Below are 57,671 nucleotides of genomic sequence, written 5' to 3' on the forward strand. Positions count from 1 at the left end.
CCGGGTGGTGGGGCCTCGGGGCGGCGGGGGCCGGAAACACTTCGGGCCACGGTGCCGGATGGGGACCCTCAACCCCAAGGGCACCGCAGCCCGGAGCTGCCGTCGGCCGTGGGCGCGCGGGGTGTGCGGTCCCCGCGGGCCGGTCCGGCCGACCGGGAGGCAGCGGCGTAGTCAGGGCAGAGAACGCCTTGCCTCGTTCCGCGCTCCTGTGCGGGAAGCGCGGAAGACCTACCCGGGAATTGTGGACTAGACCATTGCCTCGTGTCCATGCCTCCCGCCGGGAATCGTAGGCCAATTCCCTGTGAACCGTGAGTGGCCCGCCCGGCGGCGGCTCGGGGCGGGCCGGCGCCGGGACCAGGCCCGGCCCGCGCGGACCCCGGCCCGGCGGCCGGCCGGACCCGGGCCCGGCCGCCCCGCCCGATCGCTCGCCCGGGCCGCGCGGCCCTGGCGGTACGCTCGGCAGCGTGCCCTCCATGAACGACCTCGTACGCGAGCACACGGCCCTCGGCGACTCCGACCTCGAATGGCTGCACCTGCTCGTCTCGGAGTGGCAACTGCTCTCCGACCTCTCCTTCGCCGACCTGGTGCTGTGGGTGCCGACCCGGGACGGGACGCGCTACGTCTCGGTCGCCCAGATGCGGCCCAACACCGGCCCGACCTCGTACCAGGACGACATGGTCGGCCACCTGGTGCCGCGCGGCCGGCGCCCGCTGCTGGACGCGGCGCTGGACGAGGGCCGGATCGTGCGCGAGGGGGACCCGGAGTGGCGCGAGGAGGTGCCGGTGCGGGTCGAGTCCATTCCGGTACGGCGGGACGGGCGCGTGCTGGGCGTGATCGCCCGCAACACCAACCTGCTCACCGTACGCACCCCCAGCCGCCTGGAGCTCACCTACCTGCAGAGCGCCTCGGACCTGGCGCAGATGATCGCCGCGGGGGCGTTCCCGTTCCCGGCCGAGCAGGTGGACATGGACGCCTCGCCGCGGGCCGGGGACGGGCTGATCCGGCTGGACGCCGAGGGCATGGTCCAGTACGCGAGCCCGAACGCCCTGTCGGCCTACCACCGCCTCGGCCTGGCTGCCGACCTGGTGGGGCTCCATCTGGGCAAGGCCACCGCCGAACTCGCCCCGGCCCGCGGCCCGGTGGACGAGGCGCTGGTCAAGCTGGCCAGCGGCTGGGCGCCCCGGGAGTTCGAGGTGGAGGGCGGCGACGGGGTGATCCAACTGCGTGCCATCCCGCTGAAACCCAAGGGCACCCACACCGGTTCGCTGGTCCTGCTCCGGGACGTCACGGAACTGCGCCGCCGTGAGCGGGAGTTGATCACCAAGGATGCCACCATCCGGGAGATCCACCACCGGGTGAAGAACAACCTCCAGACGGTGGCCGCCCTGCTGCGCCTGCAGGCCCGCCGGATGGACGCCGCCCCGGCCCGCGAGGCGCTGGAGGAGGCGGTGCGGCGGGTGGGCTCGATCGCCATCGTGCACGAGACGCTGTCCCAGACGCTGGACGAGAGCGTGGAGTTCGACGAGATCGCCGACCGCGTACTGGCGATGGTCGCCGAGATCTCGCCGGGCCGGGTGGCCGCCCGGCGGACCGGCAAGTTCGGAATACTGACCGCAGAGATCGCCACGCCGCTGTCCATGGTGCTCACCGAACTGCTGCAGAACGCCCTCGAACACGGCTTCGGGCCGGGCGAGTCGGGCTCGGTCGACGTCGGCGTGGTCCGCGGGCGCGAGCTGATCACGGTCGTCGTCCAGGACGACGGGCGGGGCCTGCCCGAGGGCTTCGACGCCCAGCAGGCGGGCAACCTGGGCTTGCAGATCGTCCGCACCCTCGTCGTCGGCGAACTCGGCGGCGGCTTCGACATGGTGCCGGCCCCCGGCGGCGGGACGAAGGTCGTCCTGGAAGTGCCCCTCGAAACCCGGTGACCGCCCCCCGGCCCCCCGGGACCGCAGCCGGGGAGCCAAAGGCCGCGCCGGTGCCGAAAGGGAGAGCGCGCGCAGGCCGCGAGGGACGAGCGGTCGAGCACGGTCGACCGTCGGCGCCGGGTCCGAGCGGCCGGAGGCGAGCCGGCGGAAAAACAGCCGGGGAGCCAAAGGCCGCGCCGGTGCCGAAAGGGAGAGCGCGCGCAGGCCGCGAGGGACGAGCGGCCGAGCACGGTTGACCGTCGGCGCCGGGTCCGAGCGGCCGGAGGCGAGCCGGCGGCAAAACAAAGGGCCCCGTACCGTCGTTGGTACGGGGCTCCTCGCGATGTGCTGCGCGTGTGGCAGGTGCTGCGCGCTGCGGCTCGGTGGGAATGCCAGGGAATCAGGCGCTTGCGTTGCGGGCTCGGTTGCGAGCGGCGCGACGCTTCATCGCGCGGCGCTCGTCCTCACTGAGCCCACCCCAGACACCGGCGTCCTGGCCGCTCTCAAGCGCCCACTGCAGGCACTGCTCCATGACGGGGCAGCGGCGGCAGACGGCCTTGGCTTCCTCGATCTGCAGCAGCGCAGGACCGGTGTTGCCGATGGGGAAGAAGAGCTCGGGGTCTTCCTCGCGGCAAACGGCGCGGTGACGCCAGTCCATGGCTGCTCCAACTCCTTGTGTGACAAGCACATAGCTTGTGAATGTGAACGCTTTCACGAATCCCTTCACAGGGAACGGGACGCCACCCAGCCTCACGGCTGGTGCGGTCCCGCTGGGTGTGAAGTGGAGGATTCGGGCTCTCACGGGGGCCGTCTACCCGGCCCGTCCCGATCGCCACCTAGAGACTCGCAAACCTCGGCGGGAGATACAACCCCTTCAGGAACTTTTTTTTGGATTCCTCGGTGTCGCCTCGATCACAGCCGTACTTCCATGGGGTGCAGGGCAGGCTAAACGTTCGAGTAAAAGGACTTTAGGCTCTTCGACTTACACAATCACACGCAGTGCACGGCGTACGCCTGTGAAGGTCACACTCGTACGCAGCCCGAGGTGGTCACCGTCCACCTGGAAGGGCAGTGGCGCCTGCGAATGCAAGGTGAAGTCCGTCAGATCGTGCAGGCTGAGGGCATGCTTGCCCTGCGGGCCCCGTTCCGGGGTGGAACGGAGCAATTGCGCGGCGTAACGCGTGCCCGACATCGTGGACATCTTGGTGACGCCCAGCAGGTCGAGGGCGGTGTCGAAGGACGCCGCGGGGGAGGCGTACACCGGCCGGTTGCCGATGTACGTCCACGGCGCGGTGTTGCAGATTATCGCCGTCGCCAGCCCTTGGACCGCCTCCTCGCCGGGCCGCTCCAGGGTGATCGTGCCCTTGCGGCGGTGCGGGTCGGCCAGGAACTGGCGGGCGACCTGCCGCAGGTACAGCGAGGGCGTGGAGCGCTTGCCCAACTCCCTTTGCTGCTCCACCCGTCCGATGACCCCGGCGTCGAACCCCAGCCCCGCGCAGAAGGTGAACCAGCGCTCCGGCACGCCCTCGTCCTCGGTGCCGCGCGTGCCCCCGGCCAGCCCCAGGCCGACGGTACGGGTGGAGCCGGCCCGCAGCGCGTCCAGCAGCGCCCCGGTCGCCTCCACGGCGTCGTTGGGCAGGCCCAGCGCGCGGGCGAAGACGTTGGTGGAGCCGCCGGGCACCACCGCGAGCTTGGGCAGGGCGTCCGGGTCGGGGCCGTGGTGCAGCAGGCCGTTGACGATCTCGTTGACGGTGCCGTCGCCGCCGAGCGAGACGACGAGCTCCACCGAGCCGCTCTCCGCGGCCCTGCGGGCCAGGTCACGGGCGTGCCCCCGGTACTCGGTGGTCGCCACGTCCAGTTTCAGATCGCTGGACAGCGCGGTGCCGATCACCTCACGGACTCTGGCGCTTGTGGTGGTGGCGGCAGGGTTGACCACGAGGAGAGCACGCATGGTCGACAGCGTACCCAGCGCGTTTCGGCCCGGGCTACGCTGGCCGTTGTGAGCAATTCGTCCAAGCGCTCCCGGGCCGGTGGGGCCCGGCCCGCGCAGAAGCAGAAGCAGGGCGCGGCCGGCCGCCCCGGGGACGCCGCGGCGCGCGAGGCGGCCGGGGCCGCGGGCACTGCCGGGGCGCCCGGGAAGGCCGCGGGGGCCGCCGGGGCCGGGAAGGCCGCTTCGGCCGTGCGGCGCGCGGCTGTGTCGCCCGCGTCGGCCGGGAAACCCGTGTCGCCCGCCGGCGGCGCGGCCGAGGGGCCCGAGGGGACGGCGGGCGGGACGCCCACGCTGCGGCTGACGCTCGCCGCCGGTGTGGCGGCCGTGGAGGGGCTCGCCGTGGCGGCCTGGGGGATCGGGACGTGCTTCACCGGCGGGAGCAACGCGGTGCCCGCCGGTCTGCTGCTGCTGGTGTTCGCGGCGATCCCGCTGTTCGCCGCGTACGGCCTGCGCAAGGCCCGCCGCTGGAGCCGCGGGCCCGCGCTGATCATGCAGCTCATCTCGCTGCCGCTGGCCTGGACGATGCTGGGCAGCGGCGGCCCCGCCATCCCGGCCGGGATCGCGCTCGGCGTGCTGGCGCTGACCGCCGCCGTGCTCCTGGTCCACCCCGCCGCCACCGACGCCCTCGGCATCAAGCGGACGGCGTCCTCGTAACACCCGCCCGCCCGGCCGCTCCCCGGCTTCTCCCGGGCTTCTCCCGGGCCACTGTCCGGCTACTCGTCGGCTATTCGTCGATCAGCAGCTTGTCCCGCAGCTGGGCCAGGGTGCGGGCCAGCAGGCGGGAGACGTGCATCTGGGAGATGCCGACCTCCTGGGCGATCTGCGACTGGGTCATGTTGCCGAAGAAGCGCAGCAGCAGAATCGTCTTCTCGCGCGGCGGGAGCTGCTCCAGCAGCGGCTTGAGGGACTCGCGGTACTCCACGCCCTCCAGCGCCTCGTCCTCCGAGCCGAGCGTGTCGGCGACCGCCGGCGACTCGTCGTCGGTGTCGGGGACGTCCAGGGAGAGCGTGCTGTACGCGTTGGCGGACTCCAGCCCCTCCAGCACCTCCTCCTCGGAGATCTTCAGGTGCTCGGCCAGCTCGTGCACCGTCGGCGCGCGGCCGTGCCGCTGGGACAGCTCGCCGGTCGCGGTGGTCAGCGCCAGCCGCAGCTCCTGCAGGCGGCGCGGCACCCGCACCGCCCAGCCCTTGTCCCGGAAGTGCCGCTTGATCTCGCCGACCACGGTCGGCGTCGCGTACGTGGAGAACTCCACCCCGCGCTCGACGTCGAACCGGTCGACCGACTTGATCAGCCCGATCGTGGCGACCTGGGTGAGGTCGTCCAGCGGCTCGCCCCGGTTGCGGAACCGCCGGGCCAGGTGCTCGACCAGCGGCAGGTGCATGCGGACCAGCTGGTTGCGCAGCTCGGCGCGCTCGGGCGAGCCCTCCGGCAGCCGGCTCAGCTCGATGAACAGTGCCCGGGCCCCCGACCTGTCGTGCGGGTCGTGCGGCTCGTACGGACCGGCCTGCCGGTCGGCGGGCGCCTCGTGCTCGGGCCGCCCGGCCCCACCGGCCCCACCGGCCGCTTCGCCGCCGGTCTGCGCCACGTGCTCGTGCTGCTCCATCGGGTCCGCCTGCTCCGCCTGCTCCGCCGCTTGTGAGACTTCCCTGTGCTGGTCCCGGCGGGCGCGCGTGCCGGGCTCCGGATGCGGTCTGGCCGCCGCGTGGCCCCGGCCCGCGGGCCCGGCCCCCGCGGGGTCGGGCTGCTGGGCGGGCACGGAAGCACGGCCCCGCGCCGCGGGGGTCTCGTGCTCGGCCGGGATGCCGGGGCTGTCTGACGGCTTCACGACAGTCCTGGGACGGCGCCGCGCTTCTTGTGCAGGCTGATGCTGACCGTCCGGTCCTCGGCCACTGTGGAGTCCACCTCACCGGCGAGGGCGGACAGCACCGTCCAGGCGAAGGTGTCCCGCTCCGGGGCGCGGCCGTCCGTGGTCGGGGCGGACACGGTGACCCACAGCGAGTCGCCCACCAGGCGGAACACACAGCTCAGCACCGATCCTGGGACCGCCTGCTGCAAGAGGATCGCGCACGCCTCGTCCACCGCGATGCGCAGATCCTCGATCTCGTCGAGGGTGAAGTCCAGTCGTGCCGCGAGTCCGGCCGTGGCCGTACGCAGCACCGACAGATACGCCCCCGCAGCGGGCAACCGGACCTCGACGAAGTCCTTCGACCCGGGCTCGCCTGCGATCTGGGACACCCTCACCTCCACAGTGGCACACAGTCATTGCTCTGGTTCGCAGCGACGCTACCGCGATCCCCGCCCCGGTGTCGCCCGGGCGGAGTACGGCGGCCGCCTCGTCTGTCACCCATGGTAAGCGTACGAGTACGGACCGTGGGTAGGGGTTCGAGGTCTCAATTCATATGAGAAGTCACCCGGTTGCCCGCCTGGGCGGCCAGCGCGTGCAGCGCCGGGCCGGTCAGGCGCTGGACGGTCCACTCCTCCTGGGGAACGGCGCCGATCGAGCGGTACACGCCGAGCGCCTTCTCGTTCCAGTCCAGTACGGACCATTCGAACCGGGACCAGCCGCGGTCCACGCAGATCGCGGCCAGCGCGGCCAGCAGCGCCTTGCCGTGCCCGGCGCCGCGCGCCTCCGGCCGTACGAACAGGTCCTCCAGGTACAGGCCGGGGGTGCCGGTCCAGGTGGAGAAGTTGCGGAACCACAGCGCGAAGCCGACCGCTTCGCCGTCGCCGTCGCCGTCGCCGTCGCCGTCGCCGTTTCCGGCGGGCGCCTCGCTCTCGGCGATCAGGACGTATGCGGCGGGATCCGGGCCGAACAGGGCGTCGTGGAGCTGTTCCTCGGTGGCCCGCGCCTCGTCCACCGCCCGCTCGTACCGGGCGAGTTCACGGACGAGACGGTGGATGACCGGGATGTCGGCGGGCGTCGCGGCGCGGATCATGCCTTCCAGGGTACGGCCGGAGGTCCCGGGCCGCGTAAGAGCGTCCACGCCCCGGTCGGGCCGCTCAGCCGGTGATCACCGCGGCCACCCGGGTGCCCGGCGCGAAGGCGCCCTCGCGTACCAGCGCGAAGACCCCGTACAGCATCTTGGCGACGTAGGTGCGGTCCAGGGGCAGGCCGTGGCGGGCGGTGAAGTCGGCGGCGAACTCCTCCAGGGCCGGGGTGGTGCGCGCGTAGCCGCCGTGGTGGAAGCGCGTGTCGAGGTGCCAGCGGCCGCACGGCCCGCCGAAGGCGGCGGTCTGCAGCGCGCGCACGTCGCCGGCGAGGAACCCGCCGCCGCGCAGCACCGGGAAGCCGATCGCCCGCCGCCCGGGACCCAGCCCGGCCGCGAGCCCCGCCAGGGTGCCGCCGGTGCCGCACGCCACCGCGGCGACGTCCACCGCGTCCCGCAGCTCCCGGCCGAGTTCCGCGCAGCCGCGCGCGGCCAGGGCGTTCGAACCGCCCTCCGGCAGCACGTAGGCCCGGCCGTGCCGGTCCAGCAGCGCCGCCAGCACCTCCGGCTCGGTCTTGCGGCGGTACGTGGCGCGGTCCACGAACTCCAGCACCATGCCGTCGGCCGCGGCCCGGGCCAGCGAGTCGTTGAGCGGCCGGCCGGCCAGTTCCTCGCCGCGGACCACGCCGATCGTGCGCATGCCGCACAGGCGGCCGGCGGCGGCGGTGGCGCGCAGGTGGTTGGAGTACGCCCCGCCGAACGTCAGCAGGGTGTCGTGGCCGGCCGCGGCCGCCTCGGCCAGGTTCGGGCGCAGCTTGCGGAACTTGTTGCCGACCAGCCGGGGATGGACCAGGTCGTCGCGCTTGAGCAGGAGGGTCACCCCGCGCGCGGCCGTCCGGTCGTCCGCGACGGGCTGGAGGGGCGAGGGCAGGGCGGCGGTCAGGTCGGGTTCTGCGGTCACGCCGTCCATGGTGCGGGGTGCGGGGTGCGGGGTGCGGGGTGCGCTCGCGGGGCGCGGGCGCGGGGAGCGGGGCGCAGGACCGGGGGCCTGGCGCGAGCGCGCCACGTGTCACCCCGGGCGCGTGACAGTCCTGCGGCGGGTCCGCGCCGGGGAAAATGCCGCACCGGGCCCCATGAGGGCGGTTCAGCGGGCATTCTTCTGCCGTGCAGGAAAAAACGGCGGGGCGCGGCGGCTCCCCACATCGGGGCGTCACTGCGGCCAGTGACGCGGGCGGCTCGGGCGACGCGCTGACCGCGACCGTACGCGGACTGCTGCCCTCGCTGACGCCCGCGGCCGCCCGGATCGCCTCCCTGATCGTGGAGGATCCCGCGCAGGTGGCGCGGAGCACGATCTCGGAGCTCAGCGCGCTGGCGGGCACCAGCGAGTCGTCGATCGTGCGCACCGCGCGGGCGCTGGGCTTCGCCGGGTACCCGGAGCTGCGGCTGGCACTGGCGGCCTCGGCGGCGCGGCAGGGCGGGAGGCCGACGCTCAGCTCGGGGATCACCCCGGACGACTCCGCCGAGGAGGTCGTCGCCAAGCTGGTGCACACCGAGTCGCAGGCGGTGCTGGAGACGGCCACCCAGCTGGACGCCGACCAGTTGCGGGGGGCGGTGGCGGCTGTGTGCGGTGGCGGGCAGCTCCACATCGCCGGGGTCGGCGCGTCGGGGCTGGTCGCGCAGGACCTCCAGCAGAAGCTGGCGCGGATAGGCCGCCCGTGCCACGCGCACGGCGACTCGCAGTCCGCGCTCACCAGTGCCGTCCTGCTCGGCGAGGCGGACGTCTTCCTCGCCGTGTCGCACTCGGGCGAGAGCCGGGACGTCCTGGAGCCGCTGCGCCGGGCGTCCGCGCAGGGCGCGACCACCGTGGTGATCACCAACCACCCGCTGTCCACCGCGGCCCGGCTCGCCGACTTCGTGCTGGTGTCGGCGGGCCGGGAGACGACGTTCCGGCCCGGCGCGATGGCGAGCCGGATCAGCCAGCTCGTCGTGGTGGACTGCCTGTTCGTCTGCGTGGCGCAGCGCACGTACGACAGGTCGAGCCGTGCGCTGCGCCTCACGCACCAGGCGCTGGAGGGCGACCGCGCCAAGTAGCGGCGGCGGGCGCCTTCGCACGCCGCACCCGAGCCCGTGGCCGGGCCGGTCGGTGCGGCGAGGCGCCCGGCATCAGTCACGGCTCCGGCGGCGTGCGCGGTCGACACGGCCGCATGCGTGCCGGTGCCGGTCCGGTGGCGGTCCGGTGGCGGTCCGAATGGCGGCGGTCACCGTGCGCCGGAGGACGTGCGGGGAAGTCCCGAATGGTCCGGAGCCGGACCACCGGGTGTCTGGCCCTCGTGGTCGACGACGCTGGTCCCGAGGATCGCGAAGGACCAGAATCGGCCTTTTTGTTTCAACCACTCCGTGCGCCAGCCGCGGTAGGCGAACGTGGTCGCGTCCAGGAAGAGATACCTGCGGGCCGGCGGGGAGGCGAGGTTGTATTCGATGGCCAGCACCGGCCGGCCGGCCGCGTCTCGCATGGGATGGCCGACCAGATGGACGTCCGGGATCAGCGCGAGGGCGTGAAAGAGCGCGGCCTCGATCCGGTGGGGAATTCCCGGCACGTTCTGCAGGACGCCGAGGATCCTGCTGAGCCGCACCGTGGAGATGTCCTCGTGCACGGGCCCCGAGGCCGAGAACCTTTTGAAGGCCGGGTCGGCGACGATACGGTCGAGGAGTTCGTGAGGGTCGGTGGGGAGTTCGTTCAGGGCCTTGAGCGTCTCCCGTGCCTGGGCGGCCTCGCTCGCGGAACCGCTGTAGCTGTTCCAGGCAGGCGTGTGGACGCAGCCGCTCGGCATGCACAGGATCCGGTCCATGTAGAACCATTGGTGCGGCCCGAGCTTCTTGTCCGGTTGCTTCGCCGAGTTCCGGGCCGCGGCGTCGAGGACCTGCGCAACCGTCATCGCCGCGATCCTGTGCGGCCCGGTACCGGTACCGGTGCCGCCGGTGCCGGACGTCCCGGGCAGAGCCAGTACCGTGCCGGCCACGACGGCGGCCGCGGTCGCCGCGACCAGCGCGGTGCGGCTCATACGCGGCCGTACGGATCCTGGTGCCTTCGGCCGGAACGCCGAGGCCACGGCGCCGCTGAAGGTCCTTCCCGGCCTCGCTCCGTCGGGACGCCACGTCGCCGCGCCGGTTCGCCGTGCCTCGTCGGTCAGGAAGTCCCTGATGACCTGGTGCCGGTCGGCGGACAGGTTCCGCCCGGGAGGGGGCGGCAGAAGCCGGTCCATTTCCTCACGCATGGCCGCATCCGGTCCGGACAAGGGAATCTTCATGGGCGCTTCTCCCGGGGTCGTGACGCCGCATGATCACTGCCGCGTTCTGTCTGTCCACGATCGAGCGGGTTCCCGATGTCCCCACCGGGTGTTCCGCTGAGTTTGCGAAGTTTCTTGCGGGCGCGCGACAGCCGGGAACGCACCGTGGTGGCCGGAATCCCGAGGGCCTGTCCGGCGGCGGCGTAGTCCAGACCGGACCAGATGCACAGAGCCACGACGTCCCGCTCCGATTTCCGGAGCACCGCCAGTGACCTGTGGACCGCGTGCAACTGCCCGGCGTCGTCGAGCCGGCCCGCCAGCTCCTCCGCGAAATCCTCCACCGCTTCCGCGGGGGGAATTCTGGCCAGGGCCGCCTCGTGCCGCCGGGTCGCCCGTAAGGTGTTGCGTGCGGCATTCGTCGCGATACCCAGAAGCCAGGGCCGCAGCGATCCACCGTCCTCGTCCAGCTTTTGACGCAGGCGCCACGCTTCGAGGAAGGTCAGCGCCATTATGTCCTCGGCTGCCGACCAGTTGCCCGTCAGACGGAAGGCGTGGCCGTACACCGCCTTCGCGTGCTGGTCATAGAGTGACCCGAAAGCTTCCGGATCCCCGGCCCGCAATCGGGCCCGCGTACTCATCTCCACACTCTTGGACTGTCCGGACGTGCCCTCCGGTCCCGCGGAAGTGATTCACGCCACAGGAACTCGGTCCGGAACGTGCGGCCCCGGGGAGCGTGGTACAGCCGTGGTCGCAACGCATGAGGGCCTTCCGGCCGGTGTGGACGTCGCGTCCGCACCGGACCCGGAAGGCCCTCACCGCTGTCCGCGACCACCGTGGACGGACCGGTCGGTCTACGGCACGAGGTCCACGTCGGCGGCGTTCACGAACGCCATGCGGTGGTTGTAGACGATCTCGTACACCTTGGTCTGCCCGACGAAGTCGTGCTGGTCGTAGGGCGCCGAGCCGTCGTAGTTGATCGCGAAGTACGAGTCGGTGTTCACCGCGGGGCCGGCGGCCACGTACGACTGGCCGGCCGGGATCGTGTACTTGGCGCGGGCGACCTGCGGGCGCGGGGCCTTGCCGCCCTCGAAGGCCACGAAGTCCGGCGGGTACACGGACGCCTCCGGGTAGGCCGTGGTGTACACCGGGACGGAGGCCAGGCCCGGCTTGGGCACGATCCGCTCGGCCTTCTGCGGCACGGTCGCGGGACGGGCGGCCGAGTCCTGGAACCAGGCCTCCTGGCCGCCGAACCAGATGGCCGTCCAGCCCGGCCGCCGGTCGGCGACCACGTACTGCTCACCGGTCGGCGCCTTGTCGCCCCAGTCGTTCATCGCGTTCGTGCCCGGCGAGCCGTCCTTGTGCAGGTACGGGTCGGACAGCAGCGGCGCGGTGGTGCTGGGCGCGGTGTAAAGGGGCACGAAGCTGCTCGGCGCGTCGGCGGAGGTCACCGGGCAGTCGAAGCTGCGGTACGGGCCGGGGAACCGCTTGTAGCCCTGCACGTCGTCGCAGTACGTGGTGGTCCGCCTGTTGCGGGCGAAGCCCGGCTTGATCGCCACCACGTCGCTGCCGGCCGGGGCGGTGGCCCGGATGGGGGCGCCGAGCAGGTCGAAGAAGTGCTCCCAGTCCCAGCCGGGGCCGGGGTCCCAGTGCTGGGTGGCGACGCCGCCCTCGCTGGTGCCCGGCACGTTGTCGTGGCCGAGGATGTGGGCGCGGTCCAGCGGGACGTCGTACCTCGCGGCCAGGTACCGCACCAGTCGCGCGGTCGAGCGGTAGAGGTTCTCGCTGAACCAGGTGGCGCCGTGGGTGGCCCACGCCTCCTGCTCGATGGCGACGGAGTGCTGGTAGAAGGAGCGGTTGCCGCTGTCCCAGGCGATGTCCTTGGTCGGGATCATCTGCGTGACGTGGCCGTCGGAGGAGCGCACGACGTAGTGGGCGCCCGCGAAGTAGGTCGGGTCGCGGAACAGGTCGAGCGTGCCGTCGTAGGTCTCGTCGGTGGTGTGCAGCGTGATGTAGCGGACCTGCAGGTCGTGCGGGCGGTCGGCGAGGTCGTGGCTGCCGTAGTCCGTCTGGTCGCCGGGGTCCAGCAGGGTGTACGCGCCCGGTATGACGTCGCAGTCCAGGCCGGCCGGGCACTCCGGCTTCTCGTCGCTCACGGGCGGGGTGACGTCCTTCAGGCCCAGCTCGCGGACGTCGCCGCGGTCGGGGTGGAGGCGCGGGTCGGGCGCGAGCGTGACGAGCTGGCCGTCCTGGGTGGTACGGGTCGCGCCGGCGCGCATGGCGTCCCACACGCCGTCGGCGAAGGCCTGGGCGACCTTGGCCTCGGTGGGCTGCGAGTAGCGGGCGGCGGCCGCGTACCAGCCGTCGACCGTACGCGGCAGCGCTCCGTGGCCGTAGCTCCTGGCGTAGTGGGCCAGCAGGGCGGCGCCGCCGCGGATGTTCTGCGCCTCGTCGCCCCGCACGGTCGCGGTGTCCGTGCCCAGCAGCGCGGCCGCGGCGGCCGCGGTGTGCTCGGCGGGCGCCGCGAGCAGGTCGGGGTAGCGGGGGGAGAGCGTGGCGGACAGGCCGTCGGCGTCCAGGTCGGCGGCGGTCAGGTCGGTCAGGTTCATCGGGCCGTAGCCGGCCTCCGCGTTCTCCTGCCCGGCGTGCGCCTCCCAGCGGGTCTCGTAGTACGACACCGCCTCCAGCACGCTCTGCGGCACCTTGAACTCCTGTGCCGCCGCCGCGAACTCGGCCTGCCGGGTGCTCCCCGGGTCCACCGCCTGCGCCGGGCCGCCGCCGGCCGCGCCGGCCGCCGTACCGGCCAGCAGGGCCGCGGCGGCTCCCAGGACCAGGCCCCGCCGTCTCCTTCCCGTCGGCCGTCTTCCGTCCCGATCCGTGTCGTGGCTGCCGTGCATCCGGGCTCCTCGCGTGAACGGCCCCGCGCCGCCGCCCCACGCGCGCGTCCGCGCGTACGGCCGCGGTGCGTTCGGGCATGCGGACATGGCTCCCGGCAGCCTGTCGACAGTGCCTGGCAGTGAGCAACCGGTCAGGCTCAATTGGTGGAACTTTTTGCCAACCGTACGGGGGGCCCATGCGGCTGACCGCCCGTCACCTCCCGGCGCCGCCGGTCAGGAAGAGGGGGCCCTCGGGGGTGACCCGGCCGGGGGCGGTGTGCCAGTAGTCGTGGGTCTCGGCGGCCAGGCCCGAGGGGGTGAAGCGGACGAAGACGCAGCCGGCCAGCGTCGTGGGGCAGGGGTCGCCGGTGGCGTCGGGTTCGAGCGAGTGGACCAGGTACTCGGCGGCGGCCGTCCCGTCCCCGGCGACCAGCGGCGGCCCGAAGCGGACCGACTGCGGCTGCTCGGTCGCGAAGGTGGACCGCAGGTAGGCCGCGAGGGCGCGGCGGCCGACGTGCGGGGGACGGAAGGGCATCGAGCGGTGGACGCAGTCCTCGGCGTAGAGGGCGAGGATCGCGTCCACGTCGTGGGCGGCCCAGGCGGCCTCCCACGTGGTGACGAAGCGTTCGGCGGCCGCTGCGGTGTTCATGCAGCGGAGTCTGCCGGAAAAAGCCCCCGCCCGCCGGTACGGGGGACCAGGCGGGCGGGGACGCTTCGGGACCCGGGCGGGACCCGGTCACTGACAAAGAGCGCGTGCGGCGGCCGTGTGTGACATCCCGCGGATGTGATCTGGGTCACCCGAACCGCCCGGCGGCGGCGGCCGCCTCACGGGCGCCCGCCGCAGCCGTACGCGTACCGGACCGGCTCAGCGGCGCGCCACGCCCTCGGCCCGGGCCGCCGCCGCGACCGCCGCGGTGACCGCCGGGGCGACGCGCGGGTCGAACGGTGAGGGGATCACCTTGTCCGCGGACAGCTCGCCGGCCACCACCGCGGCCAGCGCGCCGGCCGCCGCCAGCTTCATGCCCTCGGTGATCGCCGAGGCCCTGACCTGCAGCGCGCCGGCGAAGATGCCGGGGAAGGCGAGCACGTTGTTGATCTGGTTGGGGAAGTCCGAGCGCCCGGTGGCGACGACGGCCGCGTACTTGCGCGCGACGTCGGGGTGCACCTCGGGCGTCGGGTTGGCCATCGCGAACACGAACGATCCCGGCGCCATTGCCGCGACCGCCTGCTCCGGCACGGTCCCGCCGGAGACCCCGATGAACACGTCGGCCCCGGCCAGCGCGGACTCCAGCGAGCCGGCCAGCCCGGCGGTGTTCGTGTACGCGGCCAGATCCCGCTTGACCGGGTTGAGGTCCTCCCGGCTCCCGTGCACCACGCCCTTGCGGTCGGTGACGGCGACGTCGCCGATGCCCGCCTCCACGAGGATCCTGGCGATGGCGACCCCCGCCGCGCCCGCGCCCGAGATGACCGCCCGCAGATCGCCCAGCGACCGCCCGGTCAGCGCGCAGGCGTTGCGCAGCGCCGCGAGCGTCACCACCGCGGTGCCGTGCTGGTCGTCGTGGAAGACCGGGATGTCCAGCCGCTCCTTGAGCCGCTTCTCGATCTCGAAGCAGCGCGGCGCCGAGATGTCCTCCAGGTTCACCCCGCCGAAGGACGGCGCGAGCCGCACCACGGTCTCCACGATCTCGTCGACGTCCGTGCAGTCCAGCGCGACCGGCACGGCGTCCACGCCGCCGAACTGCTTGAACAGGATCGCCTTGCCCTCCATGACGGGCAGTGAGGCGCGCGGGCCGATGTCGCCCAGGCCCAGCACCGCCGTGCCGTCGGTGACCACGGCCACCAGGTTGGAGGTCCAGGTGTAGTCGTGCACCAGCTCCGGCTGCTCCGCGATCGCCGTGCACACCTCGGCGACCCCGGGGGTGTACGCCAGCGACAGGTCGTCCGCGTCGCGCACCGGAACGGTGGCGGCAACTTCCATCTTGCCGCCGCGGTGCAGGGCGAACACCGGATCGACCGGGAAGCCGTCGAGCGCCGGACCCCGCACCGCGTCACCGCCCGCACCCGCGGCCGGATTCCCGGTCGGATTCGTGGCCGGATGCGCGGTCCCGCCGGTAAGGGCGGTGGTGCCGGTATTGCCGGTATTACCGGTATGGTCGCCCTCCTGCTGACCCGCGGTGTCGGCCTCGGTCCCGGTCCCGGACCGGGTACCCGTTTCGAGGGTTGTCGAGGGATTGATGATTTCCGCTGCCACAATGACCCCTTTGTCGTAAATGGTGAGGGAAATACTCCTCCCGCGGAGGGGAGAAGTGTGGGCTCGGCGCCGGTGCCGTCGGATGAGAGTGAGCATGGTGGCGGCAGACGCCGGGCGCGCCGCACAGCACGCCGAGGGCCCCGGATGAGGGGTGAGGACTCGTTCCGCCGGAAAGACGTTTCCGCGGACGAGTGGGATAACGGGGCACGGACCCGCCGCGACCCGGCCGTGGTACGCCGGTCCGGTGGGTGCCCGGGGATCGCCCGTTATCCGATTTTGACACAACGGCGACCCTGCCTGGTGCTGTCCGGATGGCAAGATGCACAGATCACACAGGGTGGCGGCACTCGATGGCGTGTGCGTACGGCCCCCGCACGACGACCCTCACCTCCCAGGAGGAAGCAGCGATGACCGCTCGTACCACCAGGCGCCCGGCCGCCTTCACCCGTCTCACCGCGGTCGCCGCCATCGCGGTCGCCGGCACTCTGGTGCTCACCGGGTGCGGCGACCAGACCAAGAAGGACGACTCCTCCAGCAGTGGTTCCTCCTCCTCGCCGAGTACGGGTTCCGGCTCCGGCAACGGCGGCACCGCGCCGCTGTTCTCCAAGCTCCCGCAGAAGTACCAGGACTCGAAGGTGATCAAGGTCGGCACCGACGCCTCGTACGCTCCCATGGAGCAGACCGAGAACGGCAAGATCGTCGGTATCGACCCGGACATCGCCGACGCGCTGTCCAAGCAGCTCGGCGTGAAGTTCGAGTTCACCAACGGCCAGTTCGACGGCCTGATCACGTCGCTCTACACCGGCCGCGCGGACATCGCGATGTCCGCCATGAGCGACACCAAGGCACGCCAGCAGGGCCTGGACGACAAGGGCAAGAAGGTCGGCAAGGGCGTCGACTTCGTCGACTACTACATGTCGGGCTCCTCACTGCTGGTCAAGAAGGGCAACCCGAAGGGCGTCAAGACGTTGGCCGACCTGTGCGGCCAGACCGTGGCGGTGCAGCGCGGCACGATCTACGAGACCGCGTTCAAGCAGCAGAAGACCGCCTGCGGCAGCAAGGGCCTGACCATCGAGTCCTTCGACACCGACACCGAGGCGCAGACCCGGGTCAAGGCCGGCGGCGCGGTCGCCGACCTGAACGACACCCCCGTGGCCGCCTACATCGCCCAGAAGTCGGGCGGCGCCTTCGAGGTGGCCGGCTCCCCGGCCGACGCGGGCCCGTTCGGCATCGCCGTGGACAAGAGCAACACCCAGCTGCGCGACGCCCTCCAGCAGGCCATGCAGGCGATCATCGCGGACGGCACCTACTCCAAGGTGCTGCAGAAGTGGAACGCGACCGTCGGCGCCATCACCACGGCCAAGATCAACGGCGGCTCCTGACGTGACGGAGAACTTCGAGAAGGAGCCGGCCGGCACTCCCTCGGCCGGCTCCCCGGCCGCGGAAACCCCGGTGACCCCGGAGAACCCGGCGACCACGGACACCCCGGCGGCCCCCGCCCTCCCGTACGAGGCCATCCGCGCCATCCCGGTGCGGCACTACGGCCGCTGGGTCAGCGCGGTGGTCGTGGTGGCGCTGCTGGGCGCGCTGGGCTACGCCTTCTCGCAGGGCGACATCCTGTGGGGGACGGTCGGGGACAAGCTGTTCGACCGGACCATCGTCCAGGGCGCCTGGCACACCGTCCTCATCTCGGTGTGCGCCATGGCGATGGGCGTGGTGCTCGGTCTGCTGCTGGCCGTCATGCGCCTGTCCAAGAACCCGGTGACCAGCGCGGTGTCCTGGCTCTACATCTGGTTCTTCCGCGGCACGCCGGTGTACGTGCAGCTGCTGATGTGGTTCAACCTCTCGTTGATCTTCCCCGTGATCAACCTGATGCCGTTCTACAAGAACGACACCGTCGCGATCATGACCCCCTTCGTCGCCGCGCTCCTGGGCCTCGGCCTCAACGAGGGCGCGTACATGGCCGAGATCGTCCGGGCCGGCGTCCAGTCGGTCGACGTCGGCCAGACCGAGGCGGCCCACGCGCTGGGCATGACGGGCGCGCGCACCATGCGGCGGATCGTCATGCCGCAGGCCATGCGGCTGATCGTGCCGCCCACCGGCAACGAGTTCATCAACATGCTGAAGACCTCCTCGCTGGTGTCGGTCGTGCAGTACACCGAACTGCTGCGCGCCGCGTCGAACATCGGCAGCGAGTCGACCGCGGTCATGGAGATGTACTTCGTCGCCTGCATCTGGTACCTCGCGATCACCAGCGTGTTCAGCGTCGCGCAGTACTACGTGGAACGCCGCTTCGCCCGCGGCTCGCTGCGGTCGCTGCCGCCCACCCCCTGGCAGAAGGTCAAGGCGAACCTGACCACCCTGCGCCGACCGAAGGTGGCCTGATCATGAGCAGCAACAGCAGCCGGCCGATGGTGAAGTCGGAGGCCGTGCACAAGTCCTTCGGTGCCGCGCACATCCTCAAGGGCATCGACCTGGAGGTCGCCCCGCGCGAGGTGTTCTGCCTGATCGGGCCGTCCGGTTCGGGCAAGTCCACCTTCCTGCGGTGCATCAACCACCTGGAGCAGATCAACGCCGGCCGGCTGTGGGTCGACGGCGAGCTGGTCGGCTACCGGCAGCGCGGCGACCGGCTGTACGAGCTGAAGGACCGCGAGGTCGCCGCCAAACGGCGGGACATCGGCATGGTCTTCCAGCGGTTCAACCTCTTCCCGCACATGACCGCCCTGGAGAACGTGATGGAGGGCCCGGTCCAGGTCAAACGGGAGGCCAAGGCGGTCGCCCGGGAGCGGGCGGCCAAGCTGCTGGACCGGGTGGGCCTGGCCGACAAGGCCGGGAACTACCCGTCGCAGCTGTCCGGCGGCCAGCAGCAGCGGGTGGCCATCGCCCGCGCCCTGGCCATGGAGCCCAAGCTGATGCTCTTCGACGAGCCGACCTCCGCGCTCGACCCGGAGCTGGTGGGCGACGTGCTGGACGTCATGCGCGGCCTGGCCGAGGACGGCATGACGATGATCGTGGTGACGCACGAGATGGGCTTCGCCCGCGAGGTGGGCGACGCGCTGGTCTTCATGGACGACGGCGTGGTGGTCGAGGCCGGTCATCCCAGGGACGTACTCGTCAATCCGCGGCACAACCGCACGAAGGCCTTCCTATCGAAGGTACTGTGACAGCCTGTCACGCTTCAAGGGGAGCACGGGCCGTGCCACGGGGAATGGGGCCCGTGCCCCCCGCAGTTAAGGACCACACGTGGAACTGTCTTTGTACGCGGACTACGCGGTCCGCCTGGTCAACACCGAGGAGCCCGAGCGCGGCACGGACGCGCTGACCTCGGTGGAGGCGGTGCGTGAGCTGTTCGGGGAGTCGCACGCCGCCGGGCGGGTGGTGGACGCCGACGTGGCGCGGCTGCGCGCGGTGCGCACCCGTCTGCGCGGGGTGTTCGAATCCGCGGACGAGGGCGACGAGGTGCGGGCGGTGGACCTGCTCAACGCGCTGCTGCTGGAGTTCCCGGTCAGCCCGCAGATCTCCGGGCACGACCACCTCGACGCCGCCGGCCGGCCCGCCTGGCACCTGCACCTGGCCGAGCAGGCGGCGAACGCCACCGCGAGCTACTCGGCCACCGCGTGCATGGGCCTGGCCGTCCAGCTCACCACCCTCGGGGTCGACCGGCTGGGCGTCTGCGAGGCGTCCCCGTGCCGCAACGCCTACGTCGACACCTCGACCAACCGGTCCCGCCGGTACTGCTCCGACCGGTGCGCCACCCGGGCGAACGTCGCCGCCTACCGGGCCCGCAAACGCCTGGAGAACGAGCGGTCCGGGCGCAGCGGCCGCACGCAGGAGGCCGCCCAGGAGGCCACGCCCGCCACCGAGCGCTGAAGCTCGCGCGGCGGCCTGAACCGCGCCCTGGCCCTGGCCAGCACCAGGTCGTCGGGCACCGTGCCGAAGTCGCGGCTGTCGTTCTCCACGAAGGCGTTGTCCCCCAGCACCCACCAGCCGCCCTCACGCCGCTCCACCGCGCGCTTGACGATCAGCAGATCCTGCTGGAGCGGGTGCCGCAGCACCACCACGTCCCCCTCGCGCACCAGCTCGGAACCGCTGCTGACCCGCTGGATCAGCAGCCAGTCCCCGTGCAGCAGCGTGGGTGCCATCGACGGACCAGTGACTTCGACCAGCTCCCACGACAGCCGGGCCCCCTGCTCACGCATCCTCGCGCCTCCTGGCTCGATCCTCCACCAGCCCCAGGGTGTCACCAGACTTTTGGCCCAAGCCACCTGGGGCACCCGAGAAAACGACTCGTCCAGGGAGTAATGTCCCACCTGGAAGACGATCACGAGGAAGGACGGCTGATGTTCACTCGCCTGTTCACGCCCAAAACCAAGGTCAGCGCGCACTGCGATCTGCCCTGCGGCGTCTACGACCCGGCCCAGGCCCGCATCGAGGCCGAGTCGGTCAAGGCGGTTCAGGAGAAGTACCAGGCGAACGAGGACCCGGACTTCCGTACGCGGGCCCTGGTCATCAAGGAGCAGCGCGCCGAGCTGGCCAAGCACCACGTCTCGGTGCTGTGGAGCGACTACTTCAAGCCGCCGCACTTCGAGAAGTACCCCCAGCTCCACCAGCTGGTGAACGACACCCTCAAGGCGCTCAGCGCGGCCAAGGCGTCGAACGACCCGGCGACCGGCCAGAAGGCGCTGGAGCTGATCGCCGAGATCGACAAGATCTTCTGGGAGACCAAGCAGTCCTGACCGGACGGCCGGCTGTCTTCACCGGTTCCGCACCGGTTCCGCCCCGCGGCGCGTGTCACACCGCGGGGCGGTTCCCTACTCGCGGGTAGGGCTCATAGAGTCACCCCCATGTTTGCCGTGTATGCCGCGCGCATCGATCCCGATCGGCCGCTGAGCGGCCTGGAGCTCGGGGAGCGTCCCGAGCCGGACTCGCGCGAGGGGTGGACGACGGTCACCGTCAAGGCCGCCTCGCTCAACCACCACGACCTGTGGTCGCTGCGGGGCGTCGGCCTGCCCGCGGACAAGCTGCCGATGATCCTGGGCTGCGACGCCGCCGGGATCGACGAGGACGGCAACGAGGTCGTGCTGCACTCCGTCATCGGGCAGACCGGCCACGGCGTCGGGCCGGGCGAGCGCAGGTCGCTGCTCACCGAGCACTACCAGGGCACCTTCGCCGAGCGGGTGAGCGTGCCGGTCTGGAACGTGCTGCCCAAGCCGGCGGAGCTGTCCTTCGAGGAGGCGGCCTGCATGCCGACCGCGTGGCTGACCGCCTACCGGATGCTGTTCACCAACGCCGGGGTGCGGCCGGGGGACTCGGTGCTCGTGCAGGGCGCCGGCGGCGGGGTGGCGACCGCGGCCATCGTGCTGGCCCGGGCGGCGGGCCTGCGGGTCCACGCGACCAGCAGGGACGCGGCCAAGCGGGAACGCGCGCTGGAGCTGGGGGCGCACGCGGTGCACGAGGCCGGCGCGCGGCTGCCCGAGCGGGTCGACGCGGTCATCGAGACCGTGGGGGCGGCCACCTGGTCCCACTCCGTCAGGTCGCTGCGGCCCGGCGGCACCCTCGTCACCTCCGGCGCGACCAGCGGGCTCAACCCGAAGTCCATGGAGCTGAACCGGATCTTCTTCCTGGAGATGCGGATCGTCGGCTCCACCATGGGCACCAAGGACGAGCTGCGGGAACTGCTGTCCTTCTGCGCGCTGACCGGGGTGCGCCCGGTGATCGACTCCGTACTGCCGCTGGACCGGGCCCGTGAGGGCTTCGAACGACTGGAGCGGGGCGAGGTGTTCGGGAAGATCGTGCTCACCGCCTGACCGGTTGGCGGGCGCGGTTCACGGCGCCGGTTCGCCGCCTGAGCGGAGGGCGGCGATGATGTGGGCCGTCGCGGCCTTGATGTGGTGGCGGGCCTCGCGCAGCCGGGCGTCGTCGACGCCGTGGTCGCGGGCCGCGTCACGGACGTCGTCGCGGAAGCGGTCCAGGAGGCGTTCGAGGTCGCGCAGGGGGTCGGCCGAGGGGGGCGTGTCGTCCTCGGCGGGCTGCGGCGGGGCGGGGGCGTAGCCCCAGGGCGGCCCCCACTTGCCGCCGGTGCCGGTGCTTGAGCCGGCGCCCATGCCGGTGCTCGTGCCCGCGCCCATGCCGGCCCCGGCGCCCGGCCCCATGCCGAACCGGCCCAGTTCGCGGCTGAGTTCGGCCAGCCCCTCGCGCAGCCCGGTCTGCCAGTCGCCCGCCCGCGCGTACTCCTGCACCTGCCGCTGCACCTGCTGGGCGATCCGCTGCACCTCGTCGCGCGTGCTGTCCATCGCCTCGCGCGCGGCCTTGGCCTGCTGGCGCGCCTCGCGGGCCTCCTCCTTGGCCTGCCGGGCCTGCTCCTTCCAGGCGCGCCTGGCCGCCCGCTCGGACGTCCCGCCGCCGGTGTCCGAGGCCTGGGTCCGCTGGGCGGCCGCCTTGACCTCCTGGCGCAGGTCGCCCGCCGCCCCCCGTACGTCCTCGCGGATCTCGGCGGCCAGGGCGGAGACCGACTCGCGGATCTCGGCCTCCAGGCCAGCCATCTCGTCGGCCCGGGAACGCAGTTCGGCCCGGCCCGCGTCGGTGAGGGAGTACACCTTGCGGCCGCCCTCGGTGGAGTGGGTGACCAGGCCCTCCTTCTCCAGCTTGGCAAGCCGCGGGTAGACGGTGCCCGCCGAGGGCGCGTAGAGCCCCTGGAACCGCTCCTCCAGCAGCCTGATCACCTCGTAGCCGTGGCGCGGCGACTCGTCCAGCAGCTTGAGCAGGTACAGCCGGAGCCGGCCGTGGCCGAAGACGGGGGCCATGTCACACGTCCTTGCGGAAGGAGGGCGCGGCGGAATCCTCCGGGACCGGTGGCGGGGCGTCCGCGTCGTCCAGGGGCGGCCGGCGCAGCAGCGCGATGGCGCCCGAGACGGTGCTCGCCTTCAGCCGGGCCCCGCCCGCGCCGATCCGCCCGGCGATGTGCTTGGCGCCCCACTGGCCGGTGACCCGCAGCTCGCCGAAGTCGCAGGAGGCGTTGCCGCTCGTGGTGCTCGCGTCCACCTCCGCGTTGCCGGGCTCGGGGATGCGGATGGCGATGTCGCCGGAGACGGTGGTCAGCCGTACGTCGGCGCCCGCCCCGGGGTCCAGGTCCAGCACCATGCTGCCGCTGACCGAGTCGGCCCTGACCTCCGAGCCGCTGCCCTCGACGACGGTGAGGTCGCCCGAGACGGTGCCGAACGCGAGGTCGCCGGACAGGGCCTGCGCCTCGACGCTGCCGCCGACCGTGTTGGCCCGCACCGGTCCCGAAAGGCCCACCAGCGTGGTGTCGCCGCTGACCCCCTGCACCCGGGTCGGCCCCGAGATGCCGGAGATCACCGCGCCCGCGCCGACCACGCCGACCTCGACCTCGGTGCGCTGCGGCACCGCCAGCGAGACCACCGCGTGCCGCTGCCGGGCGGTGAGCGCCACCCACTTCAGGAAGCCCTTCCAGGGCACGTCGTCGTAGGCGACGGTGAGGGTCCGGCCGGTCAGCCGCACCTTCAGCGGCGGACCGCCGATCTCGGTCACCTCCACCCGGGCCGGGCCGCCGTCGGTGCCCACCACGTGGACCTCACCGTTGACCAGCCTGACGTTGACCGTGTCCACGGGCTCGTCGAAGACGAACCTGCCCGGTCCGGTGACGGTCCGCTCCGACGTGCTCATCGTTCCCCTCCGGGCGCTCGGCCAACGCAACATATCGCGTCTTCCCGATAGACACGATATATCGCGTGCCGCGGAAGTCAAGCGGCAGCGGGCAGGGCGGGCGCCCCAGGGCGCGGGCTACGCCTCGTCGTCCACGTCGTCCTCGTCGTCCAGCCGGGCCAGCCAGGTGGCCAGCCGCTCTACCGGGATCTCGAACTCGGGGTTCAGGTCGACGAACTCGCGCAGCCGGTCGGACAGCCACTCGAAGGTGACCTCCTCCTCGCCGCGCCTGTCGGCGAGCTCCTCGATGCCGCGGTCGGTGAAGTACACGATCTGCTCCGGAACGGTCGGGGGACGGTTGGACGTTGGGGGTACGGGAAACAACAGCTCACAGACGCCGGCGGGACCGGTCGGCGACTGCACCGCAAGGATAGGCAGGTCCGCCGGGCCCTCGCGCGGGCCGGGGGCGGGCGGATAGCCTTCGGAGACGACGGGGGCCGGTGGGGGGACATGAGGGGCGTACGGAGGGCGGCGAGCGGGCGACCGCCGGGACCGGGGGGCGCGCGATGACGATCCCGGCCGGGCCGGAAGAGCCGGTGGACCCCGCCGAGATCCTGGTGCCCCTGGTGAGCGCGGCGACCGTGCGCATCCATGGCCCCGAACCGGGTAGTCCTTTTCGCGGCAGCGGTTTCTTCATCGCTCCCAACTGGGTGCTCACCTGCGCCCACGTCGCGCTGACCGGACAGGAGGAGTCCGTGGGGGCGGCCCGCAGAGTGTCGGTCGGGTACGGCGACGAGGTGCTCAGCGGCGTCGTGGAGTGGGCCGAGCCCGACGCGGGCCCCGGCCGGGACACCGCCCGCTGGCCCGCGCCCGACCTGGCCCTGGTCCGGCTGCTCGACCACGTCGAGCACCCGTGCGTGTGGATCACCGAGCGCACGGCCAAGAGCTACACCACCAACCAGGTCGCCTTCTTCGGCTGGACCCCGCTGGACGCGGGCCCGGGCTCGGGCGAGGTCTACGAGTACAACGGCCGCTGCACCATCAGCGGCCAGCTCGGCGCGGGCAGCGGCGGGATACTGCGGCTGGGCAACGGCGACGAGATGCCCTACGGGGTGTCCGGCGGTCCCGTGGTGGACCTGGTGCGCGGCGAGGTCATAGGAGTGCTCAAGTCGCGCCGCCGCGGCCAGGACGGCGGCCTCGCCGTCGGCATCCAGCAGTTACGGCGGCTGCCGGTGGCCAAGGCCCCGCAGGACGACCTCTACCACCGGGTGATGACCGCCCATGACCTGCACCACGCCGACCACTACCGTTTCGTGCCGGACAACGAGGTCACCTGGACCGACGCGCACGCCGAGATCGGGGCCACCGCGGGCCGGGCGCTGACCCCCGGCCGCCGCACCCGCCTGCTGGGTCTGCTCGCGCAGTTGCCGCCGCCGGCCGGGGCCCGCGCGCTGCAGGACATCGTCACCGAGGTGCGCGGCAGCCCGGTCCAGGGCATCCCGCTGGCCCCCCGCGCCTGGCGCGACGGGCTGGGCCTGCTGTACGACCTGCGGCGCGGCACGATGGAGCTGGAGGCCGTGCTGCGGTACGCGGTGCACGCCGCCACCGCCGATCGCCCGCACCAGGCCGACGACTCCGCCGAGCGCGCCCTGTGGCGCTGGGCACACGACACGGCCGCTGAGTCCGACAGCCTGACCCGTATGTTCCGCAACACGCTGATGGAGGAGCGCCGCACCCGGCTGCGCACCCGCGGCGCGGTCACCTTGGAGCGCAGGCCCGCGTACCAGGCCAGGACCGAGGCGCTGCTGGAGATCATCCCGCGCGGCTGGGAGCCGGGCCGGTACGACTGGCGGGTGAGCGTGATGCCGGTGGGCGGCGAAGTGGACTGCGTGGAGGAGGACTTCAGGGGCACGGCCTTCGCCGACCTGCCGGCGCGGGTCGCCGAGCCGCTGGCCGAGGCGTTCCGCCGCTGCGACGAGCCCGGCCACACCGCCGCCCTCCAGCTCGCTGTCCCTGGCGCGCTGGTCGCCATGGCCGTCGACACCTGGCGGCTGCGGCCCGGCGGGCGCATGCTCGGGGCCGAGCGGCCGGTGGTCACCCGCCGCAGCGACCCTCCCCCCGCCGGCGGCGGCCCGCGCCCCGAGGACGACGCCGCCCTCATGGCCGAGCGCGAGGACCGCTGGCGCGCCCAGCACCTGCGCCGCCTCGACGCCACCGTGCTCGACTGCGACGAGGTGGCCGGCGGCGACCTGCCCGAGCCGGCCGTGCTGCGCGAGATGCCCCGCGAGACCGTCCCCGTGCTGTGCCGCGGCGCCGCCACGGCCCCCCAGATGCTGCACGACCTGGTGGCCGGCGGCCACGCCATCGCGCTGTGGCGCCGCGAACCGGTCGCGCCCGAGGCCCCCTGCGCGGACTACCACCGCGGCATCGAGCAGACGGTACGGCAGGCGCGCACCGCGGCCGGGCTGCCGGCCGCCGTGACGGCCCTGCGGGCGGACGTCGCCGACGGCGTACCCGAGGCGTACTGGTCCACCGGCCTGATGCTCTTCTACGACGACCCCACGCGCCCCCTACCCGGAACCGACGAGCTGCTGGAGACCCCATGACGACAAGGGAGAGCACGCGCAGGAGCAGGGCACAAGGACCGGCGGCCACCGGTGGCGCGGGGGCGGAGAAGTGAGCGACCTCTCCGGCATCAGCGAGACCGACCCGGCCGGCGAGTGGCTGATCTACCGCGGCACCGGCGAGCCCCACTCCGGCATCGAGGACCTGCCCGAGCCGCCACCCTGGCGGGACTTCGACGGCGGCCCCCTGGTCGAGCCCGGCCCGGGCGCCGATTCCTCCTCGGCGAGACGGCTGGGCGCCTACCGGCACATGGCCGAGATGCACCGCCCCAGCCCCGAGGAGCTGGAGATGGTCAACGCGGCCCTCTACCTGCGCCGCCCGCTGCTGGTCACCGGCAGCCCGGGGACCGGCAAGAGCACACTCGCGCACGCCGTCGCGTACGAACTGGGCCTGGGCCGGGTGCTGCACTGGCCGATCGTCAGCCGCAGCGTGCTCCAGGACGGCCTGTACCGGTACGACGCCATCGCGCGGCTGCAGGACACCCAGATCGCCGCCAACTCCGGTACGCCCGTCCCCGGCGGCATCGGCAGCTACATCCGGCTGGGCCCGCTGGGCACCGCCCTGCTGCCCACCGCGAAGCCGCGGGTGCTGCTCATCGACGAGCTGGACAAGAGCGACATCGACCTGCCCAACGACCTGCTCAACGTCATGGAGGAGGGCGAGTTCGGCATCCCGGAGCTGGAGCGGCTGGCCGAGCGCGAGCCGCAGGTCGAGGTGCTCACCGACGACGGCGCCAAGGTCACGGTGGGGGAAGGGCGCATCCGCTGCCGCGCCTTCCCGTTCGTGGTGCTGACCAGCAACGGGGAACGGGACTTCCCGCCGCCGCTGCTGCGCCGCTGCATCCACCTGGAGCTGGGCCGCCCGGACCACAAGCGGCTGTCCACGGTGGTACGGGCGCACCTGGGCGACGAGGCGGCGACGGTCGGCGACGACCTGGTGAAGCGCTTCCTGGAGCGGTCGCGCAGCGAACTGCTCGCCACCGACCAGTTGCTGAACGCGATCTACCTCACCCACCACGCGGCCCCGCCCACCCGCTCCCGGCTCGCCGACATGCTCATCCAGCGCCTCGACCGGCCCAGGTGAGCCGGCCATGGCCAGTTCGCGCCGCGAACCCCCGGACCCCCCGGACCGCCCGGAACCCGCGGACCGCCGGGACCCGCCGGAACGCCCGGAACCCGCGGACCGCCGGGACCCGCCGGACCGCCCGGAACCCCTGGAGTACCCGGGCCGATCCGAGTACCCGGGCCGCCGGGACCCGCGTGAGGCCGACCCCCTCGCGCGGGTGGTCTTCGCACTGAGCCAGGCCGGGCTCGACCCCGGGGACGTCGAACTCGCCGACGCCCTGTGGCTGGCGCGGTGGTCGCGCCCGACCGGGGCCGCCGGGCCGGCCGGCCCGTCCGTCGAGCGCGGGGAGGACGCCGGCCACACCCCGCCGCACGGCTTCCAGCACGGCTTCGACGACACCGACGGCAAGGGCGTGCCCCTCGCGCCCCCCGAGCGGGAGCCGGCCGGCGACGCCATGGTCAGCCTGTACCCCGGCGGCAGCGCCCCCGGCGCCGGCCGCCCCGTGACCGGTACCGGAGCGGTCAACGTCGCCATCCCCGAGGCCGCCGCCCTGCCGCGGCTGCTCGAACTGCAGTCCGCGCTGCGGCCGTTGCAGCGCTACCGCACCCCGGCCCGCCCGCTGCGCCAGGAGCTGGACGAGGCCGCCACCGCCGAGCGCGCCGCCCGCGCCGCCGGCCTGCTGACGCCCGTCTTCCGCCCGGTCCCGCGCGGCAACGCCGGGATGCAGCTCCTGATGGACGCCTCCTCCTCGATGTACGTGTGGGAGCGGATGCTGCGCGAACTGGGGGGTGTCTTCGAACGCCTCGGCGCCTTCCACGAGGTGCAGGTGCGCTACCTGCACGAGACCCCCGAGGGCGCCCCCGTCGTCGGCGGCCGGTTCGACCCGGAACCGGCCGGGCTGCGCTCCGCCGAGCAGCTCAGCGACCCCACCGGCCGCCGGATCACCCTGCTGGTCAGCGACTGCGCCGGGCCGCTGTGGCGGTCCGGCCAGGCCCACCGGCTGCTGCACCGGCTGTCCCGGCACGGCCCCGTCGCCGTGCTGCAGCCGCTGCCCGCCCGGCTCTGGTCGCGCACCCGGCTGCCGGTGGCGTACGGGGTGCTGCACCGCTCGGAGGGCCTGGTGCCCGCCTCGCCGCTGCGGTTCTCGGCCGGGGCCGCGGGATACGCGGCGGCGCCCGACGCCGTACCCGTGCCCGTACTGCCGCCCACCGCGCAGGCGCTGGGCGCCTGGGCGCGGCTGCTGGCCGGCACGGGCGCCACCGAGGTGCCCGCCGCGGTCGGCTGGGTGCGGCCCGACCAGCCCGCCAGCCACACCGCCCCGCGCCGCTCCACCGTGCCCGCACCCGCGCTCGTCGGCAGGTTCCGCTCGGCCGCCTCGCCCGCCGCGGCCCAACTCGCCGTCTACCTGGCCGCCGCGCCGCTCTTCCTGCCGGTCATGCAGCTCGTCCAGCGCACCATGCTGCCCGACTCCGGGCCCGCCGAACTCGCCGAGGTGCTGCTCAGCGGCCTGGTGGTGCGCGCCAAGGGCGAGGACCACCGGTGGTACGAGTTCGCCGACGGGGTGCGCGACGTGCTGCTCGGCCCGCTCGGCAGGGACGAGGCGCTGCTCGTGCTCAAGCACTGCTCGGAGTACGTCGAGCAGCGGTTCGGCAAGAGCGGCCCCAACTTCCCCGCGCTGGCGATCACCCAGCTCACCGAGGGCCCGGGCGACCGGATCGCGGACGCCGCCGTGCGCACCGCCGTACAGGAGGCCGCGCGCGCCACCGCCGTTCGCGAGGCGGCCCGCGCGGGCGAGACGGCCTCCCTGGTCACCGAGTCCCCGCAGCCCTTCGCCGAGGTCGCCGCCCGTGTGCTGGAACGCTTCATGCCGCTGCCGGAGAACGGCCAGGACCGGGGCACGCCGCTCGGCCGCCCGTCCTCGGTGGTGCGGCGGGCCCGGGAACTGGTGGCCCGGTTCAACACCGAGGGCATGGTGCAGAACCTGCTGGACGCCGTGCAGTTGCTGCGCCGCGCCGCCGCGCAGGAGCGGGTGCGCGGGCTCGACGCCGAGCTGTGGAGCGAGCTGGCCCAGCAGCTGATCACCCTGTGGCGGCTGCGCGGCGGCGCCGACCTCCTGCGCGAGGCGCAGGACGCGGCCGAGGCCGCCGCCGCGCACCCCGGCTCGGTGCCCGCCCGCGCCGTGCGCGGCCGGGTCTACCAGGCGGCCGCGGAGGACCGGGCCGCCGCGGGCGACACCAGGGGCGCGCTGGAGCTGCTGCGCAGGGCGGACCGCGAGTTCACCGCGGTGTGCGCCTCGCCGGGCCTGGACGGTGCCCAACTGCTGTCCGCCACCCTGGAACGGGTGCGGGTGCTGGAGAACCAGTGGCAGCTCAGCGGCGACGCGGGGCTGCTGCAGGAGACCGTCGGCATGCTGGAGGCGTTCGCCGACTCCTGGCCGCTGTCCGAGCCGCGCCCGAGCGACCTCTCGCTCGCCTACGGCCGGGCCCTGCTGCGGCTGGCCCGGGCCGCCCGCGAGCGGGAGCGCGCCGCGGCCTACGCCGACCAGGCGGCCGGCGCCTTCGCCGCGGCCGTGGACCGGCTGGAACGCGACGAGGCCGGGCCCGAGGCGCGCATCGACGCCACGCTGTCCCTGGTGGACGCCCTGCTGCTGGCCGGGGGGCGGCTGGCCGAGGCGCAGCGGCTGGTGGACCGCGCGCTCGGCGAGACCCGGGACCGGCTGCTGCGGGCCGCCGTGCTCGTGCGGGCCGGGCGGATCCGGGTCGCCCGGCACACCGAGGGCGGACCGGCGGGCGAACTGGAGGCGGCGGCGGGGAGGTTCGCCGAGGCGTGCCGGCTCACCCCGCGCGACCGGCCCGAGTACAGCGACCTGGTCGCCGAATGGGGCGACGCCCTGCTGGGCCGGGCCGCCCTGCCCGGCGGCGAGCCGTTCGTCAACCGGGCGGTGCTCGTGCTGCGCGACTGCCGGATGGAGACCCCGCAGAGCGACCCCCGGCTCGCGGGCCGGCTGCTGATGCTGGGCCGCGCCCTGGTGCTGCGCTACAAGGCCGAGCAGGACCTGGTGGACCTGCGCGAGGCGGAGCACGTCCTGGGGCTGGCCGTGCAGCCGGCCACCGACCCGGCGCAGATCGCCCGCATCTGGTTCGAGCTGGGCGAGTCGCACCGCCTCGGCTACCTGCACGCGCGCCGCCCCGAGCGGCTCGACCAGGCCGCCGACGCCTACCGCAGGGCCGCGGAAGCCGCCGCCGAGGCCGCCCGCGACACCCCCGAACCGGCCGCCGTCCTGCGGCTGTCCGCCCTGTCCCACCACTCGCGCGGGGTCGTGTACGAGGCGGCCAGGCGCCCGCGCGCCGCCGCCGACGCCTACCGCGCCGCGCTGGCCGAGTGGCGCCGGCTCCCGGACGAGGGCGCGGACGAGGGCCGGACGACCGTGGAACGGCTGGCGGATCTGACGGGGGAGGGCTGAGACGGGGAACACCTACCGTAGAGGCGGTCGTACGGGTTCCGTACGAGTCGGGGCCGGGCCGCCGGAAGGGCCGGGGAAACGGCCGCCGGAACGGGCGTCCCCCGGCCGGGGAGACCTGTTGAAACGGCCGCCGAGGCGGCTGCTGAAACGGTTCGGCACATGGAGGGAGGCTCGTGATGGACCAGCGGACACCTGCTCAGGCGCACGACCAGGGCGGCGGTGACGGGACCGCCGCCGGCGAGGGGGCCGGGATCGACCTGCTCGGCATGGACCTCGACACCCTCGCGGACGTGTCGCACCCCGTTCTGTCCGCGCTGGTGGACGACTTGCGGGCGCGGGTCGCGGGACCGGAGAGCGCCGGCCTGTGGGGCTTCGACAACGACTCACCGCCGCCGCCCCCGGACTGACGGACCGAGGCGCCCACCCGAACGCCCCGGGACGCGTACCGACGCCTTCCCCGGCAAGGGCGCCGACCGCGGCTCCGTTCAGGCCCCCGGACATGACCCCGTTCAGGCCCCCGTTCAGGCCCCCGGTCAGGCCCCCGGACATGACCCCGGACATGACCCCGGACATGACCCCGACCGCGGCCCCCGATCACGGCCCGTAGCGCGCGGATGCGGTGTTTTGGCCGAGGGCCGGGATGATACGGCCATATCCGGGCCGTATCTCTGACCAGGCGTTTGCTGAGGGTGGTGGGGCGGGAACAACCGCTGGGGCCGACGGGGCGGCGCTCGGGTACGACGGGGGAGGTGATCCGTGATGCGGCAGCCGACCGCGTCACCGCGAGGCGGCGAGCCGGCGCGGACACGCCCCTTCCCGCTGCGGCAGTTCGTCCTCAAGACGCACAGCCGCTGCAATCTCGCCTGCACCTACTGCTACCTGTACGCGGGCCCCGACCACGGCTGGCGCGAGCGGCCCCGTACCACCGCCTCGGCGGTCACCCGGCGCACCGCCGAGCGGATCGCCGAGCACGCCGCCGCCCACCGCCTGCCCTCCGTCTCGGTCGTCCTGCACGGCGGGGAGCCGCTGCTGGCCGGCGCGCGGACGCTGGCCGCGACGGTCACGGAGGTACGCGCACTGGCCCCGCCCGGCTGCGCCGTGCACGCGAGCGTGCAGACCAACGGCACGCTGCTGACCCGCGACCGGCTGCGGGTGCTGCGCGAGGCCCGCATCCGGGTCGGCGTCAGCCTCGACGGCGGCCTCCTGGCGCACAACCGGGCGCGTACCGACCACGCGGGCCGCCCCTCGTGGCCCGCCGTCACGGCGGCCCTGCGGCTGCTGGCCGAGACCGCGCCCGAGGCGTACGGCGGGGTGCTGTGCGTCGTGGACCCGCGCAACGACCCGGTCGAGGTGTACGAGTCGCTGCTGGCGTTCCGGCCGCCGGCGATCGACCTGCTGCTGCCGCACGGCAACTGGACCAGCCCGCCGCCCGGGCTGCCCGCGCCCGCGAACGACCCGGCGCCCTACGGCCGCTGGCTCACCGCCGTCTTCGACCGCTGGTGGGACGACAGCGAACGCCGCACCAGGATCCGGCTGTTCGAGGAGTGCGTGGCGCTGCTGCTCGGGCTGCCCGCCGCCGTCGAGCGCCTCGGGCTGCAGCCCTTCACGGCGGTGGTCGTGGAGACGGACGGCAGCATCGAGCAGGTCGACTCGCTCAAGTCCGCCTACGAGGGGGCGGCCGCGACCGGCCTCGACGTCTTCCGCCACAGTTTCGACGACGCCCTGGCCCACCCCGGCGTCGCGGCCCGCCAGTCGGGCCTCGCGGCCCTTGCCGCCGCCTGCCGCGCCTGCCCCCTGGTCGCCGTCTGCGGCGGCGGCCACTACGCCCACCGCTACCGCGCCCCCTCGGGCTTCCGCAATCCCTCGGTCTACTGCGCCGACCTGGCGTACCTGATCCGCCACATAGCCGCCCGCGTGCGGCGGGCCGCGACCGCCGGCCGCGCGCCCGCCGCCGTATCCGGAGCCCCCGCCCGTGCGCCCGGAGAGGACGGGGGCCCGTGAGCCGGTCGGGGCCGGGGCCGGGGCCGCGGACGGGGCCGCGAACGGGGCCGGGGGCGCGGACGGGGCCGGGTACCGGCGACGGGATCGCGGCCGTGCTCGGGAGCACCGGGAGCGACGCGCGGTCGCTCGGCCTGCTCGTCGCCCATCAGCACGAGCGGCGGCTGCTCACGCTGCGGGCGCTGCTGGACGCGGTACGGCAGGCCCCCGCGGGGGTGCTGCCCGAAGGGGCCGCAGAAACGATGCTGCGGGACTGGCGGCTGCTGGCCGCCGCCGACCGGGCCGACCGGGCGGCGGCCCGCCGCGTGGTGCAGTACCCGCTCACCGGTTCCTGGGCCGAGCGCTGCCTGCGCGACCTGGTCAGGCCCGGCGGCGCGCCGAGGGCCGCCGCCGCGCTGCCCCACCTTTCCGCCCTCGCCGCCTCCGCCGCCGCCCGGGCGGGCCTGCGCTTCACCGCCGACGTCCCGTACCGCCAGGGCGTCGTGACGCTGCCGACGCTCGGCGGCTACCGCTCGGCGCGCCCCGGCCCGCGCGAGCCGGACGGCGGCGGGCGGGTGCGGGTGGAGGGCGAGGGCAGCCGGCTGTGGCTGCGGCTGCCCGGCCGGACCGTCGAGGTCCGGCGCGGCACGGACGGCGTGTGGCGGTCGGCGGCCGACGGCTGGCAGCCCCTCAGGGCGCTGTGGACGGACGACGGCAGGCCCGTACTCGTCGACGACACCGACCCGTACCGCGACGAGGAGCGGCGCAGCGACCCGTACGGGCTGTCGGTCGCCGAGCGGCTGGACGGCGCGGACCACGCGCGCTGGCGGCGGGCCTGGCGGGACGCCCAGCCGTGGCTGAGGCTGGGCGACGGGACCAGGGCCCGGGAGGTCGCCGAACTGCTCACCTGCTTCGTGCCGCTGGAGTCCCCCTCCGGCGCGCAGTGCAGCGCCACCCTGGACGAGGCGTTCGGCGCGCTGCTCAGCAGCCACCCGGTCGACGGACTGAAGCTGGCGGCGGCGCTCGTGCACGAACTGCAGCACACCAAGCTGCTCGCCCTGTCCCGGCTGACCCCGCTGCACACCGCCGACGCCACCGCCCGGCACTGGGCGCCCTGGCGGCCCGACCCGCGCCCCTTCGACGGCCTGTTCCAGGGCGCCTACGCCCACCTCGCGCTGGCCGGCTTCCACCTGGACGTCGCGCGGGCCGCCGCCGCGCCCGCCCGCCGCGACGCCGCCTGGGCCGCGCACTGCCGCTACCGGCAACAAGTGGACGCCGTCCTGCCGCAGTTGACCGGTTCCAGCCGGCTCACCCCGGCCGGCCGGATCCTCGCGGGCGCGATGGCCGACCGGCACCAGCGCCTGAAGCAGCACACCCCGCCGCACGGCCAACTGGCCCGCGCCGCCGCCTACGTGGAGACCGCCCGTACCATCTGGCGCCGCCGCTGGGCCTGAGCGCGCTCCTTGACCTCACGTCATGACCGGGACACGAAACGCGACGCCGGGCCGTTGGAACAGGCACCGACCGGTGTAGCTTCGGGCATGGACCCACCTGTCGCCCCGTCAGGAAGCGGACCGGGGCGGTGAACCACCGGACGAGCCACCAGCACAGCGAGGGAGACGGTCGGATGGCCGCAGGGCGCAACACCGCGTCGGGGGACGCGGCACAGGCAGTGGACGGCGGGCCGGGCCGCGCGCGGGACACCGGGCTGGTGACCATCAGCTTCGCCGGCCACAACCGGGCCTGGGCGGCGTGGATCGCCGGCCGGCTGGAGCGGTACGGACGCCGGGTCTCCCTCCAGCGCTGGGACATGAACCCCGGCGACACCGTGCGGCAGGGCCTGGAGGACCTGCTGCTGTCCGGCGGCACCGTGCTGATCGTGCTCAGCGAGTGGTACTTCCGGCTCGGCCCGCGCAGCCCCGAGGAGTGGAACGCGGCGCTGCGCGAGATCGTCCCCGCCCACCCCGACCGGTTCGCCGCCGTCTCCGTGACCTCCGCCGCCCTGCCCACCGCGGTGGCCTCGCTCGGCGCCGCCGACCTGTGGGGCCTGGGCGCGGCCGAGGCCGAGCGGCGGCTGCTGACCCGGCTCGGCATCACCCCCGCCCGCCGCCCCGGCACGGCCGGGTCGAGCGACACCCTCATCGGCCTCGGCGGCGGCCCCCGCTTCCCGCTGGAGCAGCCCGACGTGTGGGGCGGCGTGCCGCGCCGCAACACACGTTTCACCGGCCGCGAGGAACTGCTGTGGGAGGTCCACCAGCAGCTCACCCAGGCCGAGCCCGGCGCGGGCGTGGTCACGCTGTTCGGCCTGTCCGGCGTCGGCAAGACCCAGATCGCCACGGAGTACGTCTACCGCTTCGGCGCCGAGAACTACGACGTGGTGTGGTGGGTACGGGCCGCCGAGCGCGGCACCCTGCGGGAGAAGCTGGCCGGACTCGCCCCCGCCCTCGGCCTGCCCACCGGCCGGGAGTACGGCGAGCGGCTGCGCGCGGTGCGCGACGCCCTGCGCCGCGGCGAGCCCTCCCCCCGCTGGCTGGTGGTCCTCGACGGCGCCGACCAGCCCGACGACATCCACGACCTGGTGCCCTCGGGACCCGGCCACGTACTGATCACCTCGCAGAACCGCGAGTGGGGCGAGCACAACAGCGCGCTGGTCGAGGTGCCGGTCTACCGGCGGCACGAGTCGGTGGCGTTCGTCCGCCGCCGCGCCCCCCGGCTCGACGAATCCGACGCCCACAAGCTCGCCGAGGCGCTCGGCGACCTCGCGCTGGCCCTGGACCAGAACGCGGGCGCGCTCAACGACTCCACCATGCCGGTGGACGAGTACATCGGACTGCTCCAGCGCGGCGCCGACGTGGAGTCCGGCCTGAAGGTCGCCGCCGACTTCCAGATGACGTACTACACGGCGTTCTCGATACTGCTCAACCGGCTGCGCGAGGACAAACCGGAGGCCGTGGACCTGCTGCGGCTGTGCGTGTTCTTCGCGCCCGGGCCCATCCCGGTCCGGCTGCTGCGGGACCTGCCGATCCGCGACCTGCCCGAGCAGCTCGCGGCGCTGCTGGGCGACCCGCTGCTGTGGAACTCGGCGATCGGCAAGCTGGCACAGTGGTCGGTCGTCCAGTCCGACCCGCAGGAGACCGAGGAGGACGAGCCGGCCGGCGCCACCGAGGTGGTCCAGATGCACCGGCTGGTGTACCAGGCGGTGCGCGCCGACATGCCCGCCGACGAACAGGCCACGTACTCCCGGGTGGTGCGCAAGATGCTGGCCGCCGCCGACCCGGGCCGCCCCACCGACACCCGGCTGTGGCCGCGCTACGCCGAGATCGTCCCGCACCTGGCCGCCTCCGGCGCGCTGAGCAGCACCAACCCCGAGATCCAGCTCACCGTCATCAACTGCCTGCGCTACCTGAACCTCTCCGGCGAGTACCGGACCGGCCTGCAGATCGCCGAGCAGGCCACCGAGGAGTGGACCCAGGTCTTCCCGCCCGGCCACCCCCGGCTGTGGGACCTGGTCCACAACAAGGGCAACATGCTGCGCGGCATCGGCGACTTCGCCGCCACCGAGGCGCTGGACCGCGAGGCGTACGAGAAGCTGCGCGCCGAGCGCGGCGACCAGGACCTGCTGGTGCTGCGCGCCGCCAACGGCCTGGCCGCCGACCTGCGCAACCTCGGCCGCTACGACGAGGCGCTGCGGCTGGCGCTGTTCGTCCAGGGCGGTTACGGCGACCTCGTCGGACCCCAGGACGCCCTCACCCTCACCGCGAAGAACAACACCGCCGTCTCCTACCGGCTCCTCGGCCGCTACCAGGACGCGCAGGCCCTGGACCGCGAGACCTTCGCCGCCCGCCGCGAACTGCTGCGCGAGCGCAACAACGGCACCCTCGCCTCGGAGAGCTCCTACGCCCTGGACCTGCGGCTACTGGGCCGCTACGACCAGGCCACCTCCGTACAGGAGCGCAATCTCGAAGTGCACCAGGCGGTCATGGGCCGGGACAACCCGCAGACGCTGATGGCCGAGCACAACCTGGTGCAGTGCTACTACCGCGGCGGCGACCGGGCCCGCGCGATGCCGCTGCTGGCCGCCCTGCTGGAGCGGTGCGAGCGGGTGCTCGGCGACCGGCACCCCATCACGGTACGGGTGTCGATCACCTTCTCCACCTTCGAGCGCGAGCACGGCGACCTGGACCGGGCCCGCGAGCGCGGCGAGTTCGTGCTGCGGCACTACCGCGGGCAGTTCGGCGACGGCCACCCGTACACCGCGGGCGCGCTGGCCAACCACGGGCTGCTGCTGCGGGCCGCGGGGGAGCGGCAGCAGTCGCAGATCGAGATGGAGGACGCGCTGGTCGCGATGACCCGCGCGGTCGGCCCCGACCACCCCTGGACGCTGGGCTGCGCGGTGAACGTCAGCGGCGCCCGCAACTTCGCCGCCGACCCGGACAGCGCCGCCGAACTGAGCCGGGCCACCGGCGACAAGGCCGCCGCCGTCCTGGGCAAGCAGCACCCGCTCACCCTGACCTGCCGGATCGCCCTGGCCAGCGACCTGCGCAACCTCCGCAGGCGGCAGGAGGCGGACAAGATCGAGGAGGAGGCGCTGGCCGCCCTGGCCTCCACCCTCGGCCCCCAGCACCCGCACACCCTCGCGGCCCGCTCCCGCACCCGCCCCTACTGGGACTTCGAGGCGTTCAGCTGCTGACGGGCGGGCCGGGCCACGAAACAACCGGGGGTGGCGCACTCCGCTGAGTGCGCCACCCCCGGCTACGGGTCGCGGGACTAGATCTCGAAGACCTCGCGGATCAGCTCCTCCTGCTGGGCCGCGTGCCGCTTGGCCGAGCCGACCGCCGGGGAGGACGAGGCCGGACGCGAGACCCGGCGCAGCCGGTCCGCGTTGTCCGGGGCCGCGCCCAGCAGCAGGTCCAGGTGGTCGATCAGGTTGAGCGCGATGAACGGCCAGGCGCCCTGGTTGGCCGGTTCGGCCTGCGCCCAGACGAACTTCTGCGCCTTGGTGTACGGGGCCACCGCGTTCTGGATCTCCGCGCCCGGCAGCGGGTACAGCCGCTCGATGCGCAGGAACGCGATGTCGGTCGCGCCGCGCCTGTCCCGCTCCTCGATCAGGTCGTAGTAGACCTTGCCGGAGCAGAACACGACCTTGCGCACGGCGTCGGGTTCGACCGTGTGATCACCGATGACCGGCTGGAACTGGCCCGTGGTGAAGTCCTCGGCCTTCGACGCCGCCGCCTTCAGCCGCAGCATCGACTTCGGGGTGAAGACGATCAGCGGCTTGTGGTGCGGGTTGTGCACCTGCCAGCGCAGCAGGTGGAAGTAGTTGGCCGGGGTGGTCGGCATGGCGACCGTCATGTTGTTCTGCGCGCACAGCTGCAGGAACCGCTCGATCCGCGCCGAGGAGTGGTCGGGGCCCTGGCCCTCGTACCCGTGCGGCAGCAGCAGCGTGACGCCGGAGGTCTGGCCCCACTTCTGCTCGGCCGAGGAGATGAACTCGTCGATGATGGTGGCAGCGCCGTTGGCGAAGTCGCCGAACTGCGCCTCCCACATCACCAGCGCGTCCGGGCGGGCCAGCGAGTAGCCGTACTCGAAGCCCATCGCCGCGTACTCGCTCAGCAGCGAGTCGTAGACGGTGTACCGCGCCTGGTCCTCCGACAGGTACAGCAGCGGGGTGTAGTCACCGCCGGTCACCCGGTCGATGAGCACCGCGTGCCGCTGGCCGAAGGTGCCGCGGCGGGAGTCCTGGCCGGCCAGCCGGACCGGGGTGCCCTCCAGCAGCAGCGAACCGATGGCCAGGGTCTCGCCCATGCCCCAGTCGATGGTGCCGTCCTCGACCATGGCGGCCCGGCGCTGGAGCTGCGGCAGCAGCCGCGGGTGCACGGTGAAGTCCTCGGGGATGTTCACCTGCGAGGCCGCGATCCGCTTGACGACCTCGGCGGACACCGCGGTCGGTACCGGCACCGGGAAACCGGACTGGTCGGGCTCGGGCTTCACCGGGGCGGCCGGCTTGGCCGCGGCCTCGCGCACCTCGGTGAAGACCGTCTCCAGCCGGCCCTGGTAGTCCTGCAGCGCCTGCTCGGCCTCCTCCAGGGTGATGTCGCCCCGGCCGATCAGCGACTCGGTGTAGAGCTTGCGCACCGAGCGCTTCTTGTCGATCAGGTCGTACATCAGCGGCTGGGTGAAGGCCGGGTTGTCCGACTCGTTGTGGCCGCGGCGCCGGTAGCAGATCAGGTCGATCACGACGTCCTTGTTGAACGCCTGCCGGTACTCGAAGGCCAGCCGGCCCACCCGGACCACGGCCTCGGGGTCGTCCCCGTTGACGTGGAAGATCGGCGCCTCGATCATCCGGGCCACGTCGGTGGCGTACATCGACGAGCGCGCGGACTCCGGGGCGGCGGTGAAGCCCACCTGGTTGTTGATCACGACGTGCACGGTGCCGCCGGTGCGGTAGCCGCGCAGCTGCGACATGTTGAGCGTCTCGGCCACCACGCCCTGACCGGCGAAGGCCGCGTCGCCGTGCAGCGCGACGGGCAGCACGGTGAAGTCGGTGCCGGCCTTGTTGATGATGTCCTGCTTGGCGCGGGCGATGCCCTCCAGGACCGGGTCGACCGCCTCCAGGTGCGAGGGGTTCGCGGCCAGCGAGACCTTGATCTGCTCGCCGTCCAGGCCGGTGAAGGTGCCCTCGGCGCCCAGGTGGTACTTCACGTCGCCGGAGCCGTGCATCGACTTCGGGTCGAGGTTGCCCTCGAACTCGCGGAAGATCTGGGCGTACGACTTGCCCACGATGTTGGCCAGGACGTTGAGCCGGCCGCGGTGGGCCATGCCGATCACGGCCTCGTCCAGCCGGGACTCGGCCGCGGCGTCGAGGACCGCGTCCAGCAGCGGGATGACCGACTCGCCGCCCTCCAGCGAGAACCGCTTCTGGCCGACGTACTTGGTCTGCAGGAACGTCTCGAACGCCTCGGCGGCGTTCAGCCGGCGCAGGATCCGCAGCTGCTCCTCGCGCTCGGGCTTGGCGTGCGGCCGCTCGATCCGGTCCTGGATCCACTTGCGCTGCTTCGGGTCCTGGATGTGCATGTACTCGACACCGACGGTGCGGCAGTACGAGTCGCGCAGCACACCGAGGATGTCGCGCAGCTTCATCAGGGTCTTGCCGGCGAACCCGCCGACCGCGAACTCCCGCTCCAGGTCCCACAGGGTCAGGCCGTGCTCCAGCACGTCCAGGTCGGGGTGCTTGCGCTGGCGGTACTCCAGCGGGTCGGTGTCGGCCATCACGTGGCCGCGCACCCGGTAGGAGTGGATCAGCTCGAAGACCCGGGCCGCCTTGGTGACGTCGTCGTCGTGCCCGGTGTCGATGTCGGTGCGCCAGCGGACCGGCTCGTACGGGATGCGCAGCGCGGCGAAGACGTCGTCGAAGAAGTCGTTCTCGCCGAGCAGCAGCTGGTTCATGATCCGCAGGAACTCGCCGGAGGCGGCGCCCTGGATCACCCGGTGGTCGTAGGTGCTGGTCAGCGTCATGACCTTGGAGATGCCCAGCTTGTTCAGGGTGTCCTGGGAGGTGCCCTGGAACTCGGCCGGGTAGTCCATCGAGCCGACGCCGAGGATCATCGACTGGCCGGGCATCAGCCGCGGCACGGAGTGCACGGTGCCCAGGCCGCCGGGGTTGGTCAGCGAGGCGGTGACGCCGGTGAAGTCGTCCATCGTGAGCTTGCCGTTGCGGGCGCGGCGGACGATGTCCTCGTAGGCCTGCCAGAACTCGAAGAAGTTCAGCGTCTCGGCCTTCTTGATGGCCGCGACGACGAGCTGGCGCTCGCCGTTGCCCTTGACCAGGTCGATGGCCAGGCCCAGGTTGACGTGGTCCGGCCGGACCAGCGTCGGCTTGCCGTCGACCACCTCGTAGTGCCAGTTCATCGACGGCATGGTCTTCAGGGCCTGCACCATCGCGTAGCCGATGATGTGGGTGAAGGAGACCTTGCCGCCGCGGGCGCGCTTGAGGTGGTTGTTGATGACGATGCGGTTGTCGAACAGCAGCTTCACCGGGATGGCGCGCACCGAGGTGGCGGTGGGCAGCTCCAGCGAGGCGTTCATGTTCTTCGCCACGGCGGCGGCCGGGCCGCGCAGGGCGACGTACTCCGGGCCGGCGCCGGTGGTCACCGCGGTGCCGTTGACGGCGGCGGGCGCGGCGGGCGCGGGCTTGGCCGGGGCGGGCCGCGCGGGGGCGGGCGCCGGGGCCGCGGCGGCCTGGGGCTGCGGGGCTGCGGGAGCGGCGGGGGCCGGGGCGGCGGCCTGCGGCTGCTGCGGCTGGGCCGGGGCGGGCCGCGCGGGCGCCGTCGCCTGGGGCTGCTGGGCGGCCGGCGCGGTGGGAGCAGGCGCGACGGGGGCCGGCGCGGCGGCCTGGCCGGAAATCGCCGGTGCGCCGGCTTCCACGGCGCGCTTGGCGGCCCCCGAGGCACCGCCCTGGCCCGCCGGGGCGGCCGGCGCGGCCGAGCCGTCCGGCTTGTAGTCGGCGAAGAAGTCCCACCAGGCGCGGTCTACCGAGTTCGGGTCCTGGAGGTACTGCTGGTAGATCTCATCGACGAGCCACTCGTTCGGGCCGAAGCCCGCCGCAGGGCCGTCGCCCTGCGTTTCCTGGTCGGTCGAGACACTGGAGCTATTGGGGGACTGTGGCGACACGGCGGTAACCGCCCTCTTCCGCTTCACAAGATGGTGGACAGCGGAAATAAAGGCTACGCCTAACGGACCCCTTCCCGCAGGCCCGGGGGGCACTCGTCGCGCACGTCACACCGAAAAGGGGGTTTCGCGGCCTGAATTGGCGGGAAAGTGGTCCCTCTTCTGGGTTGTCGGGGCCGGACCACCCGGAAGGGTGACGTGTATCCGGCAACCACTCGGCGATTCGGCCACCTCGATCCGGCCGCCGTGCAGATCCACCGCCCAGCGCGCGATGGCCAGGCCCAGGCCCGTACCGCCGTCCCGGCCGGGCTGGGAGCCGCGGTGGAAGCGCTCGAAGACCCGCACCCGGTCCGCCTCGGGGATGCCCGGGCCCTCGTCCATCACGTCCAGCTCCAGGCTGCCGGGCGCGGCCCCGCTCCTGGCCCGTACGGTGACGCGGCCGCCCGGCGGGCTGTGCTTGACCGCGTTGTCCACCAGGTTCGCGACCACCTGGTGCAGCCGCTCGCCGTCGGCGTAGGCCATCAGTTCCAGGGGTGACACGTCGAGGTGCAGGGGGACGTCGGCGCGCTGCCGGGTGCGCGAGCCCTTGCCGGAGGTGCCCATGCCCAGGCTCGCCGTCTTCAGCACCGCCGACAGGTACGGCCACACCTCGAACCGCTTGGCGTCCAGCCGCACCGCCCCGCTGTCCAGCCGGGACAGGTCCAGCAACTGGCTGACCAGCTTGCCCAGCCGCTCGGTCTGCTGGAGCGCCAGCCGCATGGTCTCCGGGTCGGCGGCCGACACCCCGTCCACCACGTTCTCCAGCACCGCCCGCAGCGCGGCGATCGGGGTGCGCAGCTCGTGCGAGACGTTCGCCACGAGTTCCTTGCGGTGCCGGTCGGCGGCGGCCAGGTCGGCGGCCATCCGGTTGAAGGTCTCGGCCAGCTCGCCGACCTCGTCCCTGCGCACGCGGGCCACGCGGCGGCTGTAGTCGCCGGCCGCCATGGCGCGGGCCACCGCGGTCATCTCGCGCAGCGGCGCGGTCAGGTTCGTGGCCACGATCTGGGTGATCAGCAGGCAGGCGATGATCGAGAAGATGGTGATGACCCGCAGCTCGGTCGCCGAGTGGATCGCCACGGTCACCAGGAGGGTGGTGATCAGCACGGAGACGATCACCAGCAGCTGCAGCGCGGCCTTGATCGAGCGGAAGGGGTCCCAGGGGCGCAGCGCGGCCCACACCCGCCGCCACCATCTCCTCATTGCGCCGGCGTCTCCAGCGCGTAGCCCACGCCGTGCACGGTGCGGATCCGCTCGGCGCCGATCTTGCGGCGCAGCGCCTTGACGTGGCTGTCGACGGTACGGGTGCCCGAGGCGTCGGCCCAGTCCCACACCTCGGCCAGCAACTGCTCGCGCGAGAGCACGGCCCGCGGCTGCTGCGCCAGGCACACCAGCAGCTCGAACTCGGTCGGCGTCAGGTGCACGTCGCTGCCCCGCACCCGTACCCGGCGCTGGGCGTGGTCGATCTCCAGGTCGCCGAGCTGGATGCTGGCGCCGCGCGGGCTGTGCGCGGCCTCGGTGGCGCGCTCGACCCGGCGCAGCAGGACGTGCACCCGGGCGGCCAGCTCGCGCATCGAGAACGGCTTGGTCATGTAGTCGTCGGCGCCCACGCCGAGGCCCACCAGCATGTCCGTCTCGTCGTCACGGGCGGTGAGCATCAGCACCGGCACCGGGCGGTCGGACTGCACCCGCCGGCACACCTCCAGGCCGTCGAAGCCCGGCAGCATCACGTCCAGCACCAGCAGGTCCGGCTGCCAGGCGTGCGCCGCGTCCACGGCGGAGGGACCGTCGCCGGCCGTCCGTACCTGGAATCCCTCGGCCTGCAGCCTGGCCGCGATGGCCTGCGTTATCGTCTGGTCGTCCTCGACCACCAGCACCCGGCGCTGAGCGCCCGCTGTCTGCGTGCTGTCCACTTCCGCCCCACAAGGTCGTCACAATTACCGGCAGCGTACGGGGCGGGCTGTCGCCGTGACTATGTCGCCTTCACGCCTTGACGCCTATGTGCACGACGTCCGGTACTCCGCGTGCGACAGGGACCTCCAGTGTGCGGACCCCGGCGAACCCCGCTTCCCGCAGTGCCGCCTCGAAGGCGCCCGAAGGCCGCGCGGACCACACGGCGAGCACGCCGCCCGGTCCGAGCCGCTCCAGGCAGGCGGCAAGTCCGCTGGGACTGTAGAGACTGCCGTTGTTCTCCGTGACTGTCCAGTCCGGCCCGTTGTCAATGTCCAGACAAAGGGCGTCGTACGTGTCCGCCGTGGTGCGCAGGTACGCGACCAGGTCGTCCTCGACGACCCGCACGCGGGGGTCGTCCAGCGCCCGCCGCGAGTACGCCGCCAGCGGCCCCTCCCGGTGCCACCGCACGACGGCCGGCTCCCGCTCGACCACGGCGATGTGGCCCCAGCGCGGCTCCTCCGCCGCCCTGACCAGCGAGAATCCGACGCCGAGGCCGCCGATCAGCACGCGGGCGTCCCGGCGGTCCGGCGGCAGGGCGCCGAGCGCCGCGTCCACCAGCAGCCGCTCCGAGCGCCCGTCGGAGGTGTCCATGAGGAACGTCCCGTTGGCGATGATCTCGTACGTCTCCCCGCGCCTGCGGAGCACCACCTCGCCGTACGGCCCCTCGGTCCGCTCCACCGTGACCACGGCGTCCCGCGTCTCGTGCATGGCGCTCACCTTAGCCAGCCGCCCCGGGATGCCCGGACGGCGTTCGCGGCGGGGTTCACGCAGCCCGCAGGTCTGATCGCTCAGAGCGAACACCGGCCCGGGAACACCCGGGGCATCCCATGGGTTGAGCCCGGTGTACTCAACTTGCTTGCAAAGGGAGAGATCATGGCGTTTGAGTCGACCTCCAGCCCCCTCACCCTGCCGGTGCTGCCCCTGGACGGCGAAGTCGTCCTTCCTGGCATGGTCGTTCCCCTCGACCTGACCGACAGCGAGGTGCGGGCCGCGGTCGAGGCCGCCCAGGCCGCGCAGCCGGGCACCGGGGCGGGCAAGCCGAGGGTGCTGCTCGTTCCCCGCACCGACGGCAAGTACGCCGCGGTCGGCACCCTGGGCACGGTCGAGCAGGTCGGACGGCTGTCCGACGGTGATCCTGGCGCCGTGATCCGCGGCCGCGCCCGGGTCAGGATCGGCGCGGGCACCACCGGGCCCGGGGCGGCCCTGTGGGTCGAGGGTACGGTCGTCGCCGAGCCCGCCCCCGCCGAGTCGCCCGGCACCGTGGCCGAGCTGATGAAGGAGTACAAGGCGCTGGCCACGAGCTGGCTGCGCAAGCGCGGCGCCTGGCAGGTCGTGGACCGGGTCCAGCAGATCGACGACGTGAGCACGCTCGCCGACAACTCCGGCTACTCCCCGTTCCTCAACCACGACCAGCGCATCGAGCTGCTGGAGACGGCCGACCCGGTGGCCCGGCTGCGGCTGGCCATCCAGTGGCTCAAGGACCACCTGGCCGAGCAGGACGTCGCCGAGACGATCCGCAAGGACGTCCAGGAGGGCATGGAGAAGCAGCAGCGCGAGTTCCTGCTGCGCCAGCAGCTCGAAGCCGTCCGCAAGGAACTGGCCGAGCTCAACGGCGACCCCGAGGACGAGGCCGACGACTACCGCGCCCGCGTCGAGGCCGCCGACCTGCCGGAGAAGGTCAGGGAGGCCGCCCTGAAGGAGGTGGAGAAGCTGGAGCGCTCCTCCGACGCCTCCCCCGAGGGAAGCTGGATCCGCACCTGGCTGGACACCGTCCTGGAACTGCCGTGGAACACCACGACCGAGGACACCTACGACGTGGCGGGCGCCCGCGCCGTGCTGGACGCCGACCACGCCGGTCTGAACGACGTCAAGGAGCGCATCACCGAGTACCTGGCGGTCCGCAAGCGCCGCGCCGACCGTGGCCTCGGCGTCGTCGGCGGGCGCCGCGGAGGCGCGGTGCTGGCCCTGGTCGGCCCGCCCGGCGTCGGCAAGACCTCGCTGGGCGAGTCGGTGGCCCGTGCCATGGGCCGCAAGTTCGTCCGCGTCGCCCTCGGCGGCGTGCGCGACGAGGCCGAGATCCGCGGCCACCGCAGGACGTACGTGGGCGCGCTGCCCGGCCGCGTCGTCCGCGCCATCAAGGAGGCCGGGTCCATGAACCCGGTGGTCCTGCTGGACGAGGTCGACAAGGTCGGCTCCGACTACCGGGGCGACCCGGCGGCCGCGCTGCTCGAAGTCCTCGACCCGGCGCAGAACCACACCTTCCGCGACCACTACCTGGAGGTCGAGCTCGACCTGTCCGACGTGGTCTTCCTGGCCACGGCCAACGTCCTGGAGGCCATCCCCGAGCCGCTGCTCGACCGGATGGAGCTGGTCCGCCTCGACGGCTACACCGAGGACGAGAAGGTCGTCATCGCCCGCGACCACCTGCTCCCGCGCCAGCTGGAGCGGGCCGGGCTGGACGCCGACGAGGTGAGCATCGAGGAGGCGGCCCTGCGCAAGCTGGCCGGCGAGTACACCCGGGAAGCCGGCGTGCGCACCCTGGAGCGGACCATCGCCCGCATCCTGCGCAAGATCGCGGCCCGGCACGAACTGGGCGACCAGGAACTGCCGTTCGCGGTCGCGGAGGGCGACCTGCGGGACCTGATCGGCCGGCCGCACCACGTCCCGGAGTCCGCCCAGGACCCGCAGGAGCGGCGCACCGCCGTCCCGGGCGTGGCCACCGGCCTCGCGGTGACCGGAGCGGGGGGTGACGTCCTCTACATCGAGGCGTCCCTGGCCGACCCGGAGACCGGCAGCACGGGTCTGGCCCTGACCGGGCAGCTCGGCGACGTGATGAAGGAGTCCGCGCACATCGCGCTGTCCTTCCTGCGCTCCCACGGCGCCGAACTCGAACTCCCGGTCGGCGACCTGAAGGACCGCGGCGTCCACCTCCACGTCCCCGCGGGCGCGGTCCCCAAGGACGGCCCCAGCGCCGGCATCACGATGACCACCGCGCTGGCCTCGCTCCTGTCCGGCCGCCGGGTCCGTCCCGACGTGGCCATGACCGGCGAGGTGTCGCTGACCGGGCGCGTCCTGCCGATCGGCGGCGTCAAGCAGAAGCTCCTGGCGGCCCACCGGGCCGGGATCACCACGATCGTGATCCCCAAGCGGAACGAGCCGGACCTGGACGACGTCCCGGCCGAGATCCTGGAGTCCCTCGACGTCCACCCGGTGGCCGACGTGCGCCAGGTCCTCAAGCTGGCCCTGGAGCCCGTGGCCGTCAGCCCGGAGGAGGTCCCCGTAGCCGCCTGACCTGAGGCGCGGGGCCTCTCGAAGCGAGAGACCCCGCGCCCCTGGATGCTTCGGGCGCCCCCGGCGTGGTCAGGGGGCGCCCGAAGGGGTGCGGGGGACCGCGGGGCCGCGAGCCGGCCGGCCGCGAGGCAAAGGGCGACCGGAGGGGAGGGCCCGGGCCGGGAAGGGCTCAGCCGAGGGCGAGCGCCTGCAGCCGGCTGTAGTCCCCGTTGAAGTAGTCCTGGTCGCCCGGGAAGACGCCCGAGTCCGCGTACTGCCAGAAGGTGTAGTAGCCGTACCCGGCCGGCAGGGTGCCCGCGCTGGAGCTGTACTTGGCGATCCAGATCGGGCTGGTGGTGGCGAAGCCGCCGTTGTTGCCGGTGCAGGTGTTCCACCAGTCGAAGGTGCTGTAGATCACCGGGTAGACGCCCTCACGCGCGTGGTACTCGTTGGCGAACGCGTGGATCCAGTTCACCATGCCCGACTGGCTCAGCCCGTAACAGGTCGCGCCGTACGGGTTGTACTCGATGTCGAGCGCGCCGGGCAGGGTCTTGCCGTCCGCGGACCACCCGCCGCCGTGGGCGATGAAGTAGTCGGCCTGGGTGGCGCCGCCGGAGGTGTCGGGGGTCGCGAAGTGGTACGAGCCGCGGATCATGCCGACGTTGTAGGACCCGTTGTACTGCTGGGCGAAGTACGGGTTGGTGTACGTCGTGCTCTCCGTGGCCTTGACGTAGGCGAATCTGCCGCCGTTGGACCACGCCGCCGACCAGTTCACGTTCCCCTGGTAGCCGGAGACGTCCATGCCGGAGGTCTGGGTGACCATGGGCGTGACCGTGCCCGGCCCCGAGTGGCCGGAGCCCTCGTGCGCCGGGACGGTGGAGCCCATCCAGTCCAGTTCGGGGTGGGTCACATGGTTCCGGCCCGCGGTGGGGGCGGCGTTCGCCGTGCCGGGAACGGCGAGCGCCAGGGCCAGGAGGGTGACGAACAGTCCGGCCAGCAGGGCGAGCCGGGTTCGGGCCGAGCCGGTTTCGTGCACGACGGAGAGATCTCCGTGGGACATGCGTGCCTCCAGTGGGGACTCGGCATGACCTTGGGATGGTCATGACAGAAATGACGGTACGTTGGGAGCTACGCGCGTGGAAGGGCGGCCCGTGACCGCCGGTGGTCTACGCCTGCGGAATGGTCGACGTGCTGCGGAAACCACCGTGGGTGAGGAGAAGTTTCAGCCGCTGAAAGCGGGGCGGGCGGTGAACGGGGGGCCGGACCCTCCCGGCCGGCCCGGTCGTCACAGCTCCACGAGCACCGCGGTCGCGTCGTCGTACCGCTTGCCCCTTGGCGCCCGCAGCCCGGACAGGTCCGCGAGTTCGAGGGCGCGGACGCGGGCGATGAGCGCCTCGGGGCCGGCCTTGCGCAGCAGGGCGAAGGTGCCCGGCCAGTCGTCGGCGTGGAAGAGCTCGACCGCGCGGGCGGCGCCGTCGGTCAGGGCGGCGAACCCCCGCACGGATTCCCGCGGTAGGCTCCCGGTGACGGCACGGGCCGCCACGTCGGGGTCGGCGGCGGCCGTGAAGAACCCTCCTTCGGTGTTGCGCAAGGGGGCCACCCGGCGCCCGGCGGCCCGCAGCCGGCCGATCCGGTCGTCGAGGACGGGCCGCACCTCGCCCTCGGCGCCCTCGACGAGCAGCACGGAGTCCGACAGCACCAGGTACTCCAGCCGCTCCGCGTCCCACCGGGCGAGCACCACCGTGGCCTGCGGGGTGAGCCGGTGAGAAAGATCACAGGTCGCCCGGTGCGCGTCGGCGGTCCGCGCGATGGCCCCGGCCAGGCACGACGTCAGCCCCGGCAGCCCAGGCCGCTCCGCGGAAACGGACAGTTCGAGCAGCGCGCCCCCCAGCCGCGCGGTGAACCACGGCACCGAGTGGACGCACCCGCCGTTGTCCGGCGGCGGCGTCACCCCGTCCAGCAGCACCACCGCCCCGCCCCGCCCACCCGCGGGCAGTGCCACGGCCACGAAGTCCTCGTTCGCCGCCGAAGGATCACCGGGTTCGGTCGCCGTCTCGATGCGCATGGGGCCAGTCTGCAGGACCGTACCCGGCCCTCCGGGGCGCGGCCCTGTTCGAACCGCGTCCGCCGGCTCGCGGTGGCCCGCGACCACCGCCCGCCGCCCCGGAGCCACCGCCCACCGCGCCGGAACCTCCGCCCGCCGCCCCGGACCGCGTCCAGCGGGGCGCCCGGAACGACCGGGGAACGCCTCCCGGCGGCCACTTGGTACGGACCGCGAGCCCCGCGATCCGTGGTGGGGCATCCTCCCGCACCTCGCCCCGGCCGCGTCGGGGAATGCGTCAATTGGCCGGAGTGTGCGCCCCCGTAACGGATTTGTTGGTCCATCACCCGTGCGATTCACTCGTTCGAGTGTCCGCAGGAGGGACGTCTGGTCCGCTACCGGCAGGGCTGCAAGGGTCGGGAAGGACTGCGTGTTCCGGGGACCGCCCCGGGTCCAGGCGATACGTGATTGCGAGCACCGAAGTTGCGTGAAAGACGTCAACCTCGCGGACCGCGAACCGGTCGACCGCGAGCCGGCGCGTCCACGGTCGGCGCGTCCACGGCCGGCGGGTCCTCAGGCGGTGGGTCCGCGATCGGCGGGTCCACGGCCGGCGGGTCCTCAGCCGGCGCGTCCCCGAACGGCGCGTCCCGGGCCGGCCGGGGACGGGACCGGCGGTCCCGCGCCCGGCGGGCCGGGCGGCGCATGCTGCTCGCCCTCCTCGTCTGCTCCGCCGCCGTCCTGGCCGCCGCGGCGCCCGGGCCCGTGCTCGCCGTGCACGACCTGGCCTCGGCCGGGCACCGGCTCGACGCCGCCCGCCTCGCCACCCGCGCCGCGGTCCTGGGCCACGACCTGAGCGACGAGCGCGACGACCTGGCGGGCGCCCGCGCGGCCGGCCGAGGCCCCGCCGCCGCGGCCGGCGCCGACCGGACCCGTACGGACCGGCAGCTCGCCGATATCACCGCCGTCACCGCCGTCACCGCCGTCGCCCCGGCCGACCTGCGCCAGGTCCTCGCCCGCCTGCCCGCGATCCGGCGGCAGGCGGCCGCGGCGCCGGGCGGCCCGCGAGCCGTCGTCGGCGCGTACCAGCCGCTGCTCGACGCCCTCGGCCGGGTCGCGGGCCAGGACACGGCGCCGCTGACCCGTGCCGTCACCGCCGCCGGCGTCGAACGCGGCCTGCTGGTCGCCGCGCTGACCGGCAGCGGCGGCCAGAGCGCCCTGGTGGGCGCCGCCCGGACCGCCCGCGTCCAGGAGCAGGCCGCGCTCGCGGACTTCCGCGCCACCGCGCCGGCGGCCCTGGTCGCCCGGTACGACGGCACGGTCACCGGCACCGACACCGCCGAGGCCGACCGCGACCTCGACCGGCTGCTGGACGGGCAGGACCTGACGGGCGCCGACCGGGCGCTCGGCACCGGCCGCGTCAAAGCCGCGCTGGGCGCGCGGCTCGCCCTGATGCGCGGTGTCGAGACGTCCTGGGCCGGCGACGAGGAGCACACGGCCGCCGCCCACCGCAGCGACGAGGTCACCGTCCTCGAACTGCGCCTCCTGCTCGCCCTGTCGTGCCTGGCGCTGGTCATCGGCGTCCTGGCCACCGTCTTCCGCGGCCTCACCCGCCCGCTGGCGGCCCTGCACGCCTGGTCCGCTACGGGAGCCCGCTCCGGGCAGGGCGCCGAGGTGATCGGCGGCGACGAGTTCGCCGACGTCGCCCGCCGGGTCAACGCCCTCACCCACGAGGCACAGACGCTGCGGTCCCGCGTGAGCGAACTCACCGCCGAGGCGGCCGCCGCGTCCCAGGCGCACCGTGCCCTCGCCGCAGAACACGAGGGACTGCTGCGCGACCGCGACGAGCTCGTGCGGACCCGGGACGACCTGCTGCGCGGCCGGGAGGAGCTGGCCGGCCGCCTCACCGAGGCCACCGTCCGCAACGCCGCCCATCACACCCACGTCAACCTCGCCCTGCGCACCCTGGGCCTGATCGAGCGCCAACTGGCCCTCATCGACCGCCTGGAGGAGAAGGAGCAGGACCCGGACCTGCTGGCCACCTACTTCCAGCTCGACCACCTCGCCACCCGCATGCGCCGCAACAGCGAGAACCTGCTGGTGCTCGCCGGGACCGAACACAGCCACGGCGCCACCCGGCCGGTACCGATCGTCGACGTGGCACGCGCGGCCCTCTCCGAGATCGAGGGGTACGAGCGGGTGCGCGTCGCGGCCGTGCCAGAGGGCCGGCTCGCGGGGCGCGCGGCCGACGACGTGAGCCACCTGATCGCCGAACTGCTGGACAACGCTGCCGCGTTCTCCGACCCCGCGACCGAGATCCACGTCCGCGGCGAGGCGCTGGACGGCGGCGAGGTGGTGCTGCGCGTCGAGGACCGCGGCATCGGCGTGCCGCCCGAGCGGCTGGCCGAGATCGACGCCCTGCTCGCCGACCCCGACCCGGCACCGCCCGGCGCCGCTTCCGGCATGGGCCTGTTCGTGGTCGCCCGGCTGGCGCACCGCCACGGCGTCCGGGTCCGGCTCCGGCCGCTGCCGGCCGGCGGTACGGCGGCGGTCGTGGTCCTGCCCCGCCTGCTGCTGCCGGTTCTGGGGCCGGACCCGGACGAACCGGAGGGCGTGATGAGCACGGGGAACACCACGGCGGATGCGCAGACCGCGGGGGTCGCGGGGGCCCCGGACGTCACGGGGGCCGCCGCCGTACCCGAGCCGGCCCTGGCCACCGTCCCGGCGGCCGTCCCTGTACCGGAGCACCTATCCGTATCCGTACCCGTACAGGCCGCGGTCCCCGCGCCCGTCCCCGCCCCCGTCCCCGTCCAGCGGACCGTGGCGGCACCGCGGTTCGTGGCGGCGCCGCAAATCCTGGCGGCCGCGTCGCCGCTCGTACCCGGGCCCGCGACGGCGGGCGCCGGGGGTACGGAGCCGGGCGGGCCGGCCGGTGGCGGCGCCCTCACCGCCAAGGGCCTGCCGCAGCGGGTGCCCCGCGGCACCGGGATGGGCGGGCGGCCGGCGATCAGGCCGCCGCGGCCGGTGCCCGGCGCCGGTCCCGCCGTCGACGCGCAGGCGCTGCGCCGCCAACTCGGCGGACTGCAGGAGGGATTGCGGGCCGGCCGCAGGGACGCGGAACGCGAGATCCGCGACGGCACCGGTGACGGCACCGGTGAAGGTGCGGGTGTCGGTGTCGGTGGCGGTGTCGGTGTCGGTGTCGGTGGCGGTGGTGGCGGTGGCGGTCCTCGGGCCGAGGGCCCGGCCGCGGACATGGGGAAGCAGAGGGACGTCGGGAGACCGGCGGAGAACGTCGAGGAGGCGACCCGTTGAACGCGGTCGGCACACAAACACGCGACCTCAGCCTTGAGGCACGCAACCTGCAATGGCTGCTCGGGAACTTCATCGAGGAGGTGCCGGGGGTCCGCTCGGTCACCGTCGTCTCCTCCGACGGCCTGCCGCTGCTGAGCTCACGGGCCGTCGAGGCGCAGGGCCCCGACGGGCCGCCGGGAGCGGGGCACCCGGGCGAGGCCCGCATGGACCTCGCCGCCGTGGTCTCGGGCCTGGCCTCGCTCACCGTGGGCGCGGCCAGGCTGATGGACGGCGGCCGGGTGCGGCAGACCACCGTCGCGATGGCGGAGGGGACGCTGTTCGTGATGTCCATCAGCGACGGCTCGCTGCTGGGCGTGCACGCCGTCGCCGACTGCGACATGCAGGTGATCGCGTATCACATGGCGCTGTTCGTCGGGCGGGCCGGCCATGTGCTCACGCCCGCCCTGCGCGGCGAGTTGCGCCAGGCCATGGACAGCACCCGCTGATGGTCGGCACGTCCACCCGGGGGGCCGACCGCAGGACCTCCCGGGTGCGCCCGTACGCTCTGACCGGCGGCCGGACCCGTTCCGGGCACGTCCTGCTCGTCGAGACATTTGTAGCTACCATCGACGGGCCGGGCGGACAGCTCGCCCCCACCAGGGGCGACTGGGCCGAGCGGGTGATGCCCGAGATGCGCGCGATCGTGGAACTGTGCCGTGGTATGCGGTCGGTGGCCGAGATCTCCGCACTGTTGCGGATCCCGCTCGGAGTCGTCAGGGTCTTGCTCGGTGACCTGGCCGACCAGGGAAGAATCCGCGTGTACGGTACCGGGCACGGGCCCGGAGGCCCGGACCGCGCACTGCTCGAAAGGGTGCTCAGTGGACTTCGCAGGCTTTGACCGGCAGGAGGGCCTGCAGGACTGGCAGCGGCAGACCAGCCGTGCGCCCACCTCCACGAAGATCGTGGTGGCGGGCGGCTTCGGTGTGGGCAAGACCACATTCGTCGGTTCCGTGTCCGAGATCACCCCGCTGACCACCGAAGCCGTCATGACGCAGGCCAGCGAGGCGCTCGACGACCTCGCCGCCACCCCCGACAAGACCACCACCACGGTGGCGATGGACTTCGGCCGGATCACCCTGGAACAGGACCTGGTCCTCTACGTGTTCGGCACCCCGGGCCAGCAGCGCTTCTGGTTCATGTGGGACGACCTGGTGCGCGGCGCGATCGGCGCGATCGTGCTCGCCGACACCCGCCGGCTGGCCGACTGCTTCCCGGCCCTGGACTACTTCGAGGGCACCGGCCTGCCGTACACGGTGGCCGTCAACCAGTTCGAGGGCACTCCCGCCTACACCGCCGAGGACGTCCGCGAGGCCCTCGCCGTGCCGTCGCACATCCCGGTGCTGATCATCGACGCCCGCAAGCGGTACTCCGTGGTCGAGGCGCTGGTCGCGCTGGTCGGCCACGCGATGACCGAACAGCCGCTGTGAGCGCGCCACCGAGTTCCTGATCCCCCGTTACGGCTGCCCGGGCGCCGGTGTGCCGTCCGTCCCTGTGGATGTCGGTGTCGCGGACGCGCCGGACGTCGGCGTCCCGGTGGGCGCGGGAGTGCCGGATCCGCTCGGCGACGGTGCCGGCGTCGACGAACTCCCGGTCGGCGTCGCCGTGGGCCGGGGCGAGGGCGACGAGGAGGCGGGCGGGCGCGCGGGCGGCGCCGACGGGCGGGCCGGGGCCGCGTGGCCGCCGGAGGCGACCGGGGCGGTCAGGTCCTCGGAGGCGATGGGCGTGGGCTTGCGGGCCGCGGCGGGCACGGACCGGGGCGTCCAGCCGGTCATCGCGGAGGCGCCCATGTCGGGCCGCACCGCGCCCAGGACCGGGTTGGCCGCGACCGGGGAGACCTTCACGTAGGAGCCCGGGCGCGGCGCCTGGATGACCAGGCCGTCGCCGATGTACAGGGCGACGTGGGAGGCGCCGGCGAAGTAGACCACCAGGTCGCCGGGCCGCAGTTGGGAGAGCGGCACGTGCGGCAGCCGCGCCCACTGCTCCTGGCTGGTGCGCGGGATCGGCACCCCGGCGTGCAGCCACGCCTGCGAGGTCAGCCCCGAGCAGTCGAAGGCGTCCGGCCCCTGCGCCCCCCACTCGTACGGCTTGCCGAGCTGCATGAAGGCGTACGCGATCGCCTTGTCCCCGGCTGCCGAGGGCGCCCGGGTCTGCCAGCCGTCGCCGAGGGCCTTGGAGTCCAGGAAGTCCTGCTGCGCCTGGTTGACGCCCTTCTCCTCCAGCGCCTGCAGCTCGTCGATCTGGGCGCCGGTCAGCCCGGCCAGCATGCTCTCGACGGCCTTCAGCCGGTTCTGCACCCGCGTCTTCTGCGCCTGCTGGACGGTCTGCGCGTGCTGGGCGCGGTCCAGGGCCCGCTGCGCCTGGGCGTTGAGCACGCTGAGCCGGGCCTCGCCCTCGGCGAGCCGGGCGACGATGTCCTTCTCGTGGCCCGCGACCCGCTCGATGATGTGCCGCTGCCCGAAGAAGTCCTCCGGGGTCTGCCCGCCGAGCAGCGACAGATACGGCGATACGCCGCCGTCCTGGTACATCTGGCGGGCCATCAGCCCCGCCTCGTCCCGGCCGGCGGCCAGCTTCACCCGCTGGGCGGCGAGCTGGGCGTCGATCGAGGCGGCCCGCTTCCTGAGCGTGTCGGCGTTCTCCCTGGCCCGGTCGTAGGACTCGGTGGCGCTCTCGGTCTGCGTGTAGAGCGCCTGGAGCTGCTTGAGCAGATCGCCGAGCGGTACGGGCGCCGCCGCCGGCGGGTCGTACGGGCGCGCCGCGGCGAGCTGGGCCCCGGGCACGGACAGCGCGGCGGCGGCCAGCAGCGTGCCGCACACCACCGCGGACCGCAGCCACCTGGCACTCGGCCTGCTCCGTCGGTCCACTGACATCCCCTCATCTCCCCGTGTCCCCGTAACCGGCGGTTCGCACGGCCCCTGCGGTCGAGCATCCTGTCATGGATTGTCGTATCTTCGACAGGAGGCGTGGGTGATTTCGCCCCGTCCACTCACCCCCGTGAGTGACATCGCCGGGATTTTTGTCATCCGGCCGGCGGCACGCGCGCGGCCGCCTCGACGCGGGAGGCGGACGGCGACGGGCAGGCGCCGGGCCGGCGCCGGGCGGGCGTCGCTCCACGGCAGGCGCCGCTGCACGGGCGGGCGCCGACAGTCAGGTTCGCTTGGACCAGGGCCACTTCGGGCCGGACGCCGGGCGGCCCTCCGGCTCGTACACGAAGACCCACCGGGCGCGCCGGGCCGGGCGCACCTCCTTGGCGGGGGTGCGCACGTACACGTACACCCGCTCCGAGCCGTCGGGCTGGGGGACCGGTACCGGGTAGACCTTCGGGGGCTGCCCGGTCAGGCCGACCATCACCTCCAGGACCCGCCCGTCCAGCGGGCCGCCGACGAACTCCGTCTCCTCGTGCCTCACGGCTCCATCATGCCCAGCAGGTGGGCCGCCGACGGCAGGAGAGGGGTCAGGCGGGTGACGAGGCGGCCGGCCGGGCTGGCGGGGGTCTCCTGGGCCAGGGCGCGGTCCAGGGCGTCGGCGGTCTCGGGGTCGCCGGCGGCGGTGACCGTGAGCAGCGCGGTGAAGTGGTCGACCAGCCAGTCCCGGACCTCCGGCAGCGGGGGCCGCTTGCCCTGGTCCAGCCAGGTCAGGGAGACGGTCTCGACGCAGCCGATCCAGGCGCGGACCATCATCGCCAGGCGCGGCCCGGGCGCGGCCACGCCGAGGTGGTGCAGCACCTGGTCGGCGGCCCCGCGCCGCACCTCGTCCACGATCGCGTCGGTACGCGAGGTCTCGGCGACGCTGCCGCCGCGCAGCAGGGCGCTGTACGCGGGCGCGTGCTCGTCCACGTAGGCGAGGTAGCGGTCCAGTCCCTCGGCCAGGCGCTGGGTCGGCGGCCCCTCGGAGGGCACGGCGAACCCCTGGATCAGCGCCCGCGCCGAGTCCTCCACCGCCGCCTCGTACAACTGCTGCTTGCCGCCGGGGAAGTACCGGTAGACCAGGGGCCGTGAGACGCCGGCCGCGGCCGCCACGTCGTCCACCGAGACGTCCTCGGGACGGCGGTGCCCGAACAGGTCCGCGGCGGCGGCCAGGAGTTGACGGCGCCGCTCCTCCACGCTCAGCCGGCGGTAGGCGGGGGCGGCGTTGGTCATTGCCCCAGCCTAACCGGGGCGGACCGGCCGCGGGGGCGCGTCCGCCGGGCCCCTCAGACCAGCAGTCCCGAGGTGCGCCACAGCCTCCGGCTCGGGCCGCGCAGCAGCCCGATCTCCTCGAAGAAGTCCATGAGCCGCCGGGCGGAGCGGCGCATCACGTCCTGGCGGTGCGGGCTGGTGCGGGCCGCCTCGACGGCCTGCCGCGGGTCGAGGCCGACCGAGGCGTACACCTCGGGGCCGATCAGGGAGCGCGCGATCACCCGGGCCGCCTGGGCCGAGGAGAGCCGGGTGAACTCGATCTCCCAGCGTGGCGCGCTGGTCATCTGCCGGCGCAGCTCCTCGCGGGCGTACCGGATGTGCCGCGCCTCCTCGACCACGTGGATGCGGGTGATGCCGCGGTTCAGCGGCTGGACGCGCTCGTCGGGGAAGGTCAGCCGCTGCATCCAGTCCAGGATCTCCTCGGCCAGCAACGTGCCGGTGAACGAACCGGGCGTGGTGGAGACCGTCTTGAGCACCCGGCCCATGGCGTGGTCGAGCCGGCTCGGCCGGTAGACGGGGGTTCCCATCCGGGTGACCGCGCGGGCGAACATCTTGGAGTGCCGGCACTCGTCGGCTATCTCGGTCAGCGCGTACCGCACGTGCGCGCTGGTCGGGTCCAGGTCGTAGGTGTGCCGCAGCAGCAGCTGCATCAGGATCGTCTCGAACCACACGCCGATCGAGCACAGCGAGGCCGCCTCGTGCCTGCTCAGCTCGATGCGCTGCTCCTCGGACATCCGCTTCCACAGCGGGGTGTCGTACAGCGACACCAGCTCGGGCGGCCAGAACCACTTCCCCTCCTCGAAGGGGGCGTCCCAGTCGAGCTCGGTGTCGGGGTCGAACGAGTGGCGGGCGGAGGAGGCGAGCAGCCGTTCCGCCGTTCTCTCGCGATCGACAAGGGCAGCGTCCATGGCGAAGTCGCCTCCGATGCACAAGGGTTACCTGCGGTACAGGTCTTATGAGACTCTGTGTCAACAAGGGCGTCAACCCCTGTGCGGCACCTCACTGCCCGTGCTGCCCGAGTTGGAGGAAGTGCCGATGACCGCCGAAGGCCGCTACACGCAACCGCCCGCCGAGTGGACCTGGCAGGTGCCGGCCCACGGCGCGGCCCGCTTCTCCTGGGAGTACGACGACGGCCGCGACCGCCTGCTGGCCCTCTACCAGAAGGGCAAGGACAAGCAGTGGGACGCCGTCAAGCGGATCGACTGGGACCTGGAGGTCGACCCGTACGACCCGCTGGGCACCCCCGACGAGGCCATGTCCGTGTACGGCACGCGGTACTGGGACGCGATGAGCGACCGCGACAAGGGGCTGCTGCGGCAGCACTACACGGCCTGGCAGTTCAGCCAGTTCCTGCACGGCGAGCAGGGCGCGATGGTGTGCGCGGCGCGGATCGTGGAGTCCGCGCCCGACCTGGACGCGAAGTTCTACTCCGCGACCCAGACTATGGACGAGGCCCGCCACGCCGAGATCTACGGCCGCTTCCTGCGGGAGAAGGTCGGGCTGCTCTACCCGATCAACGACAACCTCCAGGCGCTGCTCGGCGACACCCTGCGCGACTCGCGCTGGGACATGCCCTACCTCGGCATGCAGGTGCTCATCGAGGGGCTGGCCCTGGCCGCGTTCGGCATGATCCGCGACACCACCACCAGGCCGCTGCCCCGGCAGATCCTCGCGTACGTCATGCAGGACGAGGCGCGGCACGTCGCCTTCGGGCGGATGGCGCTGCGGGACCACTACAAGCAGCTGAGCGACGCGGAGCTGCGCGAGCGCGAGGAGTTCGTCATCGAGGGGTGCTACCTGATGCGGGACCGGCTGCGCGGGGTCGAGGTCCTGGAGAACTTCGGGATCCCGCCCGCCGAGGCGTCCGAGATGACGGAGCGGTCGCAGTTCCTGGCGCTGTTCCGCAAACTGCTGTTCAGCCGGATCGTGCCGTGCGTGAAGGACATCGGCCTGTGGGGGCCGCGCCTGCAGCGCGCCTACGTCGACATGGGCGTCCTGGAACTCGGCGACGTCGGCCTCGACGCCTTGATGCGGCAGGACGAGGAGGTCGCGGAGACGCTGGACGCCGAACGCTTCGCCGCCGAGGAGGGGGCGCGCACCGCCGAGGTCGAGCAGGCCATCGCCCTGGGCGGAGAGTAGCGGCGGACAGCGGCCGGG

At 73.4% G+C, this 57,671-nt stretch carries 47 protein-coding genes; 22 read left to right on the forward strand and 25 right to left on the reverse strand.

The features are described 5' to 3' along the window. The first annotated feature begins 473 nt into the window (after positions 1–473). Positions 474–1,925: a sensor histidine kinase gene (locus K7G61_RS09705; RefSeq protein WP_225846361.1), complete on the forward strand. Its 1,452-nt coding sequence runs from the start codon at positions 474–476 to the stop codon at positions 1,923–1,925. A gap of 379 nt (positions 1,926–2,304) precedes the next feature. On the opposite strand, the gene K7G61_RS09710 is transcribed toward K7G61_RS09705, so the two are convergent. Then, entirely contained in the window at positions 2,305–2,562 is a 258-nt protein-coding gene (locus tag K7G61_RS09710; RefSeq protein WP_031520293.1) for a WhiB family transcriptional regulator, read from the reverse strand. 324 nt (positions 2,563–2,886) lie between these two features. After that, a complete protein-coding gene (locus tag K7G61_RS09715) occupies positions 2,887–3,855 on the reverse strand; it encodes a diacylglycerol kinase family protein (RefSeq protein WP_225846294.1) in 969 nt (322 codons plus the stop codon). A 48-nt stretch (positions 3,856–3,903) separates the two neighbouring features. On the opposite strand from K7G61_RS09715, the gene K7G61_RS09720 reads away from it, so the two are divergent. Then, the gene (locus K7G61_RS09720) at positions 3,904–4,548 is read left to right on the forward strand and encodes a hypothetical protein (protein ID WP_225846295.1); all 645 of its coding nucleotides are present in this window, start codon (positions 3,904–3,906) and stop codon (positions 4,546–4,548) included. A gap of 70 nt (positions 4,549–4,618) precedes the next feature. Here the strand turns inward: K7G61_RS09720 and K7G61_RS09725 are convergent, their stop codons facing one another. The 4 genes from K7G61_RS09725 to K7G61_RS09740 all read right to left on the reverse strand — a co-directional run bounded on the left by K7G61_RS09725 (position 4,619) and on the right by K7G61_RS09740 (position 7,791). Then, a complete protein-coding gene (locus K7G61_RS09725; RefSeq protein ID WP_225846296.1) occupies positions 4,619–5,719 on the reverse strand; it encodes an RNA polymerase sigma factor SigF in 1,101 nt (366 codons plus the stop codon). After that, positions 5,716–6,129, reverse strand: coding sequence for an anti-sigma regulatory factor (locus K7G61_RS09730; RefSeq protein WP_093740726.1), 414 nt, complete (start codon positions 6,127–6,129; stop codon positions 5,716–5,718). Before K7G61_RS09730 ends, K7G61_RS09725 begins: the two co-directional genes overlap by 4 nt. 155 nt (positions 6,130–6,284) lie before the next feature. Further along, positions 6,285–6,830: a GNAT family N-acetyltransferase gene (locus K7G61_RS09735; protein WP_225846297.1), complete on the reverse strand. Its 546-nt coding sequence runs from the start codon at positions 6,828–6,830 to the stop codon at positions 6,285–6,287. 64 nt (positions 6,831–6,894) lie between these two features. Beyond that, positions 6,895–7,791 carry a 1-aminocyclopropane-1-carboxylate deaminase/D-cysteine desulfhydrase gene (locus K7G61_RS09740; RefSeq protein ID WP_374204098.1) on the reverse strand — a complete coding sequence of 299 codons (897 nt, stop codon included), beginning with the start codon at positions 7,789–7,791 and terminating at the stop codon, positions 6,895–6,897. Between the two features lie 194 nt (positions 7,792–7,985). Here K7G61_RS09740 and K7G61_RS09745 point away from each other — a divergent pair, with 194 nt between their 5' ends. Continuing rightward, positions 7,986–8,912 (forward strand): MurR/RpiR family transcriptional regulator, encoded by a 927-nt coding sequence (locus K7G61_RS09745; protein ID WP_225846299.1) that lies wholly within the window; start codon positions 7,986–7,988, stop codon positions 8,910–8,912. Positions 8,913–9,079: 167 nt separating this feature from the next. On the opposite strand, the gene K7G61_RS09750 is transcribed toward K7G61_RS09745, so the two are convergent. The 5 genes from K7G61_RS09750 to K7G61_RS09770 form a co-directional block, all read right to left on the reverse strand. Then, on the reverse strand, positions 9,080–10,096 hold the full coding sequence (locus K7G61_RS09750) for a hypothetical protein (protein WP_225846300.1): 1,017 nt from the start codon (positions 10,094–10,096) through the stop codon (positions 9,080–9,082). A 29-nt stretch (positions 10,097–10,125) separates the two neighbouring features. Next, a complete protein-coding gene (locus K7G61_RS09755; RefSeq protein ID WP_225846362.1) occupies positions 10,126–10,746 on the reverse strand; it encodes an RNA polymerase sigma factor in 621 nt (206 codons plus the stop codon). A gap of 213 nt (positions 10,747–10,959) precedes the next feature. Next, entirely contained in the window at positions 10,960–13,002 is a 2,043-nt protein-coding gene (locus K7G61_RS09760; protein WP_225846301.1) for an N-acetylmuramoyl-L-alanine amidase, read from the reverse strand. A 193-nt stretch (positions 13,003–13,195) separates the two neighbouring features. Then, positions 13,196–13,630 carry a nuclear transport factor 2 family protein gene (locus tag K7G61_RS09765; protein WP_225846302.1) on the reverse strand — a complete coding sequence of 145 codons (435 nt, stop codon included), beginning with the start codon at positions 13,628–13,630 and terminating at the stop codon, positions 13,196–13,198. 216 nt (positions 13,631–13,846) lie between these two features. Then, on the reverse strand, positions 13,847–15,025 hold the full coding sequence (locus tag K7G61_RS09770; RefSeq protein WP_225846363.1) for an NADP-dependent malic enzyme: 1,179 nt from the start codon (positions 15,023–15,025) through the stop codon (positions 13,847–13,849). A gap of 614 nt (positions 15,026–15,639) precedes the next feature. Here K7G61_RS09770 and K7G61_RS09775 point away from each other — a divergent pair. From K7G61_RS09775 to K7G61_RS09790, 4 genes are all read left to right on the forward strand, one after another. After that, on the forward strand, positions 15,640–16,614 hold the full coding sequence (locus K7G61_RS09775) for an ABC transporter substrate-binding protein (RefSeq protein ID WP_225846303.1): 975 nt from the start codon (positions 15,640–15,642) through the stop codon (positions 16,612–16,614). A 1-nt stretch (position 16,615) separates the two neighbouring features. Then, the gene (locus tag K7G61_RS09780) at positions 16,616–17,617 is read left to right on the forward strand and encodes an amino acid ABC transporter permease (protein ID WP_225846304.1); all 1,002 of its coding nucleotides are present in this window, start codon (positions 16,616–16,618) and stop codon (positions 17,615–17,617) included. 2 nt (positions 17,618–17,619) lie between these two features. Next, positions 17,620–18,396, forward strand: a complete 777-nt coding sequence (locus K7G61_RS09785) for an amino acid ABC transporter ATP-binding protein (RefSeq protein WP_308190616.1) — start codon at positions 17,620–17,622, stop codon at positions 18,394–18,396. 79 nt (positions 18,397–18,475) lie between these two features. Then, entirely contained in the window at positions 18,476–19,102 is a 627-nt protein-coding gene (locus tag K7G61_RS09790; protein ID WP_225846305.1) for an ABATE domain-containing protein, read from the forward strand. Here the strand turns inward: K7G61_RS09790 and sodX are convergent. Continuing rightward, positions 19,006–19,431, reverse strand: coding sequence for a nickel-type superoxide dismutase maturation protease (gene sodX / locus K7G61_RS09795; protein ID WP_225846306.1), 426 nt, complete (start codon positions 19,429–19,431; stop codon positions 19,006–19,008). The genes K7G61_RS09790 and sodX overlap by 97 nt on opposite strands. A gap of 141 nt (positions 19,432–19,572) precedes the next feature. On the opposite strand from sodX, the gene sodN reads away from it, so the two are divergent. Both sodN and K7G61_RS09805 read left to right on the forward strand, forming a co-directional pair. Next, positions 19,573–19,968, forward strand: a complete 396-nt coding sequence (sodN, locus tag K7G61_RS09800) for a superoxide dismutase, Ni (protein WP_225846365.1) — start codon at positions 19,573–19,575, stop codon at positions 19,966–19,968. 108 nt (positions 19,969–20,076) lie between these two features. Further along, positions 20,077–21,039, forward strand: coding sequence for a zinc-binding dehydrogenase (locus K7G61_RS09805; protein WP_225846307.1), 963 nt, complete (start codon positions 20,077–20,079; stop codon positions 21,037–21,039). A gap of 18 nt (positions 21,040–21,057) precedes the next feature. Here K7G61_RS09805 and K7G61_RS09810 read toward each other — a convergent pair whose 3' ends face one another. The 3 genes from K7G61_RS09810 to K7G61_RS09820 form a co-directional block, all read right to left on the reverse strand. Further along, positions 21,058–22,035 carry a PadR family transcriptional regulator gene (locus K7G61_RS09810; RefSeq protein ID WP_225846308.1) on the reverse strand — a complete coding sequence of 326 codons (978 nt, stop codon included), beginning with the start codon at positions 22,033–22,035 and terminating at the stop codon, positions 21,058–21,060. Between the two features lies 1 nt (position 22,036). Then, a complete protein-coding gene (locus K7G61_RS09815) occupies positions 22,037–22,915 on the reverse strand; it encodes a DUF4097 family beta strand repeat-containing protein (RefSeq protein WP_225846309.1) in 879 nt (292 codons plus the stop codon). Positions 22,916–23,032: 117 nt separating this feature from the next. Then, positions 23,033–23,224: a DUF6104 family protein gene (locus K7G61_RS09820; RefSeq protein ID WP_225846310.1), complete on the reverse strand. Its 192-nt coding sequence runs from the start codon at positions 23,222–23,224 to the stop codon at positions 23,033–23,035. Between the two features lie 236 nt (positions 23,225–23,460). On the opposite strand from K7G61_RS09820, the gene K7G61_RS09825 reads away from it, so the two are divergent. The 7 genes from K7G61_RS09825 (at position 23,461) to fxsT (ending at position 36,714) form a co-directional block, all read left to right on the forward strand. Continuing rightward, on the forward strand, positions 23,461–25,500 hold the full coding sequence (locus K7G61_RS09825; protein WP_225846311.1) for a trypsin-like peptidase domain-containing protein: 2,040 nt from the start codon (positions 23,461–23,463) through the stop codon (positions 25,498–25,500). A 70-nt stretch (positions 25,501–25,570) separates the two neighbouring features. Next, positions 25,571–26,602, forward strand: coding sequence for a MoxR family ATPase (locus K7G61_RS09830; protein WP_225846312.1), 1,032 nt, complete (start codon positions 25,571–25,573; stop codon positions 26,600–26,602). Between the two features lie 7 nt (positions 26,603–26,609). Then, the gene (locus K7G61_RS09835) at positions 26,610–30,047 is read left to right on the forward strand and encodes an SAV_2336 N-terminal domain-related protein (RefSeq protein ID WP_225846313.1); all 3,438 of its coding nucleotides are present in this window, start codon (positions 26,610–26,612) and stop codon (positions 30,045–30,047) included. A 176-nt stretch (positions 30,048–30,223) separates the two neighbouring features. Next, the gene (gene fxsA, locus K7G61_RS09840) at positions 30,224–30,454 is read left to right on the forward strand and encodes an FxSxx-COOH cyclophane-containing RiPP peptide (RefSeq protein WP_225846314.1); all 231 of its coding nucleotides are present in this window, start codon (positions 30,224–30,226) and stop codon (positions 30,452–30,454) included. Between the two features lie 352 nt (positions 30,455–30,806). Continuing rightward, complete coding sequence (locus K7G61_RS09845) at positions 30,807–32,048, forward strand: FxsB family cyclophane-forming radical SAM/SPASM peptide maturase (RefSeq protein ID WP_225846315.1); 1,242 nt, start codon at positions 30,807–30,809, stop codon at positions 32,046–32,048. A gap of 92 nt (positions 32,049–32,140) precedes the next feature. Further along, positions 32,141–33,478 carry an HEXXH motif-containing putative peptide modification protein gene (locus K7G61_RS09850; RefSeq protein ID WP_225846316.1) on the forward strand — a complete coding sequence of 446 codons (1,338 nt, stop codon included), beginning with the start codon at positions 32,141–32,143 and terminating at the stop codon, positions 33,476–33,478. A 173-nt stretch (positions 33,479–33,651) separates the two neighbouring features. Beyond that, a complete protein-coding gene (fxsT, locus tag K7G61_RS09855) occupies positions 33,652–36,714 on the forward strand; it encodes an FxSxx-COOH system tetratricopeptide repeat protein (protein WP_225846317.1) in 3,063 nt (1,020 codons plus the stop codon). 77 nt (positions 36,715–36,791) lie between these two features. Here the strand turns inward: fxsT and K7G61_RS09860 are convergent, their stop codons facing one another. From K7G61_RS09860 to K7G61_RS09875, 4 genes are all read right to left on the reverse strand, one after another. After that, positions 36,792–40,694 carry a multifunctional oxoglutarate decarboxylase/oxoglutarate dehydrogenase thiamine pyrophosphate-binding subunit/dihydrolipoyllysine-residue succinyltransferase subunit gene (locus tag K7G61_RS09860; RefSeq protein WP_225846318.1) on the reverse strand — a complete coding sequence of 1,301 codons (3,903 nt, stop codon included), beginning with the start codon at positions 40,692–40,694 and terminating at the stop codon, positions 36,792–36,794. A gap of 105 nt (positions 40,695–40,799) precedes the next feature. Then, positions 40,800–41,930 carry an ATP-binding protein gene (locus K7G61_RS09865; RefSeq protein WP_225846319.1) on the reverse strand — a complete coding sequence of 377 codons (1,131 nt, stop codon included), beginning with the start codon at positions 41,928–41,930 and terminating at the stop codon, positions 40,800–40,802. Then, positions 41,927–42,640 carry a response regulator transcription factor gene (locus tag K7G61_RS09870; protein WP_225846320.1) on the reverse strand — a complete coding sequence of 238 codons (714 nt, stop codon included), beginning with the start codon at positions 42,638–42,640 and terminating at the stop codon, positions 41,927–41,929. The genes K7G61_RS09865 and K7G61_RS09870 overlap by 4 nt, the downstream gene beginning before the upstream one ends. Before the next feature lie 70 nt (positions 42,641–42,710). Further along, complete coding sequence (locus tag K7G61_RS09875) at positions 42,711–43,388, reverse strand: spermidine synthase (protein ID WP_225846321.1); 678 nt, start codon at positions 43,386–43,388, stop codon at positions 42,711–42,713. 165 nt (positions 43,389–43,553) lie between these two features. On the opposite strand from K7G61_RS09875, the gene lon reads away from it, so the two are divergent. Beyond that, positions 43,554–45,971, forward strand: a complete 2,418-nt coding sequence (gene lon / locus K7G61_RS09880; RefSeq protein WP_225846322.1) for an endopeptidase La — start codon at positions 43,554–43,556, stop codon at positions 45,969–45,971. A 169-nt stretch (positions 45,972–46,140) separates the two neighbouring features. On the opposite strand, the gene K7G61_RS09885 is transcribed toward lon, so the two are convergent. Both K7G61_RS09885 and K7G61_RS09890 read right to left on the reverse strand, forming a co-directional pair. Continuing rightward, the gene (locus K7G61_RS09885; RefSeq protein ID WP_225846323.1) at positions 46,141–47,010 is read right to left on the reverse strand and encodes a lysozyme; all 870 of its coding nucleotides are present in this window, start codon (positions 47,008–47,010) and stop codon (positions 46,141–46,143) included. A 225-nt stretch (positions 47,011–47,235) separates the two neighbouring features. After that, on the reverse strand, positions 47,236–48,015 hold the full coding sequence (locus tag K7G61_RS09890) for a hypothetical protein (protein WP_225846324.1): 780 nt from the start codon (positions 48,013–48,015) through the stop codon (positions 47,236–47,238). Between the two features lie 678 nt (positions 48,016–48,693). On the opposite strand from K7G61_RS09890, the gene K7G61_RS09900 reads away from it, so the two are divergent. From K7G61_RS09900 to K7G61_RS09915, 4 genes are read left to right on the forward strand one after another with little or no spacing between them, the layout of a single operon-like run. Next, positions 48,694–51,300 (forward strand): ATP-binding protein, encoded by a 2,607-nt coding sequence (locus K7G61_RS09900; RefSeq protein ID WP_263984122.1) that lies wholly within the window; start codon positions 48,694–48,696, stop codon positions 51,298–51,300. Then, a complete protein-coding gene (locus K7G61_RS09905) occupies positions 51,297–51,785 on the forward strand; it encodes a roadblock/LC7 domain-containing protein (protein ID WP_225846325.1) in 489 nt (162 codons plus the stop codon). The genes K7G61_RS09900 and K7G61_RS09905 overlap by 4 nt, the downstream gene beginning before the upstream one ends. Then, positions 51,785–52,177, forward strand: a complete 393-nt coding sequence (locus K7G61_RS09910; protein ID WP_225846326.1) for a DUF742 domain-containing protein — start codon at positions 51,785–51,787, stop codon at positions 52,175–52,177. The genes K7G61_RS09905 and K7G61_RS09910 overlap by 1 nt, the downstream gene beginning before the upstream one ends. Beyond that, positions 52,158–52,766 (forward strand): ATP/GTP-binding protein, encoded by a 609-nt coding sequence (locus tag K7G61_RS09915; protein WP_225846327.1) that lies wholly within the window; start codon positions 52,158–52,160, stop codon positions 52,764–52,766. Before K7G61_RS09910 ends, K7G61_RS09915 begins: the two co-directional genes overlap by 20 nt. A 27-nt stretch (positions 52,767–52,793) precedes the next feature. Here K7G61_RS09915 and K7G61_RS36380 read toward each other — a convergent pair whose 3' ends face one another. The 4 genes from K7G61_RS36380 to K7G61_RS09940 all read right to left on the reverse strand — a co-directional run bounded on the left by K7G61_RS36380 (position 52,794) and on the right by K7G61_RS09940 (position 56,422). Continuing rightward, positions 52,794–54,206 (reverse strand): C40 family peptidase, encoded by a 1,413-nt coding sequence (locus tag K7G61_RS36380; RefSeq protein WP_263984123.1) that lies wholly within the window; start codon positions 54,204–54,206, stop codon positions 52,794–52,796. A 277-nt stretch (positions 54,207–54,483) separates the two neighbouring features. Beyond that, on the reverse strand, positions 54,484–54,744 hold the full coding sequence (locus K7G61_RS09930) for a hypothetical protein (RefSeq protein ID WP_225846328.1): 261 nt from the start codon (positions 54,742–54,744) through the stop codon (positions 54,484–54,486). Beyond that, a complete protein-coding gene (locus K7G61_RS09935; RefSeq protein WP_225846329.1) occupies positions 54,741–55,475 on the reverse strand; it encodes a TetR/AcrR family transcriptional regulator in 735 nt (244 codons plus the stop codon). Before K7G61_RS09935 ends, K7G61_RS09930 begins: the two co-directional genes overlap by 4 nt. 53 nt (positions 55,476–55,528) lie before the next feature. Further along, a complete protein-coding gene (locus tag K7G61_RS09940) occupies positions 55,529–56,422 on the reverse strand; it encodes a diiron oxygenase (RefSeq protein ID WP_225846330.1) in 894 nt (297 codons plus the stop codon). 127 nt (positions 56,423–56,549) lie between these two features. Between K7G61_RS09940 and K7G61_RS09945 the strand changes: the two genes are divergently transcribed. Beyond that, positions 56,550–57,653: a ferritin-like domain-containing protein gene (locus K7G61_RS09945; protein WP_225846331.1), complete on the forward strand. Its 1,104-nt coding sequence runs from the start codon at positions 56,550–56,552 to the stop codon at positions 57,651–57,653. The last annotated feature ends 18 nt before the right edge of the window (positions 57,654–57,671 follow it).

Source organism: Streptomyces sp. HPF1205, from assembly GCF_020400825.1.
Taxonomy (GTDB): Bacteria; Actinomycetota; Actinomycetes; order Streptomycetales; family Streptomycetaceae; genus Actinacidiphila.

Coding starts and splice junctions, on each gene's coding strand:
- sodN (WP_225846365.1), top strand. CDS start 19,573: ATGTTCACTCGCCTGTTCACGCCCAAAACCAAGGTCAGCGCGCACTGC.
- K7G61_RS09945 (WP_225846331.1), top strand. CDS start 56,550: ATGACCGCCGAAGGCCGCTACACGCAACCGCCCGCCGAGTGGACCTGG.
- K7G61_RS09705 (WP_225846361.1), top strand. CDS start 474: ATGAACGACCTCGTACGCGAGCACACGGCCCTCGGCGACTCCGACCTC.
- K7G61_RS09910 (WP_225846326.1), top strand. CDS start 51,785: ATGGTCGGCACGTCCACCCGGGGGGCCGACCGCAGGACCTCCCGGGTG.
- K7G61_RS09890 (WP_225846324.1), bottom strand. CDS start 48,015: ATGCGCATCGAGACGGCGACCGAACCCGGTGATCCTTCGGCGGCGAAC.
- K7G61_RS09845 (WP_225846315.1), top strand. CDS start 30,807: ATGCGGCAGCCGACCGCGTCACCGCGAGGCGGCGAGCCGGCGCGGACA.
- K7G61_RS09900 (WP_263984122.1), top strand. CDS start 48,694: ATGCTGCTCGCCCTCCTCGTCTGCTCCGCCGCCGTCCTGGCCGCCGCG.
- K7G61_RS09865 (WP_225846319.1), bottom strand. CDS start 41,930: ATGAGGAGATGGTGGCGGCGGGTGTGGGCCGCGCTGCGCCCCTGGGAC.
- K7G61_RS09775 (WP_225846303.1), top strand. CDS start 15,640: ATGACCGCTCGTACCACCAGGCGCCCGGCCGCCTTCACCCGTCTCACC.
- fxsA (WP_225846314.1), top strand. CDS start 30,224: ATGGACCAGCGGACACCTGCTCAGGCGCACGACCAGGGCGGCGGTGAC.
- K7G61_RS09785 (WP_308190616.1), top strand. CDS start 17,620: ATGAGCAGCAACAGCAGCCGGCCGATGGTGAAGTCGGAGGCCGTGCAC.
- K7G61_RS09715 (WP_225846294.1), bottom strand. CDS start 3,855: ATGCGTGCTCTCCTCGTGGTCAACCCTGCCGCCACCACCACAAGCGCC.
- K7G61_RS09885 (WP_225846323.1), bottom strand. CDS start 47,010: ATGTCCCACGGAGATCTCTCCGTCGTGCACGAAACCGGCTCGGCCCGA.
- K7G61_RS09805 (WP_225846307.1), top strand. CDS start 20,077: ATGTTTGCCGTGTATGCCGCGCGCATCGATCCCGATCGGCCGCTGAGC.
- K7G61_RS09815 (WP_225846309.1), bottom strand. CDS start 22,915: ATGAGCACGTCGGAGCGGACCGTCACCGGACCGGGCAGGTTCGTCTTC.
- K7G61_RS09755 (WP_225846362.1), bottom strand. CDS start 10,746: ATGAGTACGCGGGCCCGATTGCGGGCCGGGGATCCGGAAGCTTTCGGG.
- K7G61_RS09935 (WP_225846329.1), bottom strand. CDS start 55,475: ATGACCAACGCCGCCCCCGCCTACCGCCGGCTGAGCGTGGAGGAGCGG.
- K7G61_RS09825 (WP_225846311.1), top strand. CDS start 23,461: ATGACGATCCCGGCCGGGCCGGAAGAGCCGGTGGACCCCGCCGAGATC.
- K7G61_RS09765 (WP_225846302.1), bottom strand. CDS start 13,630: ATGAACACCGCAGCGGCCGCCGAACGCTTCGTCACCACGTGGGAGGCC.
- sodX (WP_225846306.1), bottom strand. CDS start 19,431: ATGCGTGAGCAGGGGGCCCGGCTGTCGTGGGAGCTGGTCGAAGTCACT.
- K7G61_RS09810 (WP_225846308.1), bottom strand. CDS start 22,035: ATGGCCCCCGTCTTCGGCCACGGCCGGCTCCGGCTGTACCTGCTCAAG.
- K7G61_RS09740 (WP_374204098.1), bottom strand. CDS start 7,791: ATGGACGGCGTGACCGCAGAACCCGACCTGACCGCCGCCCTGCCCTCG.
- K7G61_RS09760 (WP_225846301.1), bottom strand. CDS start 13,002: ATGCACGGCAGCCACGACACGGATCGGGACGGAAGACGGCCGACGGGA.
- K7G61_RS36380 (WP_263984123.1), bottom strand. CDS start 54,206: ATGTCAGTGGACCGACGGAGCAGGCCGAGTGCCAGGTGGCTGCGGTCC.
- K7G61_RS09710 (WP_031520293.1), bottom strand. CDS start 2,562: ATGGACTGGCGTCACCGCGCCGTTTGCCGCGAGGAAGACCCCGAGCTC.
- K7G61_RS09735 (WP_225846297.1), bottom strand. CDS start 6,830: ATGATCCGCGCCGCGACGCCCGCCGACATCCCGGTCATCCACCGTCTC.
- K7G61_RS09750 (WP_225846300.1), bottom strand. CDS start 10,096: ATGCGTGAGGAAATGGACCGGCTTCTGCCGCCCCCTCCCGGGCGGAAC.
- fxsT (WP_225846317.1), top strand. CDS start 33,652: ATGGCCGCAGGGCGCAACACCGCGTCGGGGGACGCGGCACAGGCAGTG.
- lon (WP_225846322.1), top strand. CDS start 43,554: ATGGCGTTTGAGTCGACCTCCAGCCCCCTCACCCTGCCGGTGCTGCCC.
- K7G61_RS09835 (WP_225846313.1), top strand. CDS start 26,610: ATGGCCAGTTCGCGCCGCGAACCCCCGGACCCCCCGGACCGCCCGGAA.
- K7G61_RS09940 (WP_225846330.1), bottom strand. CDS start 56,422: ATGGACGCTGCCCTTGTCGATCGCGAGAGAACGGCGGAACGGCTGCTC.
- K7G61_RS09875 (WP_225846321.1), bottom strand. CDS start 43,388: ATGCACGAGACGCGGGACGCCGTGGTCACGGTGGAGCGGACCGAGGGG.